General features: G+C 74.0%; 51 protein-coding genes, 2 pseudogenes and 1 riboswitch (1 of these 54 cut by a window edge). Of the genes and pseudogenes, 30 read left to right on the top strand and 23 right to left on the bottom strand.

Annotated features, from left to right (window positions below):
* On the bottom strand, positions 1-378 hold the start of the coding sequence (locus tag ACZ4WV_RS09480; protein ID WP_465744751.1) for an SDR family NAD(P)-dependent oxidoreductase. Its footprint begins 1098 nt before the window's first position; only the first 378 of its 1476 coding nucleotides appear in the window; its start codon is at positions 376-378; the stop codon falls past the left edge of the window.
* Between the two features lie 426 nt (positions 379-804).
* Here ACZ4WV_RS09480 and ACZ4WV_RS09475 point away from each other — a divergent pair, with 426 nt between their 5' ends.
* Complete coding sequence (locus tag ACZ4WV_RS09475) at positions 805-2244, top strand: GuaB1 family IMP dehydrogenase-related protein (protein ID WP_465744488.1); 1440 nt, start codon at positions 805-807, stop codon at positions 2242-2244.
* A gap of 270 nt (positions 2245-2514) precedes the next feature.
* Here ACZ4WV_RS09475 and ACZ4WV_RS09470 read toward each other — a convergent pair whose 3' ends face one another.
* Positions 2515-3450, bottom strand: a complete 936-nt coding sequence (locus ACZ4WV_RS09470; RefSeq protein ID WP_465744486.1) for a DUF5995 family protein — start codon at positions 3448-3450, stop codon at positions 2515-2517.
* Positions 3451-3642: 192 nt separating this feature from the next.
* On the opposite strand from ACZ4WV_RS09470, the gene ACZ4WV_RS09465 reads away from it, so the two are divergent.
* Entirely contained in the window at positions 3643-4473 is an 831-nt protein-coding gene (locus tag ACZ4WV_RS09465; protein ID WP_465744485.1) for a poly-gamma-glutamate hydrolase family protein, read from the top strand.
* A gap of 37 nt (positions 4474-4510) precedes the next feature.
* Here ACZ4WV_RS09465 and ACZ4WV_RS09460 read toward each other — a convergent pair.
* Both ACZ4WV_RS09460 and ACZ4WV_RS09455 read right to left on the bottom strand, forming a co-directional pair.
* Positions 4511-4900 (bottom strand): annotated as a pseudogene (locus ACZ4WV_RS09460) (DUF3224 domain-containing protein).
* 164 nt (positions 4901-5064) lie between these two features.
* Positions 5065-6153 carry a PP2C family protein-serine/threonine phosphatase gene (locus ACZ4WV_RS09455; RefSeq protein ID WP_465744483.1) on the bottom strand — a complete coding sequence of 363 codons (1089 nt, stop codon included), beginning with the start codon at positions 6151-6153 and terminating at the stop codon, positions 5065-5067.
* Positions 6154-6365: 212 nt separating this feature from the next.
* Here ACZ4WV_RS09455 and ACZ4WV_RS09450 point away from each other — a divergent pair, with 212 nt between their 5' ends.
* The 3 genes from ACZ4WV_RS09450 (at position 6366) to ACZ4WV_RS09440 (ending at position 9252) form a co-directional block, all read left to right on the top strand.
* Positions 6366-7337 carry an RluA family pseudouridine synthase gene (locus tag ACZ4WV_RS09450; protein WP_465744482.1) on the top strand — a complete coding sequence of 324 codons (972 nt, stop codon included), beginning with the start codon at positions 6366-6368 and terminating at the stop codon, positions 7335-7337.
* Positions 7338-7426: 89 nt separating this feature from the next.
* Positions 7427-8188 carry an SDR family oxidoreductase gene (locus tag ACZ4WV_RS09445; protein ID WP_465744480.1) on the top strand — a complete coding sequence of 254 codons (762 nt, stop codon included), beginning with the start codon at positions 7427-7429 and terminating at the stop codon, positions 8186-8188.
* Positions 8185-9252, top strand: a complete 1068-nt coding sequence (locus ACZ4WV_RS09440) for an S-adenosylmethionine:tRNA ribosyltransferase-isomerase (RefSeq protein WP_465744478.1) — start codon at positions 8185-8187, stop codon at positions 9250-9252. Before ACZ4WV_RS09445 ends, ACZ4WV_RS09440 begins: the two co-directional genes overlap by 4 nt.
* A 33-nt stretch (positions 9253-9285) precedes the next feature.
* Here the strand turns inward: ACZ4WV_RS09440 and ACZ4WV_RS09435 are convergent, their stop codons facing one another.
* From ACZ4WV_RS09435 to ACZ4WV_RS09425, 3 genes are all read right to left on the bottom strand, one after another.
* The gene (locus ACZ4WV_RS09435; protein WP_465744476.1) at positions 9286-9690 is read right to left on the bottom strand and encodes a nuclear transport factor 2 family protein; all 405 of its coding nucleotides are present in this window, start codon (positions 9688-9690) and stop codon (positions 9286-9288) included.
* Positions 9691-9893: 203 nt separating this feature from the next.
* Positions 9894-13574, bottom strand: coding sequence for a SpoIIE family protein phosphatase (locus ACZ4WV_RS09430; protein ID WP_465744474.1), 3681 nt, complete (start codon positions 13572-13574; stop codon positions 9894-9896).
* Positions 13575-14083: 509 nt separating this feature from the next.
* Complete coding sequence (locus ACZ4WV_RS09425) at positions 14084-15622, bottom strand: MFS transporter (protein WP_465744472.1); 1539 nt, start codon at positions 15620-15622, stop codon at positions 14084-14086.
* A 131-nt stretch (positions 15623-15753) separates the two neighbouring features.
* On the opposite strand from ACZ4WV_RS09425, the gene ACZ4WV_RS09420 reads away from it, so the two are divergent.
* Complete coding sequence (locus tag ACZ4WV_RS09420; protein ID WP_465744470.1) at positions 15754-16293, top strand: winged helix-turn-helix transcriptional regulator; 540 nt, start codon at positions 15754-15756, stop codon at positions 16291-16293.
* A gap of 124 nt (positions 16294-16417) precedes the next feature.
* Positions 16418-16942: a GNAT family N-acetyltransferase gene (locus ACZ4WV_RS09415; protein WP_465744468.1), complete on the top strand. Its 525-nt coding sequence runs from the start codon at positions 16418-16420 to the stop codon at positions 16940-16942.
* A gap of 18 nt (positions 16943-16960) precedes the next feature.
* Here the strand turns inward: ACZ4WV_RS09415 and ACZ4WV_RS09410 are convergent, their stop codons facing one another.
* The 3 genes from ACZ4WV_RS09410 to ACZ4WV_RS09400 all read right to left on the bottom strand — a co-directional run bounded on the left by ACZ4WV_RS09410 (position 16961) and on the right by ACZ4WV_RS09400 (position 19498).
* On the bottom strand, positions 16961-18013 hold the full coding sequence (locus ACZ4WV_RS09410) for a serine hydrolase domain-containing protein (RefSeq protein ID WP_465744467.1): 1053 nt from the start codon (positions 18011-18013) through the stop codon (positions 16961-16963).
* Positions 18014-18156: 143 nt separating this feature from the next.
* Positions 18157-18573, bottom strand: coding sequence for an HIT family protein (locus tag ACZ4WV_RS09405; protein ID WP_465744465.1), 417 nt, complete (start codon positions 18571-18573; stop codon positions 18157-18159).
* Between the two features lie 229 nt (positions 18574-18802).
* Positions 18803-19498 carry an MSMEG_1061 family FMN-dependent PPOX-type flavoprotein gene (locus ACZ4WV_RS09400; RefSeq protein ID WP_465744463.1) on the bottom strand — a complete coding sequence of 232 codons (696 nt, stop codon included), beginning with the start codon at positions 19496-19498 and terminating at the stop codon, positions 18803-18805.
* A 153-nt stretch (positions 19499-19651) separates the two neighbouring features.
* Between ACZ4WV_RS09400 and ACZ4WV_RS09395 the strand changes: the two genes are divergently transcribed.
* From ACZ4WV_RS09395 to ACZ4WV_RS09345, 11 genes are all read left to right on the top strand, one after another.
* On the top strand, positions 19652-19966 hold the full coding sequence (locus ACZ4WV_RS09395; protein WP_465744461.1) for an antibiotic biosynthesis monooxygenase family protein: 315 nt from the start codon (positions 19652-19654) through the stop codon (positions 19964-19966).
* Positions 19967-20209: 243 nt separating this feature from the next.
* Positions 20210-20337, top strand: a riboswitch (FMN riboswitch).
* A 226-nt stretch (positions 20338-20563) separates the two neighbouring features.
* Positions 20564-21295 carry a riboflavin synthase gene (locus ACZ4WV_RS09390; RefSeq protein ID WP_465744749.1) on the top strand — a complete coding sequence of 244 codons (732 nt, stop codon included), beginning with the start codon at positions 20564-20566 and terminating at the stop codon, positions 21293-21295.
* Between the two features lie 56 nt (positions 21296-21351).
* Positions 21352-21939: a nicotinamide mononucleotide transporter family protein gene (locus ACZ4WV_RS09385; RefSeq protein WP_465744748.1), complete on the top strand. Its 588-nt coding sequence runs from the start codon at positions 21352-21354 to the stop codon at positions 21937-21939.
* Positions 21936-23207 (top strand): bifunctional 3,4-dihydroxy-2-butanone-4-phosphate synthase/GTP cyclohydrolase II, encoded by a 1272-nt coding sequence (locus ACZ4WV_RS09380; protein ID WP_465744459.1) that lies wholly within the window; start codon positions 21936-21938, stop codon positions 23205-23207. The genes ACZ4WV_RS09385 and ACZ4WV_RS09380 overlap by 4 nt, the downstream gene beginning before the upstream one ends.
* A gap of 38 nt (positions 23208-23245) precedes the next feature.
* Positions 23246-23719, top strand: coding sequence for a 6,7-dimethyl-8-ribityllumazine synthase (ribH, locus tag ACZ4WV_RS09375; protein WP_465744457.1), 474 nt, complete (start codon positions 23246-23248; stop codon positions 23717-23719).
* Between the two features lie 101 nt (positions 23720-23820).
* A complete protein-coding gene (locus ACZ4WV_RS09370; protein ID WP_097238956.1) occupies positions 23821-24093 on the top strand; it encodes a phosphoribosyl-ATP diphosphatase in 273 nt (90 codons plus the stop codon).
* A 105-nt stretch (positions 24094-24198) separates the two neighbouring features.
* A complete protein-coding gene (hisG, locus tag ACZ4WV_RS09365) occupies positions 24199-25047 on the top strand; it encodes an ATP phosphoribosyltransferase (RefSeq protein ID WP_465744455.1) in 849 nt (282 codons plus the stop codon).
* 198 nt (positions 25048-25245) lie between these two features.
* A complete protein-coding gene (locus ACZ4WV_RS09360) occupies positions 25246-25686 on the top strand; it encodes a PH domain-containing protein (protein WP_465744453.1) in 441 nt (146 codons plus the stop codon).
* Between the two features lie 275 nt (positions 25687-25961).
* Entirely contained in the window at positions 25962-27305 is a 1344-nt protein-coding gene (locus ACZ4WV_RS09355; RefSeq protein ID WP_465744451.1) for a hemolysin family protein, read from the top strand.
* Complete coding sequence (locus ACZ4WV_RS09350; protein WP_465744449.1) at positions 27302-28348, top strand: hemolysin family protein; 1047 nt, start codon at positions 27302-27304, stop codon at positions 28346-28348. Before ACZ4WV_RS09355 ends, ACZ4WV_RS09350 begins: the two co-directional genes overlap by 4 nt.
* A 98-nt stretch (positions 28349-28446) precedes the next feature.
* Positions 28447-29445, top strand: coding sequence for an NAD-dependent epimerase/dehydratase family protein (locus ACZ4WV_RS09345; protein ID WP_465744447.1), 999 nt, complete (start codon positions 28447-28449; stop codon positions 29443-29445).
* Between the two features lie 62 nt (positions 29446-29507).
* Here ACZ4WV_RS09345 and ACZ4WV_RS09340 read toward each other — a convergent pair whose 3' ends face one another.
* Together ACZ4WV_RS09340 and ACZ4WV_RS09335 are read right to left on the bottom strand one after the other, a co-directional pair.
* Complete coding sequence (locus ACZ4WV_RS09340) at positions 29508-31424, bottom strand: AAA family ATPase (protein WP_465744746.1); 1917 nt, start codon at positions 31422-31424, stop codon at positions 29508-29510.
* A gap of 399 nt (positions 31425-31823) precedes the next feature.
* Positions 31824-32480 carry a uridine kinase family protein gene (locus ACZ4WV_RS09335; protein WP_465744445.1) on the bottom strand — a complete coding sequence of 219 codons (657 nt, stop codon included), beginning with the start codon at positions 32478-32480 and terminating at the stop codon, positions 31824-31826.
* Between the two features lie 212 nt (positions 32481-32692).
* On the opposite strand from ACZ4WV_RS09335, the gene ACZ4WV_RS09330 reads away from it, so the two are divergent.
* The gene (locus tag ACZ4WV_RS09330) at positions 32693-33856 is read left to right on the top strand and encodes an acyl-CoA dehydrogenase family protein (RefSeq protein ID WP_465744443.1); all 1164 of its coding nucleotides are present in this window, start codon (positions 32693-32695) and stop codon (positions 33854-33856) included.
* A 101-nt stretch (positions 33857-33957) separates the two neighbouring features.
* Here the strand turns inward: ACZ4WV_RS09330 and ACZ4WV_RS09325 are convergent, their stop codons facing one another.
* Positions 33958-34440 carry a hypothetical protein gene (locus ACZ4WV_RS09325; protein WP_465744441.1) on the bottom strand — a complete coding sequence of 161 codons (483 nt, stop codon included), beginning with the start codon at positions 34438-34440 and terminating at the stop codon, positions 33958-33960.
* Positions 34441-34669: 229 nt separating this feature from the next.
* On the opposite strand from ACZ4WV_RS09325, the gene ACZ4WV_RS09320 reads away from it, so the two are divergent.
* From ACZ4WV_RS09320 to fxsA, 5 genes are all read left to right on the top strand, one after another.
* On the top strand, positions 34670-35110 hold the full coding sequence (locus tag ACZ4WV_RS09320; RefSeq protein ID WP_045694655.1) for an Lrp/AsnC family transcriptional regulator: 441 nt from the start codon (positions 34670-34672) through the stop codon (positions 35108-35110).
* A 50-nt stretch (positions 35111-35160) separates the two neighbouring features.
* Positions 35161-36768 carry an amidohydrolase gene (locus ACZ4WV_RS09315; RefSeq protein ID WP_465744440.1) on the top strand — a complete coding sequence of 536 codons (1608 nt, stop codon included), beginning with the start codon at positions 35161-35163 and terminating at the stop codon, positions 36766-36768.
* A gap of 75 nt (positions 36769-36843) precedes the next feature.
* Positions 36844-37302, top strand: a complete 459-nt coding sequence (locus ACZ4WV_RS09310; RefSeq protein WP_465744438.1) for an N-acetyltransferase — start codon at positions 36844-36846, stop codon at positions 37300-37302.
* Positions 37303-37496: 194 nt separating this feature from the next.
* Positions 37497-39149, top strand: a complete 1653-nt coding sequence (gene lnt / locus ACZ4WV_RS09305; protein ID WP_465744437.1) for an apolipoprotein N-acyltransferase — start codon at positions 37497-37499, stop codon at positions 39147-39149.
* 55 nt (positions 39150-39204) lie between these two features.
* Positions 39205-39783, top strand: coding sequence for an FxsA family membrane protein (gene fxsA / locus ACZ4WV_RS09300; RefSeq protein ID WP_465744435.1), 579 nt, complete (start codon positions 39205-39207; stop codon positions 39781-39783).
* A gap of 129 nt (positions 39784-39912) precedes the next feature.
* Here fxsA and ACZ4WV_RS09295 read toward each other — a convergent pair whose 3' ends face one another.
* The 3 genes from ACZ4WV_RS09295 to ACZ4WV_RS09285 form a co-directional block, all read right to left on the bottom strand.
* Entirely contained in the window at positions 39913-40287 is a 375-nt protein-coding gene (locus tag ACZ4WV_RS09295; protein WP_153459849.1) for an RNA polymerase-binding protein RbpA, read from the bottom strand.
* 277 nt (positions 40288-40564) lie between these two features.
* On the bottom strand, positions 40565-42223 hold the full coding sequence (locus ACZ4WV_RS09290; protein WP_465744433.1) for a hypothetical protein: 1659 nt from the start codon (positions 42221-42223) through the stop codon (positions 40565-40567).
* 101 nt (positions 42224-42324) lie between these two features.
* A complete protein-coding gene (locus ACZ4WV_RS09285; protein WP_465744431.1) occupies positions 42325-42519 on the bottom strand; it encodes a hypothetical protein in 195 nt (64 codons plus the stop codon).
* A gap of 386 nt (positions 42520-42905) precedes the next feature.
* Here ACZ4WV_RS09285 and ACZ4WV_RS09280 point away from each other — a divergent pair, with 386 nt between their 5' ends.
* The 4 genes from ACZ4WV_RS09280 (at position 42906) to ACZ4WV_RS09265 (ending at position 45570) form a co-directional block, all read left to right on the top strand.
* A complete protein-coding gene (locus ACZ4WV_RS09280) occupies positions 42906-43298 on the top strand; it encodes an ankyrin repeat domain-containing protein (protein WP_465744429.1) in 393 nt (130 codons plus the stop codon).
* 24 nt (positions 43299-43322) lie between these two features.
* Positions 43323-43841 (top strand): GNAT family N-acetyltransferase, encoded by a 519-nt coding sequence (locus ACZ4WV_RS09275; protein WP_465744427.1) that lies wholly within the window; start codon positions 43323-43325, stop codon positions 43839-43841.
* Positions 43842-43889: 48 nt separating this feature from the next.
* Positions 43890-44963 (top strand): serine hydrolase domain-containing protein, encoded by a 1074-nt coding sequence (locus tag ACZ4WV_RS09270; RefSeq protein WP_465744425.1) that lies wholly within the window; start codon positions 43890-43892, stop codon positions 44961-44963.
* 106 nt (positions 44964-45069) lie between these two features.
* Positions 45070-45570, top strand: a complete 501-nt coding sequence (locus ACZ4WV_RS09265) for an NUDIX domain-containing protein (RefSeq protein ID WP_465744423.1) — start codon at positions 45070-45072, stop codon at positions 45568-45570.
* Between the two features lie 21 nt (positions 45571-45591).
* Here the strand turns inward: ACZ4WV_RS09265 and ACZ4WV_RS09260 are convergent, their stop codons facing one another.
* From ACZ4WV_RS09260 to ACZ4WV_RS09240, 5 genes and pseudogenes are all read right to left on the bottom strand, one after another.
* Positions 45592-46242, bottom strand: a complete 651-nt coding sequence (locus ACZ4WV_RS09260; protein WP_465744422.1) for a vitamin K epoxide reductase family protein — start codon at positions 46240-46242, stop codon at positions 45592-45594.
* Between the two features lie 114 nt (positions 46243-46356).
* Positions 46357-47172 (bottom strand): DsbA family protein, encoded by an 816-nt coding sequence (locus tag ACZ4WV_RS09255; RefSeq protein WP_465744421.1) that lies wholly within the window; start codon positions 47170-47172, stop codon positions 46357-46359.
* A 145-nt stretch (positions 47173-47317) separates the two neighbouring features.
* On the bottom strand, positions 47318-47992 hold the full coding sequence (locus tag ACZ4WV_RS09250) for a hypothetical protein (RefSeq protein ID WP_465744420.1): 675 nt from the start codon (positions 47990-47992) through the stop codon (positions 47318-47320).
* Between the two features lie 114 nt (positions 47993-48106).
* Positions 48107-48211, bottom strand: a pseudogene (locus ACZ4WV_RS09245) (DUF4232 domain-containing protein); the annotation flags it as partial.
* Positions 48212-48224: 13 nt separating this feature from the next.
* Positions 48225-48998: a uracil-DNA glycosylase gene (locus tag ACZ4WV_RS09240; RefSeq protein ID WP_465744419.1), complete on the bottom strand. Its 774-nt coding sequence runs from the start codon at positions 48996-48998 to the stop codon at positions 48225-48227.
* A 158-nt stretch (positions 48999-49156) separates the two neighbouring features.
* Here ACZ4WV_RS09240 and ACZ4WV_RS09235 point away from each other — a divergent pair, with 158 nt between their 5' ends.
* Together ACZ4WV_RS09235 and ACZ4WV_RS09230 are read left to right on the top strand one after the other, a co-directional pair.
* Complete coding sequence (locus ACZ4WV_RS09235; RefSeq protein ID WP_465744417.1) at positions 49157-50164, top strand: SPFH domain-containing protein; 1008 nt, start codon at positions 49157-49159, stop codon at positions 50162-50164.
* Positions 50165-50240: 76 nt separating this feature from the next.
* On the top strand, positions 50241-50693 hold the full coding sequence (locus tag ACZ4WV_RS09230) for a CBS domain-containing protein (protein WP_465744415.1): 453 nt from the start codon (positions 50241-50243) through the stop codon (positions 50691-50693).
* Between the two features lie 90 nt (positions 50694-50783).
* Here ACZ4WV_RS09230 and ACZ4WV_RS09225 read toward each other — a convergent pair whose 3' ends face one another.
* Both ACZ4WV_RS09225 and ACZ4WV_RS09220 read right to left on the bottom strand, forming a co-directional pair.
* A complete protein-coding gene (locus ACZ4WV_RS09225) occupies positions 50784-53708 on the bottom strand; it encodes an FAD-binding and (Fe-S)-binding domain-containing protein (protein ID WP_465744413.1) in 2925 nt (974 codons plus the stop codon).
* Between the two features lie 177 nt (positions 53709-53885).
* On the bottom strand, positions 53886-54890 hold the full coding sequence (locus ACZ4WV_RS09220) for a glycosyltransferase family 2 protein (RefSeq protein ID WP_465744411.1): 1005 nt from the start codon (positions 54888-54890) through the stop codon (positions 53886-53888).
* Positions 54891-55195 lie beyond the last annotated feature (305 nt).

Here is a 55195-nt window from a genome sequence, read left to right as displayed (position 1 = left end):
GAAGGCGTCGACCTCGAGGTAGCGGCCCTTGCAGATGTAACAGCTGCGCGGCCGCTCCAGGACGCCGGCGATCTCGGTGGTGGTGATGGTGGTGAGGCCGAAGGCGCCGGCCGTCTCGTCGTCGATCCGGGTGGGCGCGCCGGTGGCGGTGCGGGCGGTGACCGCGCGGTCGTTGGCGGACTTGCGGGCCCGGGTCTCCTGGCGGCGGCGCTGCTTGAGGGTCCGGAATATGCCGCCGACGGCCTTGCGGACGGTGATCGCGTCCGGGTGGTCGACGTGCAGCTCGTCCAGTTCGGCGAGCACCTCCAGGCAGAGCTTCAACCGCTCCGGGTCCAGGCCGGGGCCGTAGTCGATCTCCTCCTCGGCGCCCTCGCCCAGTCGCTCGACCGAACCGCCCTCGCCCGGGTGCTCGGCCGTGCCGTGCCGGGCGCCTTGCCCGGCATCCCGCCCGGCGTCGTGCTCGACGTCCTGCTCGACGTCCTGCCGCTCCACGTCCTTCTGCTCGATGCTCACGCCTGCTGCCGCTTTCCCACTCGCCTCGCCGTTCACCGCGTGAATGCTACGGGAGCGCTCCGCGCCCGGGCGAAAAGCCGATGTCGGAGAGATCGCTTGGAGGATCGTCCATGTCTACGCGCGGAGCATTGATCACGGATTGTGCACAGCACCAGCGATATCCCCCGAACTGGCTTTTGGCCCCGCCCTCACGGAGAATCGAACGCTGGGTGCAGGGCGCCCGAGTGCGCCCCGGCGGCCCCGCCGCAACCGCACCCGAGGTGTAATTTCTCCCAGCCAGAGAGCCCATTCATGCGTTTCCTGAACGACCTCAAGCCCTCGTACGACCTGACGTACGACGACGTCTTCATGGTCCCCAGCCGTTCCGCCGTGGGCTCCCGGCAGGGTGTCGACCTCTCCTCGAACGACGGCACCGGCACCACCATCCCGCTGGTCGTCGCCAACATGACCGCCATCGCCGGCCGCCGGATGGCCGAGACCGTGGCCCGCCGCGGTGGCCTGGTCGCCATCCCCCAGGACATCCCCACCGAGGTGATCGCCGACGTCATCGCCTGGGTCAAGCAGCGCCACCTGGTGTTCGACACCCCGATCACCCTCTCGCCCGGCGCCACCGTCGCCGAGGCGCTCTCCCTGTTGCCCAAGCGCGCCCACGGCGCCCTCGTGGTCGTCGAGGACGGCAGGCCGGTCGGCGTGGTCACCGACTCCGACTGCCAGGGCGTCGACCGCTTCACCGGCCTCGCCGACGTCATGTCCCGCGATCTGCTGCTGCTGGACGAGGACGTCGACGCGCGCACCGCCTTCGACAGGCTCTCCGAGGCCCACCGCAAGCTCGCCCCGGTGGTCGACGGCGAGGGACGCCTGGTCGGCATCCTGACCCGCAAGGCCGCGCTGCGCGCCACCCTGTACACCCCGGCCGTGGACGCGAACGGCAAGCTGCGGATCGCCGCCACCGTCGGCATCAACGGCGACGTCGCGGGCAAGGCCAAGGCGCTGATCGAGGCCGGGGCCGACGTGCTGGTGGTCGACACCGCGCACGGCCACCAGGAGAGCATGATCAGCGCGCTGCGCGCGGTGCGCGGCCTGGACCCGCAGGTCCCGATCGTGGCTGGCAACGTGGTCTCCGCCGCCGGTGTCCGCGACTTGGTCGAGGCGGGCGCCGACATCCTCAAGGTCGGCGTCGGCCCGGGCGCCATGTGCACCACCCGGATGATGACCGGTGTCGGCCGCCCGCAGTTCTCCGCCGTCCTGGAGTGCGCCGCCGAGGCCCGCCGGCTCGGCAAGCACGTCTGGGCCGACGGCGGCGTGCGCCACCCGCGCGACGTCGCCATGGCGCTGGCCGCCGGCGCCTCCAACGTGATGATCGGCTCCTGGTTCGCCGGCACCTACGAGTCCCCGGGCGACCTGCAGACCGCCGCCGACGGCCGCCAGTACAAGGAGAGCTTCGGCATGGCCTCGGCCCGCGCCGTGAGCAACCGCACCGCCCAAGACTCCACGTACGACCGCGCCCGCAAGGCGCTGTTCGAGGAGGGCATCTCGCACTCCCGGATGTTCCTCGACCCGGCCCGCCCGGGCGTGGAGGACCTGATCGACTCGATCGTGGCCGGTGTGCGCAGCTCCTGCACCTACGCGGGCGCCAGCAGCCTGGAGGAGTTCCACGAGAAGGCGATCGTGGGCATCCAGAGCGCGGCCGGCTACGCCGAGGGCAAGCCGCTGCATTCCAGCTGGGCCTGATCCGGCGTGGCGGGCCCCGCTCCGGCCTGACCGCGGCCGGCTGTGGTCCGCCCTGGCCGGGCTGGGTGCGGGCCGCGCCTGACCGCTGCGTCTGACCGCTGCGTCTGATCGCTGCCTCTGATCGTTGTGCTGGATCACGGCGCTCGGTCGGGTCGCGCGTGATCGGGCTCGCCTCGCCGCCCCCGATCCGGCCGGGCCCGATCCTGTTCCCGTCCGGCAGACCCTGATCCGGCTTCGGTCCGGCTCGGATCGGGACCGGTTCGGGATCGGCTACGGCCGCCCCCGCCGGGCCCGACCCGGCTGGGCCCGCCCGCTCGCGTCCGTACCGTCGGCCGTCCGGCTCCTCGCCTCGGGGAGCCGGGCGGCCGTTGCGCGTGATGGCTCGACCGCTCCGTTGATCGCCCCCTCGACTGCCGCCACGTCCCGCGCGGCGGGCTCGCCCGGCCCGCACGGGAGCAGCAGCGCGCGGCTGAGCAGCCCGACCGAGCCGTCCAGGGCCGCGGCGAAGGCCCGAGCGGCGGCCGGGAGCCGGCGCAGCTCCCAGAGCGTTTGCACGGCCGACCAGGCCCCTTCCCGGGCCGCCTCCACCGACCAGGTGCCGAGCAGGTGGGTGAGCGGTTCGGCGCACTCCAGCAGGTCGGGCCCGGGCATCAGCTGCTCCCGGGCGGCCGTCTCCACCGCGGCCAGCACCCGGTTGATCCGGTGGTAGTCCGCCTCGACCTCGGCCGGTTCGCAGCCCCGGCGCCGGCAGACGTCGATCACGGCCAGCGGCAGGTCGTGCTGGATGTGGGCGTTCATCCCGGCCAGGGCGAACTGCAAGGGGTGCACCCCCGGGTGGGCGCGCAGCGCGAACAGCGGCCGCCAGCAGGCGGGCGGCTCCTGCCCGGCCGCGTCGGCGGCCACGGCGCGCAGGTACCGCCCGGCGAACACCACGTCCAGCTCGGCCATCGCCGGTGGGTCGGCGAAGTAGACGTCGGCCAGCCGGTCGCGGACCGCCTCGGTGACGGTGAGGTAGAGCCGGTTGAAGACCGCCACCCCGTCCGCCGGAGGCAGCTGCGCCGCGAGCCCCCGCAGCCGTCCGACCACCTCCTCGACCGTGCCCGGCGTCCGGGCCCCGACCGTACGGGCGGCCGCCGGGCTGGCCGTCGCGGTGCCGGTTGTCGCTGCGGGTGTCGTCGCGGTGCCGTCCGTCGCTGTGCCGCGCATGCGCCACCTTCCGAGGCCGATCGTCCACTGATCGCATCATCGTGGCAGCGTGGATGGTGTCCGGTGAGCGCCTACACACGTCCATCGAGCCGGTGTCACACGATCAGTCGGACCGCTCGGGCCCCTGCGCGGCATTGACCGTGACTTTGCTGTGACTTTACCCGTACCCCACCTGCTGCCATGATCGCGACCGTGATCAACCGTCGAACCCTGATAGCCGCCCTCGCCGCGGCCCCGGCCATCAGCGCCATCGGCGCCGGGCCGGCGAGCACCGCTGCGAACGCCGCCGACCTCTACTCCTCCAACACGGCCCTCTACGCCGACCCGTCCGTCGTCGAGGGTGTCGACTACGGCCGCCGCTACCGCCGACACGTGATCGACGACCAGAGCGTGAAAGCCGGCACGCCGTTCGTCCGGACCACCGTCATCGCGCCGCACGGCGGTGGCATCGAGATCGGTACCTCCGAACTGTGCCTGGCCATCGCCGGCTACCACCCGGCCGACCTGTCCCCGACCCCGGCGGCCGGGCCGGTGCACGACTTCTGGCTGTTCGAGGGCCTGCGCTCCTCCGACAACGGCACCCTGCACGTCACCTCGACCCACTGTGACGACGGAATGGCCCGCGCGATGTGCGCCGGCAGCCTGAACGTGGTGGCGCTGCACGGCTGCACCGCCGCGCAGGCCGGCCTGGAGACCGGCGCCCAGGCCGTGCTGGTCGGCGGCCTGAACTCCACCCTCCGCACGTACCTGATGGAGGAGCTCGCCGCGGCCGACGTCCGGGCCGTGACCGCCTCCGGGGAGGAGGAGATCGCGGGCATCGCGCCGGAGAACATCTGCAACCGCAGCCTGCTCGGGATGGGCGCCCAGCTGGAGATGACCACCGAGCTGCGTACCGCGATGTTCGCCCGGGGCAAGAACACCCGCGTCGGCCGGGCGGCCAACACCCTGCCGCTGTTCTGGAGCTTCACGACCGCGGTCCGGACCGCGATCCAGCGGCTGGAGGCGACCCAGCCCGTCCTGTGACGGACGGCCCGCCGGCTGTGCGCGCCGCGGCCGGGCGTCAGCCCAGCTCGTACGCCAGCACGTAGGTGTGGGCGCCGGACTCGTCGACGGACAGCCGGAAGTCCCCGGTGATCCCGGCCAGCTCGCCCGTCCCGGTGCCCGGCACCACGCGTATGGTCACCCCGGTGGTGTCCCAGGCCGCGTGCTAGAGCACGAACGAGCCCTGGCGCCCGTCCAGTTCACCCGTCACGTGCTCCACCGCGACGTACGAGGCCGGCTCGCCGGACGGCTCGGCCACGGACAGCATCCGCACCTCGCTGTGCCCGCTCAGCCCGCCCGTGAAGGTCTTGGCGATGCTGACCCGTCCGAAGGCGGCGCCCTCGCGCTCCTCCGTCTCCACCGGCTCGAAAGCGGTCACCTCGAACGACCCGCTCGCCTCCGCACCCATGGCCTGCTCCCCTCGTCGGTCGTCTCCCCGGCCGACGCCCGCCGACCGGGCGGTCAGGGGCGCGCCCGGGATCGGGTGGCCGGCGCGCCCCTGACCGTGCGTGAAGCCTTGCACACACCACTGACAACCGGCCCGTCGGCGCCCGACCGGCCGGGCCGGCGCCGTCAGTGATCCCAGCGCAGCGCCAGCAGCGCGGCGTCGTCGGCCAGCCCGGCGTCGCCGACCCAGCCGCGGACGTCCGCCAGCAGCGCGTCCAGCAGGTCCGCCGGATTGCTCCCGTGCAGACCCGGCAGCCGCTGCTCCAACGGGTAGAACCGGCCCTCGGCGTCCCGGGCCTCCGCGACCCCGTCGGTGTGGAGCAGCAGCAGATCGCCCGGGCCCGGCTCGAAGGCGCTCGCCCGGTAGTCCTCCCCGGTCAGCTCGCGCAGGCCCAGGGGCGGAGCCGGGACGGGCGGCGCCAGCTCGCTCACCGCGCCGCCCCGGCGCAGCAGCGGGGGCGGGTGCCCGCAGTTCACCACCCGCACCGGCCCCCGGCCCGGCGCCACGTCCAGCAGCAGGGCGGTGGCGAACCGCCCGTCGCCCGGGCGCGCGGTGAGCGCCGCGTCCAGCCGCTGCGCGAGCAGCGCCGGGTCCGGTTCGGTGCGCGCCGCCTCCCGGAACACCCCCAGCACGTCCGCGGCCGTCTCCACCGCGGAGAGGCCGTGCCCCTGTACGTCGCCCACCAGGATCCGCACCCCGAACCGGGTCTCCACCACGGCGTACAGGTCCCCGCCGATCCGGGCCTCGGCCGCCGCCGCGACGTAGCGCACCGCCAGGCGCAGCGCCCCGATCCGCTCGGCGGGCGGCCGCAGCAGGGCCCGCTGCGCCGCCTCGGCCACGGTCCGGACCTGGAACAGCTCCCGCTCACGGGCCGCCACCAGCACCACGCTGCCGGCGCTGGCCAGGGTCGAGGCCAGGACGGTGACCGGCACGCTGATCCGGACGGAGGACGGCAGCTGGGCGTGGGCCGACTCCAGCAGGCAGACCGCCAGCAGCGCCGCCGCGCCGACCAGCAGCGGCACCCGCGCCTTCCGGGTGGTCGCCCCGGCGAGGACCGGCGCCACCGCGAGCAGCGGCGCCAAGGTCGTCCCGGGGCCGAGGGCCAGTGCGGTCACCACGGCGGCGACCAGCAGCACGAGGGCGCCGTACAGCAGGAGCCGGGTCCGCCGAGGCAGGTGCAGGGGTGGCAGCCCGTCCGGGCCGTCGGCGGTCACACGTTCTCCTTCGCGGTTCTGCGGTTCTGCGGGTCCTACGGGCCCGGGTCCGCGAGTCAGCAGGTCAGCGGGTCTGTGGACCGGCGGGTCTGCGGACCCCAGGGCCCGGGGGCCTTCGAACCACTCTCCCCGCCCCGGACCGAGTCAGCACCTCGGGGCGGGCCGGCCCCCGCCCCGGACCGCTCGCCGCGCCCACTAGGCTGGGCCGGGAGATGAGACGCAAGAGCCGCCGCCCGACCTCCCCCCTGCCCCAACGCCACGGCGTGGACCCGGTCCACCTGCGGCTGCCGCTGGAGGGCGGCTGGCCGACCGTGCGGGACCACCTGGTCGAGCGGCTGCCCGCCGTGGGCGCGCCCCGGATCGACGCGGCACTGCGCGACGGCGAGATCTTCGGCGAGGACGGCCCGATCGCCTCCGACGAACCGTTTCGCCCCGGGGCGCACCTGTGGTTCTATCGGGACCTCCCGGACGAGGTGTCGGTCCCCTTCGAGCTGGTGGTGCTGCACCGCGACGAGCACCTGGTCGTGGTCGACAAGCCGCACTTCCTGGCCACCACCCCGCGCGGCCGCCACGTCGCCGAGACGGCGCTGTCCCGGCTGCGGCACGGCCTCGACCTGCCCGCGCTCAGCCCCGCGCACCGGCTGGACCGGCTCACCGCGGGCCTGGCGATGTTCGTGGTCCGCCCCGAGGACCGCGGCGCCTACCAGACGCTGTTCCGCGACCGCCGGGTGCACAAGGAGTACCAGGCCATCGCCCCGTACGACCCGGAGCTGACCCTGCCGCGCACCGTCCGCAGCCACATCGTCAAGGAGCGCGGGGTGATCGCCGCCCGCGAGACCGACGCGCCGCCGAACAGTGAGAGCCGGATCGACCTGCTGGAACGGCGGGACGGCCTGGGCCGCTACCGGCTACGGCCGCTGAGCGGGCGGACCCACCAGCTGCGCCTGCACATGAGCGGCCTCGGACTGCCGATCCTCGGTGACCCGGTCTACCCGGTGGTGCTGCCCGAGCCCGCCCCGGACGACTTCCGCCGCCCGCTGCAACTGCTCGCCTCCGTCGTCGCGTTCACCGACCCGCTGACCGGCCGGGAGCGCCGCTTCGAGAGCCGCCGAACCCTCGCTGCCTGGACCGACCCGCAGGGCTGGGCGGACGGCGCGCAGCGGCCCCCGGAGGACGGGTCGTAGGACCGCCCACCGATCTAGGCCGAACGCCCGATCCGGCCCCGGTTCCGGCGACCGATCCGTCGCCGTCTCGGCGGCGGGATCGTTGTCCCATGAACGCAGCAGAGCACACCGCGAACGCGGCAGAGCACACCGCCCCCGTCGCCCTGATCACCGGCGCCTCCCGAGGGCTCGGCCTGGCCCTCGCGCACGCCCTCGCCGCCGAGGGCTGGCAGCTGGTCATCACCGCCCGCGGCGCCTCCGAACTCGCCGAGGCCGAAACGGCGTTGGCCGCCGTCACCAAGGTGGTCGCGCTGCCCGGCTCGGTCGTCGACGACGACCACCGCGCCCGGCTGGCCGCGGCCGCCGAATCGCTCGGCGGCGCGAGCCTCCTGGTCAACAACGCCGGCACGCTCAACGGCGCCGCCGCGCCGGATGCCGAACCGCTGCCCAGGCTGGCCGACTACCCGCTGCCGGACCTGCTGGAGACCTTCGAGGTCAACGCACTCGCCCCGATCGCCCTCACCCAGCTCCTCCTGCCCCAACTGCGCGTCCACTCCGGCGCCGTCCTCAACATCAGCTCGGACGCCGCCGTCGAGGCGTACCTCGGCTGGGGCGGCTACGGCGCCAGCAAGGCCGCGCTCGACCAGGCGACCGCCGTACTCGCCCGGGAGGAGCCGGAGTTGAAGGTCTGGGCGGTCGACCCGGGCGCCATGCGGACCCGGATGCTGCAACAAGCCGGCCCGGGTGAGGACATCTCCGGCGAGCCGCTGCCCGAGGAGGTCGCCCCCGTCCTGCTCGGCCTGCTGCGCGACCGCACCCCCTCCGGCCGTTACCGCGCCGAGGACCTCGCGGCCGACCGGAGTGGGCGATGACGGCTCCGACCCTCCTCGGCCCGGAGCTCACCGTCCCGCCCGAACTCTCCGCCCGCGAACCGGCGGAGGCCCGCGGCGGGGCCCGCGACGGCGTGCGGATGCTGGTCGGCCGGAGGGCCTCCGGCGGCGTCGAGCACCGCCGCTTCACCGAACTGCCCCAGGTGCTGCGTCCCGGTGACCTGCTGGTGGTCAACAACTCGGCCACCCTGCCGGCCGCCCTGCCGGGCCGACTGCCCGACGGCACGCCGGTCGCCCTGCACCTCTCCTCCGCCCAGCCGGACCACCGCGGCACCCACCTGGTGGAGTTGCGCAAAGTGGTGCCCGGACAGGCGGCGGCCTACTACCCGCCGGAGGAGTCCCCGGCCCGCCCCGGTCTGCGGATCGACCTGCCGGGCGGCGCCACCGCCGAGCTGACCGGTTCGTTCACCGCCCGCCTCTGGTACGCCGAACTCTTCCTGCCCGTACCGTTGTTGCGCTACCTGGAGCTGCACGGCAGGGCGATCCGGTACGGCTACACCGACCGCGACTGGCCGATCGAGGCCTACCAGACGGTCTTCGCGACCGTCCCCGGCAGCAGCGAAATGCCCAGTGCCGCACGCCCGTTCAGTCCCGAAGTGGTCGCCCGGCTGGCCGGCCGGGGCGTGCTGGTCGCGCCCGTCACCCTGCACACCGGCGTGGCCTCGCCGGAGGTACACGAGGCCCCGTACGCCGAGCGCTTCCACGTCCCGGCGGCCACCGCCCGGCTGGCCCGTCACGTCCGGGACGGGGGCGGCCGGGTCATCGCCGTCGGCACTACCGTGGTCCGCGCCCTGGAGTCGGCCGCCGGGCCCGACGGTACGCTCCAGGAGGCCGACGGCTGGACGGAGTTGGTGATCACGCCGGAGCGCGGGGTGCGCGCCGTGGACGGCCTGCTCACCGGTTGGCACGAGCCCCGGGCCTCGCACCTGCTGATGCTGGCCGCCGTCGCCGGTCGTCCGCTGCTGGCGGACTGCTACCGGGAGGCGGTCCGGCACCGCTACCTGTGGCACGAGTTCGGGGACGTCAACCTGCTGCTCCCGGACTGACCGCGCCCGGCCGGCCATGGCCGTGCCGAGCGTTCAGGCCAGCAGGGTCTGCGCCACGTGGTGGGTGTCCAGGTACTCGCGGACGGCGGTGATCAGCCCCTTCTCCACGGTGAACACTCCCAGGCAGTGGTTCTCGTAGGTGGAGCCGTTGGCCGCCTTCCCGATGGTGGTCCATTCGGCCACCGCCTGCGGGCCGTCGGCCAGGACGTGGGTGAGGGTGATGGCCGGCAGGCCGTCGGCGGCGAACAGGGTGCCGATCTGCCCGAGGAAGTCGCCGAAGATCTCCTGCTTGCCCCGCCAGGTGCGGGACAGGGCGAGGCTGCCCGGGTAGGTCCAGGTGGCGTCCTCGGCGAACAGGGCGATCGCGGCGTCCAGCTCGCCCGCGGCGATGCGGTTGACGTAGTCGGTGACGACGGTACGGGCGTCGGGCTGCTGCATGGTGGTGGCTCCTCTGGTGCCTCCGGTCGGGGCTCTCCCGCCGTGGCACCAGCAAAGCCCAGCGGCCGACGGAGCGGCCAACAACCACCGGGGCGGCCCGACAACCTCCGGTTGTCCATGCAGGCCCATGCCCACGGGCCCACGGGCCTACAGGCCCACGGGCGTACAGGCCCACGGTCATCCGCGCCTTCGGGGCGCGAGGGCTAGCCGGCCGGGAAGCCCGGTGGCAGCTCCAGTTCGAACCAGACCACCTTGCCGTCCCTGGTCAGGCGGCTGCCCCAGCGGTGCGCCAGTTCGTTGACCAGGTGGATGCCGCGCCCGCCCTCGTCCTCGGCGCGGGCGCGGCGGATCCGGGGCGTTCCGCTCTCCTGGTCGGCGACCTCCACGGTGAGCACCCGGTTGCAGTAGAGCCTCAGTTGGGTGGGGGACCCGGCGTGCACCAGGGCGTTGGTGATCAGCTCGCTGGTGAGCAGCTCGGCCCAGTCCACGAGCGCGGTCAGGCCCCAGGCGGTCAGCGTCTCGCGGGTGAAGCGGCGCGAGTGGGCGACCATCGCGTGGTCGCCGGTGAGCGGCAGGATCGCGATCCGGTCCGCGCCGGTCGGGCGGACCTGCGCCATGATGAGGGCGATGTCGTCCTCGGGGGTGTGGCCGGCGAGCCTGGTCAGCACGGCGTCGCAGGTCTGCTCCAGGGTGGGCCGGCGAACCGCGACGGTGCGGCGCAGCAGATCCAGGCCCTCGTCGAGGTCGTGCCCCCGGCGTTCGACCAGTCCGTCCGTGTAGAGGGTCAGGATCGCCTCCTCGGGGAGGGTGAACTCGACGCTCTCGAACGGCACTCCGCCGACCCCGAGCGGTGCGCCGGGCGGCAGGTCGATCAGGTGGGCGTTGCCCTCGGTGTCGGCGACCACGGGTGGCAGGTGGCCGGCGCAGGCCGCGGTGCAGCTGCGGTCCACCGGGTCGTACACCACGCACACGCAGGTGGCGAACTGGCCGTCACCGAGCGCCGTGGTGGCCTCGTCCAGCCGGTACAGCACCCGCGCCGGTTCCAGGTCCAGGGTGACCAAGGTCCTGGCGACGGTGCGCAGTTGGCCCATGGTGGCGGCGGCCCGGATGCCGTGGCCCATCACGTCGCCGACGATCAGCGCGACCCGCCCGGCGGCGAGCGGCACCACGTCGAACCAGTCGCCGCCGACCTCGCTGACCACGCTGCTGGGCAGGTAGCGGTAGGCCAGCTCCAGGCCGATCGTGCGGTGGATCTCCTGGGGCAGCAGGCTCCGTTGCAGGGTGAGCGCGGTGTCCCGCTCACGGCGGTAGAGCCGGCCGTTGTCGATCGCCAGCGCGGTGCGGGCGACCAGCTCCTCGGCCAGCGAGCGGTCCGCCGGGCCGAACGGCACCGGATTGCGGGTGCGGACGAACTCGGCGCCGCCCAGCACGAGTCCGCGTGCCACCAGCGGCACCATCAGGTACGAGTGCACCCCGGCGTCCAGCCCCGGCTGCACCCGGTCGGGGGAGGCGACGATCCGGCGCAGCTCGTCCTCCGTCACGTCGGACACCAGGATGGAGCGCCGGGTGCGCAGGCTCTGCGCGTACACCTCGGCGGACTGCGAGGTCTCGCCGACCTGGTCGGCGGCCGCCGTCATGCTGCCGTCGTCGGCCGTCTCGCCGACCGCCACGGCCCGCATCAGCACCGACCCGTCCCGAGGCACCGGTCCAGGCTCCTCGCCGCTGAGCACCGCGTCGCGCAGGTCGACGGTGACGAAGTCGGCGAAGCGCGGTATCACCACCTCCACCAACTCCCGGGCGGTGCGGTGCAGATCGAGCGTGGTGCCGATCCGGTTGCTGGCCTCGTTCAGCAGGCCCAGCCGCTGCTGGGCGGCCCAGGCCTCGTCCAGCGCCCGCTGCCGGGCCGCGGCCGCGTCGCGCTCCCGGGTGAAGAGCAGCGCGTTGTCGATCGACACCGCCGCCCGCACCGCCAACTCCCCGGCCAGCGCGAGGTCCTCGTCCTCGTACGGGCGCTCCACCAGGGTGCGGTAGAAGCCCGCGACGCCGACCGCGCTGCCGCGCGCGATCAGCGGCACGACCATGAAGGAGCGCACGTTCTGCTCCCGCACGGCGGCGGTGCGCACCGGGTCGTCGGCGAACCAGGCCATGCCCTCCTCGTCCATCCGCGGCACCAGCACCGGCTTGCGGTGCGCCAGGCTCCATGCGTACGGCGAACCGGGCAGGAAGCGGTGCACCCCGCCGAGCCGGTCGATCGGTTCGAGGGTGGAGCCGCGGACCGAGTGGAAGGCGATCCGGCGCAGCAGCGCCGAACCGTCCGGTGCGGCGCGGGCCTCCCGCTCGCCCCGGACCAGGTCCTCCAGCACCTCCACCACCACCGTGTCGGCCAGCCGGGGCGTCGCCACCTCGGCCAACTCCTGGGCGGTGCGGTCGATCTCCAGCGTGGTGCCGATCCGGGTGGAGGCCACGTTGACCAGCGCGAGCCGCTCCTGGGCGGCCTTCGCCTCGCGCAGCGCCTGCTGCCGGGCCAGTACGGTCTGGTGTTGGCGCAGGTACAGCCGGGCGTTGTCGATCGCCACGGCGGCGCGCGAGGCCAGCTCGTCGCCGAGCGTGATGTCGGCCTCGGCGAAGGACTCCCGCTCGCCGCGCCGCGAGTACACCACCATGCCGAGCGTCGTGCCCCGCGCCACCAGCGGGGTGATCCGCACCGAGCGCGGCCGGTCGCCCAGGAACGCCTGGCGGCGGCTCTCGTTGATGCCCTCGCTCAGCGGCGGCAGCTCCCAGGACGGAACCACCGCCGTGCGCCCGGTGGTCAGCGCCCGGGCGTACGGGGAGTCGGGCGGCAGCTCGTACACCGTGTCCACCGGCAGGGCCTCCGACGGGTACAGCGGGTCGGCGGTGGCCATCGCCAGGCGGCGCACCAGTTGCGGGGCGTGCGGGTCGAGCGGCTCGACGTTGCGGCCGGCCACCAGCGCCTCCAGGGCGAACACCCCGCTGATGTCGGCGACCCTGGGCACCATCGCGTCGGCCAGCTCCCGGGCGGTCTGCCGCAGGTCCAGCGTGGTGCCGATCGAGGCGGTCGCGTCGACCAGCAGAGCGAGCCGCTCCTGCGCCCGGGCCGCCCGGGCGTCCGCGCGGTAACGCCCGGTGATGTCGATGACGGTCGCGCTGACTCCGAGCACCCGCCCGGCCCGATCCACCAGCCGGAAGTACGAGGCGGACCAGGCGTGGTCGTGCCGGCGGTCCCCGGGGGTGCGGCCGTGCGAACGGAAGTCCACCACCGGCTCGCCGTCCGCCAGCACCTGCCGCATCACCGCCTCGGCCTCGGTGCCGTTGATCCCGGGCAGCACCTCGGTCAGCCGGTGGCCCAGGTGCTCCCCAGGGGGTAGCCCGTTGGCCCGGGCCAGCGCCTCGTTCAGCCGGACGAAGCGCAGTTCGGTGTCGAACACCGCCATGCCGACCGGGGACTGGGTGAAGAACCCGTCCAGCACCGCCAGGTCCGCCTGGATCCGGTGCAGGGTGGTCACCTCCGACGCGACGGCCAGCACCAACGGCGCACCGCCGGGCCCGCGAATGGGGTGGGTCCGGAACTCCAGGTTCACCAGGTGCCCGTCCCGGTGCCGCACCGGGAACACCCCGGCCCAGCCACGGCCCGCGAGGATCTGCCGGAACAGCTCCAGCACCTCCGGCCGCTCCTCGTCCGAGGTCAGCAGCTTCGCCGCCTTCTGGCCCACCGCCTCGTCCGCGCGGTAACCGAGCAGTGCCTCCGCGTCGCTGCTCCAGTGCAGGATCCGCCCGTCGGCCTCGATCAGCGCCGTGGCGATCGGCACCATCAGCAGGGCATCCTGCTGCGGCTCCCCCTGACGCTGCCCTTCGTCGTTCGCCATGGCCAGAGACCCGCCCGGAGATCGTTCCCACCAGCCCTGCCATCGTCGCACGCGGCCCCCGGCCCGCGCTCCTCGTGGCCCCGGTGGCCGTTGATGCGGAGCCACGAGGTCGCGACGGAGGCAGCTGCGGGTGTGGCGCGGGGCCCAGTGGGACCACGGCACGGATCGGGTCTCGGCGCCCACCGTTGGGTGGTGGAGCCCATCGTCCTTCCTCGGCATCGCCGTGTGCCCGATCACCCACCGGCACGACCGACGCCTTCGTCAGGACCTTTACGTCGCGCCCCCAACGCGGTGGTCGAGATGCGACTATCGGACATTCGGCAGCGGCTTGGACCCTCGGAGCCAGGCCGGCCTGCCCGACTTCGGCGAGGCCTTCACGGACCTCGCCCACCCCGGCGCCGACCAGCTCGCTGAGCCTGCGGAGATCGCCGATGAGATGACCGAGAGGGACGACTCCGCCATTCGCCACCGGCGAGAGACCGGTGCGCCCCGCCGGGAGCCACCGGGTGTCACCGGTGGGCGGCGGAGCGTAGGGACGGGTCGGCGGTCTCCGGCAGGGGGTGGGCCTCGGTCATCTCCTCGGCACGGGATCCGGCGCGGGACTCAGCGCGGAATTCAGCGCGGGCTTCTGCGCTGCGGGCCGCGAGGGCCAGCGCCGCGCCGACGAGGCAGAGGGCGGCGGCGACCAGGACGGCGCGGTCGGTGCCGGTGGCCAGGGCTCGCGCGGCCGCCGCAGGGCCCGGGGTGGCCGCGCGGGCGGAGCCGGCGACGGCGACGGTCACGGCCACGCCCAGGGCCGAACCCAGGTAGCGGGAGGTGTTGTTGGCGCCCGAGCCCATGGCCGCGCGATGGGCCGGCACGCTGCTGACCGCGAGGCGGGCGAGGGCGGCGTTGAGGACGCCGCTGCCGATGCCCGCGACGGCCAGGCCCGGCGCCAGCCGGAGCCAGGAGGCGCCGGGCGTCAGCCCGTACAGTCCGGCTTCGCCCAGGCCGCAGACCAGCAGGCCGAGGGCGACCTGCGTGGTGGCCGACAGGTGCGCCGCCAGTCGGCGGGCCTGGAGGGCGGAGAGTACCGACAGGCCCGACCACAGGGCCAGGACGCCGCCCGCCGCCAGCCCGGACAGGCCGAGCACGCCTTGTAGCAGGGTGGGCAGGTAGCTCATGAAGCCGACCAGCGAGAGCCCGGTGAACAGCGCCCCGCCCGTCGCGGCGATGAAGCCGGGGCTGCGGAACAGCGCGAGGTCGAGCATCGGCTCGCGGGCCTTCGCCTCGACCACGGCGAAGGCCGCCAGCAGCAGCACCCCGCCCGTGAGCAGCGCCACCACCGCCGGCCGTCCCCAGCCGCTGCGGCCCTCGGCCAGTCCGGCGATCAGCAGGGACGTCCCGGCGGCGAGGGTCAGCACGCCGTACGGGTCGAGCGCGCGCGGCCGGTCGGCCTTCGACTCGGTGAGGTAGACGGCGGCGCAGACGGCCACGGCGGCGGAGACCAGCGCGAGCCCGCCGCCGACGGCACGCCAGCCGGCCCACTGCTGGACGAGTGCGCCGTAGACCGGACCGATCGCGATGCCGAGGCCGACGGCCGCGCCCCAGATCCCGAGGGAGCGGATCCTCGCCGGGCCCGGCGGGTGGGCGTGGCTGATCAGCCCCAGGGCGGGGGCCAGGACGGCGGCCGAGGCGATGCCGAGCAGCACTCTGGCGGCCAGGTAGACGGCGCCACCGGGGGCGAGCGCGGCCAGGGCTTCGGCCGCGGCGAACAGCGCCACGCCGAGGGTGAAGACCCGCTTGCGGCCGTGGTCGTCGGCGGCGCTGCCGGCGGTGAGCAGCAGCGCGGAGATGCCGACCAGCGTGCCGGTGAGGATCCAGGTACGGCCGGAGGCGCCGAGGTGGGCGGCCTGCGCGGTGGCGGCGAGCGAGGCGGTGGGGGCGGTGTAGGCGACGGTGGCCAGGGCGGTCGCCGCCGACGTGACGGCCAGCGTGGCGCCGGGCCGGACGGGCCCGACGGGCGGGGCAGCCGAGGCGGGGGAGGAGCCGAGTGGTGCGGGGGGCATGGGTGTTCCCTCCGGTGCGCGGTCGCTTGGTAGGAGAATAGGTCTGGTGAATGAACCTACGTCTCGACGGCACGCTACCACCTGAGGTCTGTTCATTGAACCCATTGGGGGAGTGGACTAGGCTGGCCCGCATGGCGCTGGGAACGGACTACGACCTGCAGGACTGCGCACTGGCCCGCGCGCTGGAGGTGATCGGCGAGCGCTGGAGCCTGCTGATCGTGCGCGACGCGTTCTACGGCGTGCAGCGGTTCAACGACTTCCTCGCCCACCTGGGCATCCCACGCGCCGTCCTCACCGCCCGCTTGAACGCCCTGGTCGCCGCCGGGGTGCTGCGCAAGGAGCCGTACCAGCGGACGCCACTGCGCCACGGATACCTGCTCACCGAGGTCGGCCTCGAACTCTGGGGCCCGCTCTACCAGTTGAGCCGCTGGGGCGGCCGACACGCCACCGAAGGCGGCCCGCACCACCTGTTCGCCCACACCCCCTGCGGCACCGACCTGGACCTCGTCGGCGCGTGTTCGAACTGTGGCGGCGGCCCCGTCCCCCCGGCCGAGATCACGATGCGCCCCAACCCCGCCCGCACCGCCGGCCGCCGCGACGACCCGGTCTCCCTCGCCCTGGTCCGCCCCCACCCGCTGCTCCAACCCATCGCCTCAGCGGCGGCCGCCTGATCCTGCGCCGCGCACCTGCCAGTGGTCCGGCCTTCCGTGCCCGGTGCCCGGTTGGGGTGTGCCGTGCCGGTGCCACGGCGGAATTCCGTAGCGGGACAGCCCCTCGAGTTGGTGGGATGACGGCATGACTTCCCCCCGCGCCGAAGCGGTCGAAATCGCCGTACGCGTCCACGTCCGCGATCTGCTGCCCGCCGACCTCCCGGCATGCACCTGGTCCGGGTCCCCCAGCCACCTGCGCCAGATCCCCCGGCAGTTGGAACGGGCGGCCGCCGGTGAGGTGGACTATCTCGCGGTGTGCACCGCGGCCGACCTGCCCGTGGCGATCGGCGGTGTCGACTACCGAGCCGCCCCCGGAGCGGGCACGCTCTGGCAATTCGCGGTACTCCCGGCCCTCCACTCCTGCGGACTCGGCTCCTTGCTCGTGCGGGCGGCCGAGGAACGCATCCGCGCACGAGGTCTCCGACGGGCGGAACTCGGGGTGGAGGAGGAGAACCCGCGGGCCCGTGCACTCTACGAGCGCCTCGGGTACGCGGCCTTCGACCGGCAGCCCGACGCCTGGGACGAGGAGGCGCCCGACGGCTCGATCCGCAGATACGAGACCATGTGCACGCTCATGCGCAAGGACCTGACCCAGGGCCAGCCGCTGTGACTGCCGTCCCCGGGTCGCTCAGCCCGCCGTCGCGAAGTCCTGTTGCAGCCTTCGCAGCAGTGCCGTTCCCGCCGCGTCCACCGACCGTCGGCTGTTGGCCAGGACCGCCACCCCCACCTGCTTCTCCGGATCGAACGCGACGAAGGAACTGAACCCGCCCGTACCCCCGTTGTGCCACAGCTGTAGGTGGCCGCCCTGCTGGACGTGCAGGCGGTGCCCCAGCCAGCCCAGGTGCGCCCAGGCGAACGGGTTGACCCGGTGCCGGGTGCCGCGGGTGAAGGTGATCGCGGGCGCCAGCGGCCCGTCCGGCTCGCGCTCGGCGGACAGCTGGGCCCGCAGGAGTATCGCGAGGTCGGCGCCTGTGGACCGGAGGCCGCCCATGCCCGGTATCGCTGCGAGGTTCCAGTACGGCACCGGCCGCCCGCCCGTCGAGTGCCCGATCGCCAGCCGCTCGGACTGCTCCTCGACCGGCCGCAGGCAGGTGTCGGCCAGGCCGAGCGGTCGGCAGACCTCACGCGCCACCAACTCCCCGTACTCAAGGCCGGCCCGCCGGGCGAGGGCCAGGCCGAGCAGCCCGACACCGAGGTTGGAGTACCGGAACCCGCGCCCGGGCACGGCTCGCAAGCGCGTCCTGGCGAGCCCCGCCAACACTGCCTCGGCCGTGCAACCGGCGTAGGGGTCGGGCTTGTCGGGGGTGAGCAGCGCCCGCACCGCCATGCCCCTCGGCAGCCGGGGGAGCCCGGAGGCGTGGGTGGCGAGGTGCCGTAGGGTGACCGGCCGGCCGCCCCGTGCCGGGACGACCGCGCCGTCGTCGAGTACGTCCGCGAGCGGTTCGTCGAGCCGCACCGCCTCGTCGAGCGCCAGCCGCGCGAGCACGAGCGAGGTGAACACCTTGGTGACGGACCCGATTTCGAACAGGGTGTGAGGGCCGGGCACGCCTCCGCCCGGACCCGTCCGTCCGACACCGTGGAACTCCACGGCGCCGTCGGCCAGCCCGACGACCACGGCGCCGACGGTCTGGCCCGCGAGCTGGTCGGCGGTCTGCTGCACGAGGCTGACGAGTTCTTCCATGCTGTGAGCCTAGGCGGCCCCGACCTGCGAACTCGTCCACCTCGAAGTGGATTTCGGGCTCCGCCCGCTGCTTCCCCGGGCGTACGTCCCGCTACTCTTCGCACGGTACCCGCGCCAGAGAGTAGCTGGGTGCCAGCAGTCGGCTACGGCTCCGCGAGCGCCGCCCGCAGCCGGGCCGCGACCTCCGCCGCGCCCGCCTCGTCCGGATACTTCCCCCGTGGCCAGAAGAACCCGCGCAGCCCGTCCTTCGGATTGCGCGGCACCACGTGGACGTGCAGGTGCGGCACCGACTGGCTGATCCGGTTGTTCGCCGCCACGAAGCTGCCCGCCGCGTCGAGTCCCCGCTCGACGGCCGCCGCCACCCGCTGCACCCGGAGGAAGAAGGGGCCGACCTCCGCGGGCGGCAGGTCCGCCAGGGTCCGGTGGTGGGCGCGCGGCACCACCAGCACGTGGCCGGGGAACAGCGGGCGGCGGTCCAGGAAGGCCACCGCCGCCTCGTCGTCCAGCACCAGGTGCGCCGGCTCCTCGCCCGCCACCACCGCACAGAACACGCAGTCCATCCGTCCATTCAAACGAGCGGCGGCGGCCCCGGCACCCCCGCGGACCCCCACCCGCCCGACGTCACCCGTCCGGCCGCCGAGCAGGTGCGCCCGGCCACCCTGCGCACTCCGGCCCGCCCCGGTGCCCGGCCAGCCACACCGGTGCCGGGCCGGAAACGGTGCCCGGCCCCCCAATCCCCCCGGAGCCGCCCGACCCGCCCGGCCCCCGCCGCCGGGCGAACCGCACCCGCTACTCGTACCGGTACAGCAGCGACTCCCGCTCCGACTGCTCGATCACCTCGATGGACAGCGACTCGTCCCGCAGGTGCGAGAGCGTGACCTCCGCCGAAGTGGGCTGCGCGTCCTTGGCCAACCAGTTCTCGGGCCTCCACGCGGACCCGCGCATCAGCGCCTTCGGGCAGTGCGCGTACACCTCCTCCACCGCCACCACGATCGCGCTGCGCGGCGCCTTGCCGACCGCCGTCAGCCGGCTCAGCAACTCCGGGTCGGTGGAGACGCAGGCCCGCCCGTTGACCCGCAGCGTGGTGTCCCGGCCGGGCACGACGAAGAGCAGCCCGACCCGGCCGTTCTCCAGGATGTTGTGCAGGGTGTCCAAACGCTTGTTGCCGGTCGCGTCCGGGATCGCCAGGGTGTACTCGTCGAGCACCGAGACCAGCCCGGCCGGCCCGCCGCGCGGGGAGACGTCGCAGCGCCCGGCGGCGTCGGAACTGGCGACGAACACCAGCGAGGAGCAGGCGATCAGCCGCTGCGCGACGTCGTGCAGCCGGTCCACCTGCTTGCGGCGGACGAGCTCGCTCGGCTGCTCGTAGATCTCGCGCAGCCGGGCCGGCTCGGTGAGGGCGTCGGCGCTGAGGGCGGCGAACAGACCGTTCGGCCCGTCCGGAGCGGTGATTGACGGCGCGGCAGCATCCGGTGTGATGGTCATGCCGGGAATCTACGGGAGCTCCGGTCCGGCCGAGCCGGAGGTCCCCGCGGCGGCCGTGCCCGGCCGTCCGGGAAAGAGTCGCCGTACCCCTCCCCACCAGCGGCTTTCCGCTGATAATGGGGCCAGGGAGTCCAGCCGGCGGAGGTGGTGGCCGTGATCGTCAGAATCTGGGCCGGGCAGGTCGTCGCCGATCGCTTCGAGGAGTTCTGCGTCCACCTGACCAGCCAGGTGATCCCGCAGCTGGGGCGTACGGACGGCTGCCTCGGTGGCGAGCTGCTGCACTCGGTGACCGACGACGGGCACCGGGTGCTCGTGGTGAGTCGCTGGCGCGACGAGGAGGCCCTGCGCGGGTACGCCGGGCCGATGTGGCGGATCCGGCCGATCTGGTCGGAGGGCGAACTGCGCTACCTCGCGCACCCTCCGTCGGTCACCCACTTCACGCCGATCGCCGCCCCCGCCACGCTCTGAACCACCGCTCACACGGCTCCACCGGCGCGAGCCCGCGCATCGGGCCCCAGCCTGTCCACGCGCCAGCCCGCGCGCCGGGCCTGCGCGCCGGGCTCACGCGCCAGCCCCGCGCGCCGGGCCCGGAACCAGCCCCCGCCGCCCCGCCGCGCATTCCCGCCCTCGACCGTGAAACAGGCCACAGTCGAAGGCTCTCCCTGGGCCCGCACCGGCCGTGGCAGAATGACGGCAACAGCAGTGACGTTCAGCGCACTCCGGGGTCGGTGAAAATCCGAACCGGCGGTTACAGTCCGCGACCCGTCCGCAGCCAGCGGCCGGTTGACCAGGTGAAATTCCTGGACCGACGGTTAAAGTCCGGATGGGAGGCGTGCGCGGGCGGACGAAGCGCAGTACCCGTGGTCCATCGGAACCGGTCGAAACCCGGACCGGACCACGGTCAGGTGAACGGCGGGAGCGGTGGCTCCCGGGCCGGGTGAGCGATCTCCCGGCGGCTCCGGCACCCCGGCGACGGGTCGTGCCTCCGGGTCCGCGCACCGTTGCCCGTCCGTGTCATCTCCCTCTGCCGCCCCGGAGTCCGCGCCCAAGCGCGAGGAGACCCGGGTGTTCACCGGCATCATCGAAGAGCTCGGCGAGGTCGTGTCGATCGAGGAGATCGGCGACTCCTCGCGAATCCGCCTGCGTGGCCCGGTGGTCCGTTCCGGTGCGCGGCACGGCGACTCGATCGCGGTCAACGGCGTCTGCCTGACCGTCGTCGACAGCCCCGAGGAACTTGCCGCCGAGACCGCCGAGTTCAGCGCCGACGTGATGGCCGAGACCCTGCACCGCTCCAGCCTGGGCGAGCTGAAGCCCGGTTCCCGGGTCAACCTGGAGCGCGCCATGGCGCTCGGCGCGCGCCTCGGCGGGCACCTGGTGCAGGGCCATGTCGACGCCACCGGGCGGCTGTTGGCGCGCGAGCCCGGCGAGCGGGACGCGAATGGTGAACTGCGCTGGGAGGTCCTGCGCTTCTCCCTGCCGGAGTCGATCTCCCGCTACCTGGTGGAGAAGGGCTCGATCACGGTCGACGGGGTCAGCCTCACCGTCGTCGAGGCCGCCCGTGACAGCTTCACCGTCAGCCTCATTCCGGCGACCCTCGCGCTGACCACGCTCGGCGCGAAGGCGGTCGGCGAGAGCGTCAACCTGGAGGTGGACGTGCTCGCCAAGTACGTGGAGCGCCTGCTCGAGTCGCGCGCGCTGCCCAACCTGCCGGCCCTCCCCGCTCTCCCGACCCTGCCGACCGTCCCCACCCTGCCCACCCTGCCCGACCTCGCCGACATCCCGGGGGAATCCAAGTGAGCTGGCTCAGCGGAGAAGCGTTCACCGTCTTCGGCGAACACGTGAAGTGGGCCGACATGATCGGCAACCTGCTCGGCCTCGGCGGCCTCGCGCTCGGCTGGCGCCGCTCGGTGTGGAGCTGGCCGGTCCAACTCCTGTCCGGCGTCGTGCTGATCACCGCGTACCTGGGGGGCCACGTCCCCGGCCTGATCGGCAAGCAGCTGATCGTCATCGCCACCGCCGGCTGGGGCTGGGCCCAGTGGCGGCGCGGCCGCCGGGACAGCGGCACCATCGCCGTGCGGTTCGCCGGCTGGTCCGAGCGGGCCGCCCTGGTGGCCGGCACCGCGGTCGGCACCGTCGCCCTGGCACTGCTGTTCACCGCCTACCCCAGCCTGTCCTGGAGCCCGTGGTCGGACGCCTACATCTTCGTCGGCACGCTCGCCGCGATGGTCGCCCAGGCGCGCGGCTGGCTGGAGTTCTGGTTCGCCTGGATCGCCGTCGACGCGGTCGGCGTCCCGTTCGCCTTCAACAGCGGCTACACCTTCTCCGGCCTCACCTACTCCGTCTACTTCGTCCTGGTGCTGCTCGGCCTGCGTTCCTGGTGGCTGAGCACCCGTGAGTCGCGAGCCACGTCCACCAACGTCCCGCAGGGAGTCACGGCATGACCGAGAACCAGACCTTGGAGAGCGGCGCCGGCGAAGAGCTGGTCCTCGACCCCGTCGAGCGGGCCATCGCCGACATCGCACTCGGTCGCGCGGTGATCGTGGTCGACGACGAGGACCGCGAGAACGAGGGCGACATCGTCTTCGCCGCCTCCGCCGCCACCCCCGAGCTGATGGCCTTCACCGTCCGCTACAGCTCCGGCGTGATCTGCGCCCCGATGACCGGCGAGGAGCTGGACCGCCTCAAGCTCCCGCCGATGACCCAGGTCAACGAGGACCGCAAGGGCACCGCGTACACCGTCTCGGTGGACGCCCGTGAGGGCGTCGACACCGGCATCTCCGCCGCCGACCGGGCCCGTACGGTGCGGCTGCTGTCCTCGCCCGGCACCGAACCCGGCGACCTCACCCGCCCCGGGCACGTGTTCCCGCTGCGTGCCGTCGAGGGCGGCGTGCTGGTGCGCCCCGGTCACACCGAGGCCGCCGTCGACCTGGCCCGGCTGGCGGGCCTGGCGCCGGCCGGAGCGATCGCCGAGGTGGTCAACGACGACGGCACCATGGCCCGGCTTCCCGAGCTGGTCGCCTTCGCCCGTGAGCACGGCCTCGCGATCATCTCGATCGAGGACCTGATCGCCTACCGCCGCCGCACCGAGCTGCACGTCGACCGGGCCGCCGTCACCGCCCTGCCCACCGCCCACGGTGGGTTCACCGCGGTCGGCTACCAGGGCACCATCGACGGCGTCGAGCACCTCGCCCTGGTGGCCGGCGGCCTCGGCGCGGACGGGCAGCTGCCGGACGGCGAGGACGTCCTGGTGCGGGTCCACTCCGAGTGCCTGACCGGGGACGTCTTCGGCTCGCTGCGCTGCGACTGCGGCCCGCAGCTGGAGGCCTCGCTCCGGCGGGTCGCCGAGGCCGGCCGCGGCGTGGTGCTCTACCTGCGCGGCCACGAGGGCCGGGGGATCGGCCTGGCCCACAAGCTGCGTGCGTACGAGCTCCAGGAGCAGGGGCGCGACACCGTCGACGCCAACCTGGACCTCGGGCTGCCCGCCGACGCCCGCGACTACAGCATCGCGGCGCAGATGCTGGTGGACCTCGGGGTCCGCTCGCTCACCCTGCTCACCAACAACCCGCAGAAGCTGACCGCGCTCACCGAGCACGGCCTGAAGGTCAAGGGGCGCGAGGCCGTCGAGATCGCGCCGGGTGAGCACAACCTGCGCTACCTGCGCACCAAGCGCGACCGGATGGGCCACGACCTGCCCGGCCTGGGCTCCTGACCCACCCAACCCACCCACCGAGGAATGGAATCAACGACATGAGCGGCCACGGAGCCCCCGAGCTGACCATCGACGGCGCGGCCGACCTCAAGGTCGCCGTCGTCGCGGCCCAGTGGCACGAGCAGGTGATGAACGGCCTGCTGGACGGCGCCCACCGCGCCCTCAAGGAGCTGGGCATCACCGAGCCGACCGTGCTGCGCGTGCCGGGCACCTTCGAACTGCCGGTCGCCGCCAAGCGCCTCGCCGAGGGCGGCTACGACGCCGTCGTCGCCCTGGGCGTGGTGATCCGCGGCGGCACCCCGCACTTCGACTACGTCTGCCAGGCGGCCACCGTCGGCCTCACCCAGGTCAGCGTCGACACCGGCGTCCCGGTCGGCTTCGGCGTGCTGACCTGCGACAACGAGCAGCAGGCGGTGGACCGGGCGGGGCTGCCGGGCTCCGCCGAGGACAAGGGCCACGAGGCCGTCACCGCCGCCGTCGCCACGGCCGCGGTGCTGCGCGCCGCGCTCTGACCCGGGCCCGTACGGTCCCGGGCCGCAGACGTCCACCGGACCGTCCACGGTCCGGGACCGTTTACCGTCCGTGCGCCCGCACGCCGTAAGGTGGGCCCATCATGGCTTCGAAGACATTCGAGGAGCTCTTCGCCGAGCTCCAGCAGAAGGCCGCCACCGGCGACCCCTCGTCCTCCCGCACCGCGCAGCTCGTCCAGCAGGGCGTCCATGCGATCGGCAAGAAGGTCGTCGAGGAGGCCGCCGAGGTCTGGATGGCCGCCGAGTTCCAGTCGGACGAGCAGACGGCGGAGGAGATCTCGCAGCTCCTCTACCACCTTCAGGTGATGATGATCGCCCGCGGGCTGACGCTCGACGACGTCTACAAGTACCTCTGACGCGCGCCCCCGCGTTCTCCAACACGCATTCCATCCAGCACAGCACCAGCACCCAGCACCAGCACCCCGCACACCCCCTCCCGACAGGTAAGGAAGCAACCCCCCATGCTGCGCATCGCCGTCCCCAACAAGGGTTCTCTCTCGGGTCCCGCGGCGGAGATGCTCCATGAGGCCGGCTACCGCCAGCGGAAGGACCCCAAGGAGCTCGTGCTCGTCGACCCGAACAACGAGGTCGAGTTCTTCTTCCTGCGTCCGCGCGACATCGCCGTCTACGTCGGCTCCGGCCGCCTCGACGTCGGCATCACCGGCCGCGACCTGCTGCTGGACTCGCACTCCAACGCGGAGGAGGTGCTCGCCCTCGGCTTCGCCGGGTCGACCTTCCGCTTCGCCCGCCCCGAGGGTGTCGACGTCGAGGACGTGAAGGGCCTGGAGGGCCTGCGGATCGCGACCTCCTACACCGGCCTGGTCGAGCAGCACCTGGCCGACCACGGCGTGAAGGCGACGGTCACCAAGCTGGACGGCGCGGTCGAGACCGCGGTGCAGCTGGGCGTCGCCGACGTGATCGCCGACGTGGTGGAGACCGGCACCAGCCTGCGCAACGCGGGCCTGGAGGTCTTCGGCGAGCCGATCCTGGTCTCGGACGCCGTGGTGATCCGTCCCAAGGGCGCGGGCGAGGACCCGCGGGTGGAGCAGTTCCTGCGCCGCCTGCAGGGCGTGCTGGTGGCCCGGCGCTACGTGCTGATGGACTACGACATCCGCGCCGAGAAGGTCGGCGCCGCCGTGGCGCTCACCCCCGGCCTGGAGTCGCCGACGGTCTCCCCGCTGCACACCGAGGGCTGGGTGGCCGTCCGTTCGATGGTGCTCCGCAAGGAGGCCCAGCAGATCATGGACGACCTGTGGAGCATCGGTGCCCGCGCCATCCTGGTCACCAACATCCACGCCTGCCGCCTCTGACCTGCCCGAGCGGGACGTCCGGAAGGACGACTCGAGCGACCTGTCCACCGGTTCGCGGGTAAAGGACGGTTCAATAGGGGCGGGGCGCCGACCGGCGTCCCGTCCCTTCGCCGTACCAGCCCCGCCCCTCGCCGTAGCAAGTCCGCGCGCCGTCGGCCGTAGCAGCCCGCACCGCCGCCAGAACCACCGGAGACCCACGTGTCCACGCCGTCCGTCGAGTTCCCCGTCACCTGGGCGCCCCGCCGCACCCGCGCGGTGCTGCTGCCGGTCTGCGTCGTGCTGGTGGCGCTGTTCGCCGTGCTGGCCGTCCTGCTCCCGGCGAACTGGCAGCTCAACGACCGGATCATGATGGTCGCCAGCGGTGTGCTGTTCGCCTGCGCGGGCCTCATGCTGGCCCGCCCCCGGGTGCGCGCGGACGCCGAGGGCGTGACGGTGGTCAACTTCGTCCGCAGCCGCCGGCTCGCCTGGGCCGAGATCGTCCGCGTCAACTTCCGCCAGGGCGATCCGTGGGCCACCCTCGACCTCGCCGACGGCACCTCCCTGGCGGCGGTCGGCATCCAGTCCGGGGTCGGCAGGGAGCAGGCCATCGCGGACGCCCGCGCGCTGCGCGACCTGGTCGAGCGGCACGGCCAGGTCTGAGCAGCCGGGGCTACGGGGTACGGCGAGATCCGAGCAGCCGGGCAGGCGGTTCCGCGGCGCGGCCGGCTCCCGAACACGCTTCCTACCACCGCCCCACGATGGTCTACGCTGGTAAAAGCGGGGCAAAGACTCCGACCCCGCCTGAACGAGACCGACCTGACTCGAGCCGATCCCGACTCGAGCCGACCTGAGGAGTGACTCTCCCCCTCGATGGACGATCCGTCCGGTAGTACCTGCGCCGCCTCGCTTCCGACCCCCGGAAGGCAGGCGGCACTGTGATCACCGCCTGGCTGCTGTTGGGCGCAGCCCTCCTGCTCATCCTCGCCAACGGCCTCTTCGTGGCCGCCGAGTTCGCCTTCGTCACCGCCGACCGCGGCGCGGTGGAGCGTTCCGCCGAGGCCGGCGACGCCAAGTCCCGCCGGGTCTCCAGGGCCCTGCGGCACCTCTCCTTCGAACTCTCCGGCGCCCAACTGGGCATCACCGTCACCTCGCTGGTGGTCGGCATGCTCGCCGAGCCGGCCCTGTCGACCCTGCTGCAGCCCGTGATGTCGGGCATCGGCGTGCCCGACTCGGCCGCCCGCGGCGCCGCCGTGGTGATCGGCATGGTGCTGGCCACCGTCGTCCAGATGGTGATCGGCGAGCTGGTGCCGAAGAACTGGGCGATCTCCCGCCCGCTCCAGGTGGCCCGCGCGGTCGCCGCCCCGCACATGGCGTTCTCCATCGCCTGCCGCCCGCTGATCCGCTTCCTGAACGGCGCCGCCGACCGCACCGTCCGGGCCTTCGGCGTCGAGCCGCAGGAGGAGCTGGAGCACGCCCGTACCCCGGCCGAACTGGTCTCGCTGGCCCGCCACTCGGCCAAGGCCGGCGCGATAGACGAGGAGTCGGCGCGGTTGTTCGTCCGCACCCTCGGCCTCGGCGAGCTGACCGCGGAGTCCGTGATGACCCCGCGGGTCGACGTCTCCGCGCTCCAGCGCGACGCCACCGCCTCCGACGTCATCAACCTGACCAGGGCCACCGGCCTGTCCCGCTTCCCGGTGTACGCCGACAGCCTGGACGAGGTCACCGGCATCGTGACGCTCAAGGACGCCCTCGCCGTCCCGGCCGTCCGGCGCGCCCAGGTACCGGTCGGCGAGCTGTCCTCGCCGCCGCTGCTGGTGCCCGAGACCCTGGCCGCCGAGCGGCTGCTCGACCGGCTGCGCCGCCTCCAGCCGATGGCCATCGTGGTCGACGAGTACGGCGGCACCGCCGGCGTCGTCACCGTCGAGGACATCGTCGAGGAGATCGTCGGCGAGGTGCAGGACGAGCACGACCCGGCCGACCGCTCCGAGCTGCTGCCGCTGTCGGCCGGCGACGGCCTGCCCGCCTGGGAGGCCGACGGCCGCGCCCGGATCGACCAGCTGGAGGCCATCGGCCTGAACGCGCCGGACGGCCCGTACGAGACGCTGGCCGGCCTGGTCGCCGACCTGCTCGGCAAGCTCCCCGAGGTGGGTGAGCAGGCCGAGCTGCCCGGCTGGCGGTTCACCGTGACCGGCGTCGACCGGCACCGCACCAGCCACGTCCGGGTGGAGCGCACCTCCGCGCCCGCGCTGTTCGGCGAGGACGAGGAGGACGCCCGATGACCGTGCTGCAACTGGCCCTCGCCCTCCTGCTGCTGCTCGGCAACGCGTTCTTCGTCGGCGCCGAGTTCGCCGTCGTGTCGGTGCGCCGCAGCCAGATCGAGCCGCTCGCCGAAGCCGGGCACAAGCGCGCCCGCACCGTGCTGCACGCGCTGTCCAACGTGTCCGCGATGCTGGCCGCGGCCCAGCTCGGGATCACCGTCTGCTCGCTGGGCCTCGGTGCGCTCGCCGAGCCGACCATCGCCGCCCTGCTGGCGGGGCCGTTCCACGCGATCGGCGTCCCGTCCGGTCTGATGCACCCGCTCTCGTACGGGATCTCGCTCGCCCTGGTGGTCTTCCTCCACATGGTGATGGGCGAGATGGTGCCGAAGAACATGGCCATGGCCGGCCCGGAGAGGGCCGCGCTGTGGCTCGGCCCGCCGCTGGACCGGCTGGCCCGCTGGCTCACCCCGGTGATCCGGCTGCTGAACGCCTTCGCCAACGGCGTGCTGAGGCTCTTCCGGGTCGAGCCCAAGGACGAGGTGGAGTCGGTCTTCACCACCGAGCAGCTGCTGTACCTGCTGGTCGACTCCCGGGACGCCGGTCTGCTCGACGAGGACCGCCAGGAGCGCCTGGAGGACGCCCTGGAGATGGGCCGGCGCCCCGTCTCCGACGTGCTGCTGCGGCACGACGAGCTGGTCACCGTGGACACCAAGGTGACCGCCGCCGAGATCGAGGAACTCGCCCTGCGGACCGGCTTCTCGCGCTTCCCGGTCGCCGACGGCGACCCGGCCGGCCACGGCTACCTCGGCTACCTCCACCTCAAGGACATCCTCGACGTGGAGGATCCCTCGGCGCCCGTCCCGGCCCGCCTGTGGCGGCCGATCACGGTGCTGCGCGGCACCCTCCCGCTGGACGACGCCCTCGGCGCGATGCGCCGGGCCACCTGCCACCTGGCCGCCGTGTTGGACCAGGACGGCCGCACGACGGGCGTGGTGATGCTGGAGGACGTGCTGGAGGAACTGGTCGGCGAGATGCACGACCCCGACCACCGCACCGCCGGGTAGCGGCCCCGCGTTCCCAGCCGGCGTGTCCGCCCGTGGCGAATCTGCCCAGAGCAGGCGGCGCTTCCCCTGCCGGCCACCCTCGGAGCAGGGTGGTCGGCATGAGACTCCTGCTGCTGGGTGGAACGAAGTTCGTCGGGCGCGCCGTCGCCGAGGAGGCGGTGGCCCGGGGCTGGGAGGTGACCGCCCTCAACCGCGGCACGCAGCCCGTGCCCGAGGGCGTGCGGCCGCTGGTCGGCGACCGTACGGCCGCGGACGGCCTGGCGGCGCTCGCCGCGGGGGAGTGGGACGCGGTGGTGGACACCTGGTCCTGGGCGCCGGCGGCGGTGCGCGACAGCGCGCGGGCGCTGAACGGCAGGGTCGGGCACTACGCGTACGTCTCCAGCCGTTCGGTGTACGACCACCCGCTGCGGGCCGGCGCGGACGAGACGGCGCCGATGGTCGCCTCCTCCCCGGACCTGACCGGCGAGGTGCCCTACGCCGAGGCCAAGCGCGGCGCCGAACTGGCGCTGGAAGCCGAGTACGGCGGCCGGGCGCTGCTGGCCCGGGCCGGCCTGATCCTCGGCCCGTACGAGGACATCGGCCGACTGCCCTGGTGGCTGAACCGGATCGCCCGCGGCGGGCCGGTGCTCGCCCCCGGCCCACGCGATGCGGCGCTGCAGTACATCGACGGCCGCGACCTCGCGATCTGGACCCTGGACGCGGTGGCGGCCCGCCTGGGCGGCCCCTACAACGTGGTCAGCCCGGCTGGTCACGCCACCATGGGCGACCTGCTGGCGGCCTGCGTCCGGGCCACCGGTTCGGACGCCGAGCTGCGCTGGACCGACCCGGAGCGGATCCTCGCGGCGGGCATCGAGCCGTGGACCGAACTGCCGATCTGGCTTGCGCCCGGCGAGCTGTACGACTTCCTGCACGGCGCCTCGGTGGTCCGCGCGGTGGACGCCGGGCTGCGCTGCCGCCCCGTCGCCGAGACGGTCGAGTCCACCTGGGCCTGGCTGCGCTCCATCGGCGGCGACGCCCCGCAGCGCGCCGACCGGCCGGCCGTCGGGCTCGACCCCGAGCGCGAGGCTAGTCTGCTCCGACAGTCGGACACCCGATAGCCGGGGCCGCCCCCGGCCCGCCCGCTCCCAGCCCGGCCGCGTCCTCCAGCCTCGGCCGTTCGCTACCCCCGGCCGTCGATCAGCTCCCCGTACGCCTGCACCAGGTCCGGCAGCCGCAGCGTCGCCAGGTCCTCCCGGCCCGGCGGTTCGCGCAGCAGCGACAGCCGGAGGTCCCGGTAGGCGCAGGACTTCTCGTACAGGGTGCGGATGAACCGGCCGTTGCCCAGCTCGTCGATCCAGCCCTCGCGCACCACGTGGGTGCAGATGCTGGCCAGCTCCTCGGCCGCGTCCTCGTCCCAGCCGTCGCCGTCCCGGCCGGCCAGCGCCGCACCGATCGCGGTCAGCTCGTTCGGGCGGTAGCTGGGGAAGTCGACGCGGGTGGTGAAGCGGGAGTTCAGGCCGGGGTTGGTGGCGAGCAGCCGGTTCATCCCCTCGGGGTAGCCGGCCAGGATCACCACCAGCCGGTCCCGGTTGTCCTCGGCCCGCTTCAGCAGCACCTGCAGCGCCTCGTCACCGTACGCGTCGCCCTTGGTGTAGCCGGAGTTGGAGAGGCTGTACGCCTCGTCGATGAACAGCACGCCGTCCAGCGCGGAGTCGATCAGGTCGTTCGCCTTGACGGCCGTCTGGCCGAGGAACTCGCCGACCAGGTCGGCTCTCTGGGCCTCCACCAGATGGTCGCCGGAGAGCAGGCCGAGGGCGTGGAAGACCCGGCCGAGGATCCGGGCCACGGTGGTCTTGCCGGTGCCGGACGGACCGGAGAAGACGAAGTGCCGCTTCGGCGGCTGGACCGGCAGGCCCTGCTCGGCCCGCAGTCGACTCATCCGCAACTGGGCCGACAGCGCGCGCACTTGGCGCTTCACCGGCTCCAGGCCCACCATCAGTGACAGTTCGGCCAGGGCCGCGTCCAACTCCCGGTCGTCGCCCCCCGACCGAGCCGCGGGGGCGGGCGCGACCCGGGGCTGCGCCTCGCCGCGGACGGGCAGCGGCGCGGGTCCGGCGGGGCGGCCCGGGGCACCCGAGCCGGACCGCTCCCCGGCCGCCTGGGGCGCACCGTCGGCCGCCGGCCCGGCCGGGGCGAGGTCGGTGACCTCGTCCACCAGGCTGGCGTCCACCGCCGGCCCACCGCCCGGCTCGGCGGCTCCGGGTCCGAACTCCTCGCCGTAGAGCGGTCCTTCCACGTACCCGAGCTCGTCCTGGTAGCCCGCCTCGCCGCCCGGCCCGGCCGGCTCCGCCCCGCCCGGGCGCCCGCCCGCCAGCAGCCCGTCGGCGAGCGAGTCCTCCGCCGCGATCGCCGCCAGCCGGGTGGCGGTGTCCATGAAGGCCGGATCCGCCCGGTGCACCGCCCGGTACAGCGGCAGGGCCGCCGCGCTGCGCCCGGCCCCCTCGTACGCCCGGGCCAGCCAGTACCGCAGCTCCTTGCGCTGCGGCTGCTCGGAGCGGCAGCGCGCCAGCGAGGCGGCCAGTGGCGCCTGCGCCTGGGCGCACATGTCCAGCCGCACCCGCGCCATCCCGGCGAACAGCCCGGCCTCGATGCCCAGCAGCGGGTCGTCCAGCAGGCGGTCGGTGTCCCGGATCAACTGCTCCCAGTCCTTGAGCAGGTAGGACCGGCAGGCGTACAGGAACTGGGCGGAGGGGTCCTCGCTGGGCGCCGGGCACTGCTCCAACGCCCGGTCCAGCTCGGCGAGATGGCGGCCGTCCAGCCAGTGCGAGGCGTGCGCCAGGGCGAGGTCGCGGGCGTCCTCCAGGACGGGCTGCACCCACCAGCCCAGCCAGTACCAGGAGCTGAGCGGGCGCCGGTGCAGCCGCCGCTGCTCGCCGAAGCGCTTCTGGTGGCGGTACATGGCGAGCAGCGCCGCGGAGGTGTCGCTGCGCAGTGCGTGGAGGCCGAGCCAGGCGTCGGCCATGCCCGGGTCCAGCCGCACGGCGGCCCGGAACTCCTCCTCGGCGCGGGCGTAGGCGCCCGCGGTGTAGGCGTCCATGGCGCGCAGCCAGGCGCGGTCGGCGAGCCGGTCCGGGCCGCCCGCCGTGCTGTCGGAACTGTCCACCGTCGTCACTCACGCCCCCCGCGGTGTGGCCCGGGGCTCGGTCGTCGGTTCGCCTGAGCATGGCCGGGCCGTGGTCGGAAGCCCCCGGGGCGCCTCTGCGCCTGCCAGGAATCGTACCGGCGCGGGGCTGATCCGGAAGGGTGCCGTACGGGCTCAAATGCGATCGTGCGCGCGGTCGTTGGGCGGCGAAATGGCTGAAACGAGCGGGCTGTGCCGGCGCTGTGGCGCGATGGGGAGGGGGGACCGAACGGCGCCCCCGGCTCACGGGGGAACAAGCCGGGGACGCCGGGTCCGATGCGGCCGGAGCGCTGCGCTCCAGCGGCTGAGGCAAACCTAAGTCCTGGTGATGTCGCAGGTCAAGGACTTGGTTGAAGCTTCACCCACGGTGCCCGGCAGGATCCGCCCGGTCACCCCGTCGACGCGCGTGGCGGCGTACGGACGGCTCGGGTCGGCGGCGAAGTGCGCCGCCTCCGCCCGCGCCCAGCCCGCCCAGAACCCGGCCAGTTCCGGACCGTCCCGCTCCTCCCCGCGCCGCCGGGCCGCCAGGGCGTCCAGCTCCATCCAGATCACCCGGGCCAGGAACGGGCGCACCTCCCGGCGCCCCGCGCCCACACCCTCCACCAGTACCACCGGGGCGGCCGGCACCACGGCGGTCGTCGCGAAGCGGCGCAGCGTCCAGTCGTACACCCGGTACACGGTGTCCCGGCCGGCCGCCAGCGGTTCCAGCACCTGCTCGCGGAGCCGCCCGGTCCACCCGAAGAAGTCGGTGTGGGTGGCCAGGTCGTCGAGGTGGACCACCGGCGCCCCGCCGAGTGCCGCCGCCAGCCGCCCGGCGAAGGTGGTCTTGCCGGAGCCCGCATGGCCGTCCACCGCGACCAGCCGCACCGGCCCGCAGGAGGGCGCCAGCGCGCGCAGCTCGGCGGCGAGCGCGGTCAGCGGGTCGCCGGTCGCGGGCGGAAGAAGGGTGGGGAGGGTTCCGGAAACAGCCACAACGTCAACCCTACGGTGCCGTAGCCCACCACTGCGTCCAGTTCATCTGCGCTGGTCGTGACGGCAGCCCGGGTTTCGGGCATACTCGCCTTCGCCACGCCTGTGAACGGCCGTTCACCGCAACCCGGTGCCGGTCGGGCCGACCTGCCACACCCCGCGCCGGACCAGCCGACAGCTCGGTCCGTCGCCCGATCGAGGAGGCGACCGCCGCCATGACCCCCTCCCCCGTGAAAGCCGTGGAGCGCCAGCTGCCGAGCGAGGAGGCCCGGGAGCTGCTGAGCCTCACCCGGGACCTGGTGCAGCGCGAGCTGCAGCCGCGCGCGGCGGAGGACGAGGGCGCCGGCCGCTTCCCGCGGGAGGTCTTCCGCACCCTCGGCGAGGCCGGGCTGCTGTCCCTCCCGTACGACGAGGAGTACGGCGGCGGCGAGCAGCCGTACGAGGTGTACCTGCAGGTGCTGGAGGAGCTCGCGGCCGGCTGGCTGGCCGTCGGCCTCGGCGTCAGCGTGCACACCCTGTCCTGCCACGCGCTGGCCACCTTCGGCACCGACGGGCAGCGCGAGACCTGGCTGCCCGGCATGCTCTCCGGCGACCAGCTCGGCGCCTACTGCCTCTCCGAGCCGCAGTCCGGCTCCGACGCGGCCGCCCTGCGCACCCGCGCCGACCTGGACGGCGAGGAGTACGTCGTCAACGGCACCAAGGCCTGGATCACGCACGGTGGGCAGGCCGACTTCTACAGCACGATGGTGCGCACCGGCACCGAGGGCCCGAAGGGCATCAGCTGCCTGCTCGTCCCCGGCACCCAGCAGGGCCTGTCGGCCGCACCGCCGGAGCACAAGATGGGCATGCGCTCCTCGCCGACCGCCCAGCTGCACTTCGACGGCGCCCGGGTCTCCCGCGACCGGCTGATCGGCGAGGAGGGCCAGGGCTTCCAGATCGCGCTCGCCGCACTGGACTCCGGCCGCCTCGGCATCGCGGCCTGCGCGGTCGGCGTCGCCCAGGCCGCCCTCGACCTCGCGGTGGACTACGCCCGCACCCGGCGCCAGTTCGGCCGCCCGATCGCCGAGTTCCAGGGCCTGTCGTTCATGCTCGCCGACATGGCCACCCAGATCGAGGCCGGGCGCTCGCTCTACCTGACCGCCGCGCGGCTGCGGGACGCGGGCCGGCCGTTCTCCAAGGAGGCGGCGATGGCCAAGCTGTTCTGCACCGACACGGCGATGCGGGTGACCACCGACGCCGTCCAGGTGCTCGGCGGCTACGGCTACACCCAGGACTTCCCGGCAGAGCGTTATATGCGCGAGGCCAAGGTGCTGCAGATCGTCGAGGGCACCAACCAGATCCAGCGGCTGGTGATCGGCCGCCACCTCACGAAGGCCTGACGGCCTTCCCCGATACGGCCTGCGGCCGTCACTCCAGGGTGCGGAGTGACGGCCGCAGGCGTTCCTGCCGGAGCGTCAGGTCAACGGTGAACGGGCGGCGCTCATTGCCGCACCAGCCGCCGGCGCTGCTCCGGGATGACCGGCGTGACCGGGACGGTCCTGCGCGCGGCCTGGCCCGGGGCCGCCGCGGTGCGCACCGGGCGGTGCACCAGCGCGTGCGAGAACGGCTGGGTGCGCCAGTCGAGACCGCTCGGAAGCTTGAACAGCGCGTCGAAGCCGGTCGGCTGCGCGTCGTCCGAGCTCTCGACCTCGGCCAGGTCGTCGGTCGGGCTGCCCGAACCCGGGCAGATCGCGGGAGCGAAGGGGTTCCAGGCGGTGGGCAGCAGGGCGTGCTGCGGAAGCCGGTCCTCATCCGCCACCAGGGCGATCGGACGGCGGCACTCGGGGCAGTGGACCCGGAAGATGTCCCAGGTCTCGGCCTCGCCGGGGTCGACGCCCGGCGCTTGGTCGACCGCGAGGTCTTCGCGGCCGGTCATATCGTCGGTCTCGTCGGCGCGCAGCACACGCTGGTCAGTAGCAGGCATGAGGATCCCCCTAGGATCGGGCCCGGCATGGTCGTCCAGGGCCACAACCAGCACTTCCCTGGGATTCGGGCTCATAACCCTGCGGTGGTGCGCACCGCGATGCACCGGGTGTGTCCTTGGCCACATCGCCTGCCACATTCACCCGGCACTTGCCTCCGTGTCACCTGCGGTCCCGGTCCGTGCCACCGTGTGCGCCCCCCGTGCTCCGGAGCCGGTAGGTTTGCCCACTGTGGAGGATCTCGACCAACGCATCGTCCAGCTGCTCCTCGAGGACGGCCGGATGAGCTACACGGACCTGGGCAAGGCCACCGGCCTGTCCACCTCGGCGGTGCACCAGCGGGTGCGCCGCCTCGAACAGCGCGGGGTGATCCGCGGCTACACCGCGATCATCGACCCCGACGCCGTCGACCTGGCACTGACCGCCTTCATCTCGGTCAAACCCTTCGACCCGAGCGCCCCCGACGACACCCCGGAGCGGCTGGCCGGCCTGCCCGAGATCGAGGCCTGCCACAGCGTCGCCGGCGACGAGAACTACATCCTCAAGGTCCGCGTCGGAGCCCCCGGCGACCTGGAGGACCTGCTCGCCCGCATCCGCAGCGCCGCCGGGGTCTCCACCCGCACCACCGTGGTGCTCTCCACCCCCTACGAGGCCCGGCCCCCGAAGCTCTGAAGCTCGGACCGGCTCGGGGGGAGCGAAACCCAAGGTGCAGACTTAGCCGCATGACCGAAAGCACCCCCCGGACCGTCCTGCTGCGCGGCGGCGCCGTCTACAGCCCCGCCGACCCGTTCGCCACCGCGATGCTCGTGGAGGGCGAGCACATCGCCTGGGTCGGCAGCGACGGCGCCGCCGAGGCGTACGCCGCCACCGCCGACGAGATCGTCGAGCTGGACGGCGCGCTGGTCACCCCCGCCTTCGTGGACGCCCACGTCCACGCCACCGCCACCGGCCTGGCGCTCACCGGTCTCGACCTCACCGGCAGCCCCTCGCTGGCCGCCGCCCTGGCAGCCGTCACCGCCTTCGTCGAGGCCAGGACCGACTCCGGCGGGGTGCTCATCGGCCATGGCTGGGACGAGAGCGGGTGGCCCGAGGGCCGCCCGCCCACGCTCGCCGAACTCGACGCCGCCGCCCGCGGCGCCGCGCTCTACCTCTCCCGCACCGACGTGCACTCCGCGCTCGCCACCACCGCGCTGCGCACCCGCACCGAGGGCCTCGCCGAGCGGCCCGGCTTCGACGCCGAGGGCCCGCTCACCAAGGACGCCCACCACGCCGTCCGGCGGACCGCGCTGGCCCACCTCACCCCCGAGCAGCGCCGCCACGCCCAGCGCGCCACCCTCGCCCGCGCCGCCGAACTCGGCATCGGCGCCCTGCACGAGTGCGCCGGGCCGGAGATCTCCTCCGAGGCCGACCTGACCGCCCTCCTGGCCCTGGCAGCGGACCGCGAGGGCCCCGAAGTGTTCGGCTACTGGGGCGAGTTGGGCGGAGTCGAGACGGCGCGCCGGCTCGGCGCGGTGGGCGCCGGCGGCGACCTCTTCGTGGACGGCGCGCTCGGCTCGCGCACCGCCTGCCTGCACACCCCGTACGCCGACGCCGGGCACACCGGCGCCGCCTACCTGACCGCCGAGCAGGTCGCCGACCACGTCGCCGCCTGCACCGGAGCCGGGCTGCAGGCCGGCTTCCACGCCATCGGCGACGCCGCCGTCACCGCCGTCATCGAGGGCGTCCGGGCGGCCGGCGAGCGGGTCGGCCTCGACCGCGTCAAGGCCATGCGCCACCGCGTCGAGCACGCCGAAGCGCTCGACGACAAGGCCATCGCCGCGTTCGCCGAGCTCGGCCTCACCGCCTCCGTCCAGCCCGCCTTCGACGCCGCCTGGGGCGGCCCGGACGGCATGTACGTGCAGCGCCTGGGCGCCGAGCGGGCCGCCGCCCTCAACCCCTTCGCCGCCCTGCTGCGGGCCGGCGTCCCGCTGGCCTTCGGCTCGGACGCCCCGGTCACCCCGCTCGACCCCTGGGGCACCGTCCGGGCAGCGGCCTTCCACCGGACCCTGGACCACCGGATCTCCGTCCGCGCCGCCTTCACCGCCCACACCCGCGGCGGCTGGCGCGCGATCGGCCGCGACCAGGACGGCGTGCTGGTCCCCGGCGCCGTCGCCAGCTACGCGATCTGGGCCGCCGAGGACCTGGTCGTCCAGGCCCCCGACGCCCGGGTGGCCGGCTGGTCCACCGACCCGCGCTCCGGCACCCCCGGCCTGCCCGACCTCACCCCGGGCCGCGAACTCCCCACCTGCCTGCGCACCGTGGTCCGCGGCCGCACCGTGCACCAGCGCTGAGACGGACGCGGTCCTGAACCGGACGCGGCGCTAAACCGGATGAGGGGGAGCGCCGGAAAGCCTAGATTGACCGCCATGACGACCGATCCCCTGGTGCCCGCCGACTTCACCGTCCCCCGTGAGCTGCTCGCCCCGGAGTTCCGCCTGGAGCCCCTGGGCGAGCAGCACAACGCCTCCGACCACGCCGCCTGGACGAGCAGCATCGACCACATCCGCGCCACCCCGGGCTGGGCCGGCCGCGGCTGGCCGCCCGCGGAGGGGATGCCCCTCGAACAGAACCTCGCCGACCTGCGCCGCCACGCCGCCGACTTCGAGGCCCGCACCGGCTTCACCTACACCGTCCTGGAACCGGACCGGGACGAGGTGATCGGCTGCGTCTACATCTACCCGGACCGCGAGGACCCGTCCGTGGTCTCGGTCAGCTCCTGGGTCCGCGCCGACCGCGCCGAGCTGGACGCCCCGCTCCACCGGGCCGTCTCCGACTGGCTCTCCGCGCACTGGCCGCTGGGCCGCCTGCGCTACTCCGAGCGCTGACCGGCCGAGCGCTGACCGGCGGGCGAGGCCGCCCGGCGCGGGTGCGGCGAGGGCAGGTGCCGGGGCCCGGTCCGGCCGGGGCGGGGGCCGTCCGGCCGTACCACCCTGACCTCACGCGACCCCGACGTTCCGGGGTACCTTCTTCGGACAGCGTCCGAACAGCAAGTCCCCAGGAAGATGGTGCGCCGGTGGCCATGCCCGTCACCCAGGAGCGGTCCGGGACCGCTCCCGAGCCACAGGACCCGGCCCCTACCCCCGGCAGGCCCGGACGCGCCGCCCGCACCGTCGCCAAGGTCCGCACCGGGCTGCCCCGCACCGGCCTCGCCGCGGTGGCCGGCCTGCTGCTCGCGCTCGCCTTCCCGCCCTACGACCTCTGGCCGCTGTCCCTGCTCGGCGTCGCCGCGCTGTCGCTGCTCACCCGCGGCCGCACCTTCCGCCAGGGCCTGTGGACGGGCTTCGCCTTCGGCCTGCCGTTCTTCCTGGTGCTGCTCAGCTGGCTGCGGGTGGTCGGCTGGGACGCCACCGTCGGCCTGTCCGTCGTCGAGGCGCTGTTCCTGGCCCTGCTCGGCGGGGCGCTGGCGCTCACCTCCCGGCTGCCCGGCGGGCCGCTCTGGGCGGCCTGCCTGTGGGTCACCCAGGAGTGGGCCCGGGACCGGCTGCCGCTGGGCGGCTTCCCCTGGGGCCGGCTCGCCTTCGCCAACACCGCCACCCCGTTCACCCCGCTCGCCGCGCTCGGCGGCGCGCCGCTGGTGACCTTCGCCGTCGCCCTCTGCGGCGCCCTGTCGGCCTGGGCCGTGCTGCGCCTGCGCCGGGGGTCGCGCAAGGCGCCCCGGGCGGCCGCGCTGGCGGCGCTCGGCGCGGTCGCCGCGCTGCTGACCGGCTACCTCGTCCCGGTGCCGACCGCCGCGAACGACACCGTCAAGGTCGCCATCGTCCAGGGCAACGTGCCCAACCCGGGCATGGACTTCCTCGGCCGCCCGATGATGGTCCTCAACAACCACGCCTCGGCCACCGAGCGCCTCGCCGCCGACGTCCGGGCCGGCAGGACCCCCCGCCCCGACATCGTGATCTGGCCGGAGAACTCCTCCGACCTGGACCCGTTCTCCGACCCGCTGGCCCGCGACCGCATCGACGAGGCGGTCCAGGCCGTCGGCGTGCCGACCCTGGTCGGCACCCTGGTGGACGGCCCGGACGCCCAGCACGTCCAGAACGAGGGCATCGTCTGGGACCCGCGGACCGGCCCGGGCGCCTCCTACACCAAGCAGCACCCCGTCCCCTTCGGCGAGTACGTGCCCTTCCGCGCCCAGCTGATGAAGGTGATCACCCGCCTCCAGCGGGTCGCCCGGGACTTCTACCCCGGCGACCACAACGGCGTCATGCAGCTCGGCCCCGCGCGGATCGGCGACGTCATCTGCTTCGAGGTGGCCTACGACGAGATCATCCGGGACACCGTCGACAGCGGCGCCCGCGTCCTGGTGGTGCAGACCAACAACGCGACCTACGCCGAGACCGGCCAACCCGAGCAGCAGCTCGCGATGAGCCGGCTGCGCGCGGTCGAGCACGGACGGGCCGTCCTGATCGCCGCCACCAGCGGCATCAGCGCGGTGATCGCCCCCGACGGCACGGTCGAGCAGCGCACCCGGGAGCTGACCCCGGCCGAGCTGTCCGCGACCGTCCCGCTGCGCGACGGCACCACGGTGGCCGACCGGGTGGGCGCCGCGCCGGAGTGGACGCTGGCGGTCGGAGGCCTGCTGGCCTGCGGCGCCGCCGTGCTGATCGGCCGCCGGAAGAAGCCGGCCACCGGAACACCGGCCACCGGGGAAGCGTTGGACCAGGTGGTGCCGTAGCCGGCCCGGACCTCCCGTGCGGCGCGCAGAGCACCGCTTGGAGTGGATTCGTACCGTGACCCAGCAAGCTACCCCCAGCCGTCCGGCCCCCCGTGGCAGGCTCCGCCGGGCGCTGCCGCTGCTGATCACCGCCTGGCTGGTGCTGGAGATCTGGCTGCTGGTCCAGGTGGGTTCGTGGCTGGGCGGCTTCACCGTCCTGCTGCTGCTGATCGGCGGCGCGCTGATCGGCGGCTCCCTGATCAAGCGGGCCGGGTTGAAGGCGCTGTCGGCCGCCGTCGAGCAGAGCAAGAACCCGCAGTCCGAGCAGCCGCAGACCGGCACCAGCATGACGGTGCTGGCCGGGCTGCTGTTGGTCGTCCCCGGCTTCCTCTCGGACCTGGTCGCCCTGACCCTGCTGTTCCCGCCCACCCGGGCGCTCTGGCGGGCCGCCGGACGCCGGGTCGCGGGCAAGGCGCTGCGCAGCACCTCCGTCGCCGGCGCCGATCCGTTCGCGGACGCGATGCGGCTGCAGGAGCAGCTGCGCATCCACCGCCCGGACGGCAAGGTGATCCACGGTGAGGTCGTCGAGCCGGGCGCCGGCCCGCGCGATCCGCAGGAGCCGGGCACCGGCTACCGGCCGCCGATCGCCGGCTGACCCCGCCGGTCGGCCGTCCGATTCCGCTGCCCGCCCCGGACAGGCTGCCCGCCCCGGACAACGCGAAAGGGACCCTGGTGACCAGGGTCCCTTTTCGCGTCCTCCCGCCCAGCGGCGGGAGCGAGTGTGTCAGGCGCTCTTGCGGGTGTCCCGCGGGTGCACCGCGAGGTTCATCCCGCCGGAACGGAGCACGGCCAGCCGTTCGGCCAGCACCTCCTCCAGCTCCTCGCGCGTCCGGCGCTCCATCAGCATGTCCCAATGGGTGCGCGTGGGCTTGACCTTCTTCTCCTCCGGCTCGTCACCGTCGAGAAGTGCCGCCTCCTGGCCGCAGAAGCGGCATTCCCAGGTCGGTGGGATCTCCGCCTCGACCGAGAAGGGAACCTCGAATCGGTGTCCGTTCTGACATGCGTACTCGACGGTCTGGCGGGGAGCCAGATCGATACCACGGTCGGTCTCGTAGCTAGTGGCCCCGAGTCGCGTGCCGCGGAGAGCTCGCTCGCTCATGAATCGTGCCTCCCGGGCTTATGGCCCACAGGACTAGTGGTCGCTGTTCTTCGTCGTTCGGTCAACGCTCGGCTTCCGACGAAGATTCCCGTCCCGGGACATGCGTCGTCTGTCGTGCCGCCCCTGTTTGTACCCACCGGCGCCCGATTTGTCACATCTGGCCAGTGATATCACCCCAGGTGTCACCTATTTCACAGGCGGTGATCGGTCGGCCTTTCCGTTCCCGAGCGTACCGGGGCGGGGTTCGACGGGCGTCGGCGCCCCCGCCGCCGGACGTTCAGGAGATCGGTCGGGAGCGGATCATCGGCTCGCTCTTGCCGAGGTCGACGGGGCGGATGTGGTCGACGGATTGGACGGGTTGGACGGCACGGACGTGGTGGACCGCGGACGCCCCGTCCGCCGGGACGGTCGGCGGGTGCTCCGGGCGCGGCGGCGCGGCCGGGGCCACCTCGGTGCGGCTGTCGCGGTGCGGCAGCAGGGCGATCACCGCGTCCCGCAGCTGCGGCGGGGCCTCGTCGTCCAGCGGGTCGACGGTGGCGGGCACCTGGAGCCGGACGGGGGTGCCATTGCCGATCCGGGCGTAGCCGCGGCCGCGCGGTGCGTGCGCGGCGGGCACGATGTCCAGCGGTGCGCCGAGCGCGGCGCGGCCCTCCTCGGGCCCGGCGGGGCCGAGCAGGACCCGGGCCCGGGTGGTGGTCCGGACGGTCGGGGTGAGCCGGTCCCGGGCCTCGACGTCGTCGGCGACGACCACGGTGACCCGGGCGGCCCGGCCGTGCCGCAGCGGCAGCTCCAGCAGGTCCTGCGGGTCGGGGCGGCCCTCCGCGTGGGCGAGTTCGCTCAGCTCGGTGGGGTGGTCCAGCAGCAGCCACAGCGGCCGGCTGATGTCCTCGGGCGGGGTGGTGCCGCTGTGCCGGGCGGCGTTCAGGGCGGCGAGCCGGCGTTCGGTCTCCTGGGCGGCCCACTCCAGCGCGGCCAGCGCCCCGAGCAGGCTGGTCTCCACGGTGTGCACGCCGGGCCGGTTCACCAGGCAGGCGTGCTCCCCGGTGCCGGCGCCGTCGATCACCACCAGGTCGCCGTAGGGCAGGGCCTGGAGCGCGATCGAGCGCAGCAGGCTGGAGGTGCCGTGGCCGGCGACCCCGAGGGCCAGCAGGTGCGGCTCGGAGGAGCGCGGGCCGGTGCGCCAGACCACCGGCGGCTGCTGGACGATGGCGCCGCCCTGGCTGACCGGGATGGTGCGGGCGGTGCCGTCCTCGTCGGTGAAGCCGAGCACGATCTCGCCCGGGGCGGCCACGAAGCGCTGGGCGACGATGTCGGTCGGCAGCGGGGACATCGCGGCGATCCGCAGCCGGTTGGACTCCTCGTCCCAGTCGAAGCGGTACTCCCGGGCCCGGCCGGCCTTGCCCTGGACGACCTGCTCGATCCGGGCGCGGGCGGCCGGCTCGGTGTCGGTGAAGTACGCGGGGTAGCTGAGCTCCAGCTTGGCGAGCCGGCCCTCGCCGTCGAACTCCCAGGCGCTGAAGGCGCTCTTGTAGCTGCCCTCGAAGCGGTAGAGCGGGTTGATGTCCTCGGGCCCGCACAGGTACGGGGTGAGTGCCGAGTAGAGGGCGCTCAGCTTGACGTCGGCGACGTCGGGCGCGGGCGCGGCGGCCGCGTCCCTGGGGGCCCGGCCGGCCCAGGCGGCGCTGGCCATCAGGGCGATCAGCGCGAACAGCAGGCCGTGCGGCAGCAGGTAGATGCCGATCAGCAGGGCGGCGGTCAGGAACAGCGTCGGGCCGCGGCGCTCCTTCGGGGTGGCCTGCCAGCGGCCCTTGGCCCAGTCGGCGTGGTGGCGCAGGCCGCGGCCGATCACGGCGAGCGGGGCGAACATGTCCGAGGCGTGGTCCCCGGCGGTGCGGGCGATCTCACGGCCCTTGCTGAGGTGGCGGTGGAGCGGCATTGCGTGACTCCCCGGGCGGGTGGGACGGGTTGGGGTGAGGGGTACGACGGGGCCCGGGGCGGTGGGGTCCGCGCCCGGGCCGTACGGGGGAGTGGTGGCGCCTAGAACCGGATGCCGCCGAGCAGGCTCGCCAGGCTGGCGCCGCCCGCGGTGATGCTCGGGGCGATCGAGGAACCGGCGATGTAGAAGCCGAGGAGGGAGCAGACGATGGCGTGGGAGACCTTCAGTCCGTCCCTGCGGAAGAACAGGAAGGCGATGGTGCCGAACAGGACGATGCCGGAAATCGAGAGGATCACGGTCTGCTCCTCGGGGAGGGGGACAGGGGCAGTGTTACTAAAAGTGCCCTTATAGTGACAAAAAGTAATAGATGATGGAACGGGGCAAATGGGTGGTTCTGTGACGTGATGTCGTCGGCGAGGCCGGAGGGAAGTATGCGAACCGGCCGGGTGAGTGCCTGGTACGCCGCTGGTGTGGTGCGGCCAGGCATTCCCGGCGAGCGGACCAGGGATTTCCGGACCGTCCCCGAAGTTCGCCCGAACGGCTGCGCGACCCGCGCGGCCGGGCGTCGTACCGGGAGGGCCGCCGTCCGGAATCCGGACGTCTGCTGGCCCGGCTCGGCGCCGGGCCGCTACGGTGCGGTACGGACCGTTCCACCGCCAGCTCCGAGGAAAGGCAGCCCGCCATGACCGATGCCCCCGACGCCGAGGTGATCGCGCTCGCCGGGAAGCTCTTCGACGCCGCCCGGACCGGTGACACGGCCGTGCTGACCGCCGCCGTCGAGGCGGGCGTCTCCGCCGACCTCACCAACGGCAGCGGCGACACCCTGGTCATGCTCGCCGCCTACCACGGCCACGCCGGCACCGTCGAGGAGCTGCTGCAGCGTGGCGCCGATCCCGACCGCGCCAACGACAAGGGCCAGACCCCGCTGGCCGGCGCCGTCTTCAAAGGCGAGGCCGAGGTCGTCCGCGCCCTGGTGGCCCACGGCGCCGACCCGCGGGCCGGCGTCCCCTCCGCCCTCGACGCCGCCCGGATGTTCGGCCGGGAGGACATGATCGCCGTGTTCGAAGGCGCCTGAGGCCAGGCCGTAGGCTTTTCCACCATGGAGAGCACCGCCACCAAGGACACGACCGGCACCGTCGAGTTCCGCGTCACCGGCTACGCCCACCCCGACGCCCAGGCCCTGTCGGAGCAGGTGCAGCAGGAGTACGTCCGCCGCTACGGCGACCCGGACGAGACCTTGATGCACCCCGAGGACTTCGAGGCGCCGGCGGGGCTGTTCCTGGTCGCCTACCTGGACGGCCGCCCGGTCGCCTGCGGCGGCTGGCGGGCCAAGCGACTGGGCCCCGACGGGCTGCGCGACGGCGACGCCGAGTTGAAGCGGATGTTCGTGATCCCCGACGCCCGCGGCCGAGGCCTGGCCCGCGCGGTGCTACGCCACCTGGAGCGGACCGCCGTCGAGGCCGGACGCGCCCGCTTCATCCTGGAGACCGGCACCAAGCAGCCCGAGGCCATCGCCCTGTACGAGTCCGAGGGCTACGCCGCGATCCGCAAGTTCGGCATCTACAAGGACCACGCGCAGAGCGTCTGCCTCGGCAAGGAACTCACCGCGGCGGTCTGAGCGGCGGCCGCGCCGGGTAGGCTCCCGTCGGCCCGAAGGGGGACGCGGATGAGCCGTCGAGCGCCGGGAGCGGACCGGCTCCCCGCCCTGGCCGTACCCGGCGGTGAACTGGACCGGCTGGTCCGGGACGGTGCGCGCACCGTCGGGGCGGGCGCCGTCTGGGCCGTCGGTGACGCCGGCGGCACGCTCGGCGGCGCCGGCCACGGCGTGCTCGGGCAGGGCCCGTACGCGGAGCTCGCGCCTGGGCCCGACACCCGGTACGACCTGGCCAGCCTCACCAAGATCGTGGCGCTCTGGCCCTGCACGGGCGTCCTGTGGCAGTCCGGAGGGCTGCCGCTGGACGAGCCGCTCGGCCGCTGGTGGCGGCCCGCCGCCAGGCACCCGGCCGGATCGGTGACGGTTCGTCAACTCCTGGCGCACACCGCCGGAATGCTCCCGTACACCCGCTTCGAGCGGCTCTACGGGCGGGCGGCCACGGCGATCCGGGCCGGGGTGATCTCGGCCCCGCTGCACCGCGAGCCGGGCGCCGCCGTCGAGTACACCGACCGCGCCGCCGTGCTGCTGACCTACCTCGTCGAGGACCTCGGCGGCGCGCCGCTGGACGAACTCGCCGCGTGCTGGGCCTGGCGGCCGCTGGGCATGACCGACACCCGCTACGGACCGCTCGGCCCGGAGGAGACCAGCCGTACCGCGCCGACCGAGTACGACGAGTCGCTCGGCGCCCATCTGCGCGGAACCGTGCACGACCCCTCGGCCCGGCTGCTCGGCGGGGTCTCCGGCAACGCCGGGGCCTTCTCCACCGCCCGCGACCTCGCCCGCTTCCTCACGGCCCTGCTCGCCCCGCCGGCCCGACTGCCCTGGGGCGACCCGTGGATCACCGAGTCGCTGCGCGAGCAGACCGGCGGCCTCGCCCCCGCCCGGGGCCTGTCCTGGCTGTACGCCCCCGGCACCGCACCGGCCGACGGGACCTTCGTCCACTACGGCTTCACCGGCACCGGCATCTGGATCTCCCGACGGCTCGGCCGCTGGGCCCTGCTGCTCACCAACAAGGTGCACTACGACCGCACCACCCAGCCGCTCACCGATCTGCGCAACGCCTTCCGGCAGGCCGTGTTCGGGTAGCGCGCGCCCTGGCACCCGATCGAGTGGATTAGGTGCGAACCACCCCTGGTAGGACCGTCATTGCGGCACAGTGGCCGCGACCGGGGCAGCCGACGAAGGAGGCGCGATGACGGAGACCTTTGCCCTGACGGAGGAGGAGTGGCTCTCCGGGATAGTGCGCGCCTACACCGGGTGCAGCGTGCTGCTCACCGACGACGCGGGCAAGATCCTGCTGCTGAAGGCCAGTTACCGTGACCAGTGGCAGTTCCCCGGCGGCGGGATGGACCCGGGTGAGGCGCCGGCCGAATGCGCCGCGCGCGAACTGCTGGAGGAGACGGGCCTGGTGGCGGGCGACCTGCGGCTGCTGGTCGTGGAATGGCGCGAGGCGATCCCCGACCAGGGCGAACACGCCCACCCGGCGGTGCACTTCATGTTCGACGGCGGCACGGTCGAGCCCGGGGCGGTCCTCCGCCTCCAGCCCGAGGAGATCGCCGACCACGGGTACTTCACCCCCGCCCGGGCCGCCGCGCTGCTGCACCCCTGCGCGGCGCGCCGGCTCAGCGGAGCCCTGGAGGCCCGGCGGACCGGCGCGGCCGCCCTGCTGCACTCGGCGGGGTACCTGGGATGACGACCGGAAAGTCGAGTGGGGTCAGAGCAGGGTGCTCCAGTAGTACCAGAACCGGTTGAGCACCAGCAGCGCGATCACCGCCGCCCACAGCACCGGCAACGCCCAGTGGTAGCGGGCCGCCTCCCGGACGACGACCCGCATCCTCGGCCCGACCGGGATCACGCCCGTCCGCAGGTTGTGCAGGGTGGTGTACCAGAACAGCGTCACCACCGTCGCCCACACAACGATGCAGTACGGGCACAGCGCGCCGATCTCGTACAGCGCCTGGTCGATCAGCCAGTGCACGAACACGACGCCCAGCACCGTCCCGCCCTGCAGGCCCAGCCAGAACCAGCGCCGGTACACCGCGCCGGCCAGCAGCCCCGCCCCGATCGCCACCAGCGCGCCGAAGGCCGTCAGCCCGAGCAGCGGGTTCGGGAAGCCGAACACCGAGGCCTGCTCGGTGCGCATCACCGAACCACAGCTGATCACCGGATTGATGTTGCAGCTGGGGACGTAGGACGGGTTCTCCAGGATGCGGATCTTGTCGAAGGTCAGGACGGCCGAGGCGGCCAGGCCGATCAACCCGCCGAGGAACAGCAGGATCGCGTAGGCCCGGCTCGCGCCGATCGGATCCCGGCCGGCGGCGCCGGGGGCCGGGTGGGACAGATGGACGGTGGTCGCGGCGGTCATGGCAGCACACTCCGGTGGCTGGCTGGGGAGGGGCCCGGCCCGGCCGGGAATTCGGCCGGGCCGGTGGTGCCGTGTGGTGCGATGCGGTGCGATGCGGTGCGGTGCGGGCCGGGGCTACTGGAGGCCGGCGGCCTGCTTGACCTGTGCGGTGAACTGCTCCGGCGTCGCGGCCGCGTTGCCGGCGAACAGGCTGATCGGCTTGCCGTCCACCTTGACCGTCGGCGTGCCCGTCACCCCGCTGTTGTTGAAGGCGTCGGCGACCTTCGCCGCCCACGGGGCGTAGGTCTTGTCGGTGACGGCCTTCACGAAGGCGTCCGTCTTCAGGCCGGGCACCTGGCCCGCCAGGTCCAGCAGGTGGTTGACGTCGCCGAAGCCGTCCTCGCGCTCGTCCGGCTGGTTGGCGTACAGCACGTCGTGGAACGCCTTGAACTTGTCCACGCCCTCGTTCAGGGCGGCGCCGGCGGCGGCCAGCGCGGTGCGCGAACCCTTGCCGCCGAGGTTCTTGTCCAGGAAGGCCGCCAGGTGGAACTCCACCTTGATCTGCCCCGCCTCGGCCAACTGCTTGACGGTCTGGCCGTTCGTCGCCTCGAAGTGCTGGCAGACCGGGCAGCGGAAGTCCTCGAAGACCTCCATGGTGTGCGGGGCGTCGGCCTTGCCGTAGGTGATCACCGTGCCGTCCGGGCCGGTGGCGTTCGCCGGGACGACCAACGGGGCCGCGGACGAGGCCGCGGAGGCCTTGTCGTCCTTGCCCGAAGCCGAACTGACCGCGAGCGCGACACCGCCCGCGAGGGCGACGACGGCGACGGCGGAGACGGTCACCACGATCCGCTGACGGCGCTTGGCCGCCTGCTGCTCACGGCGCTGCGCCTCCTGGATCCGCTCACGGGCGCTGATGCGCTTGGCCTGCTGCTTGCTCGGGGACTGATTCATGGGGAAGTCAACTCCTGTACGCGGCGCGCGGGCGCGCGCGGGGGCCGCACTCGGGTGCGGCGGGGTCGGTGAACGCGGGAGTCGAGCGCACTGCCTGCGGGCGTACGGGGGCCGGGCGGCCCGGAACGCCGTTACCGGGAAGCGGTCAGCAGGCAGGCGCGAAGGACGGCGGACCACGGCGGGGCGCCGGGCTCAGCACCACGTCCTCGCGGCGCGGCCGTTCACGGTTCGACGCCGGCAGCGGTACCCGCAGCACCGGGCGCGCCGGGGCGGGGAGCAGCAGCAGGACCAGCGCCCGCAGCGGGCGGGTCAGCGACTGGCGCAGCGCGCGCAGCGCCCGGGTCAGGCCCGACAGCGCGGCGTCGCCGAGCCGCAGCCAGGCCGAGGCGGCCAGCGCGATCACCAGGTGCACCACCAGGAGCAGCAGCTGGGTCGCGGCGGGCGCCGACTGCCCGGCGTGGCCCAGTGGCGCGCCCAGCAGTGAGCCGTCCACCGAACCGCCGCCACACACCAGCAGGTTGACCCCACGGGCGGAGACGTGCTCCGACAGCACCGGACCACAGCCGGTCTGGCCCAGGTTGAAGGTGGTGTTGAGCAGCAGCTCGACCGGCACCATCACGCCGGAGATGTGCAGCAACCGCCGCTCCCCGCCGGCCAGCGCGGCCGCGACCAGGAAGACGACGGCGCTGACCGCGGCCACCAGCGACAGCGGCAGCGGGCGACCGGTGATGACCACCTGACCCAGCGCGGCCATCGGCACGGCGAGCGCGGTGAACACCGCGGCCCGCAGGGCCCTGGTCGCATGGGTGGAGGTCGTCACGCTCGGGAGTATGCCATGGCACTCACTCCCGGCACGAGGGCGCGTGACGGTTCCGGTGCCCATGACGTCCTCTCAGGGCCTCTCGCGGGGTCGGCTCCTCGGCGGGTACCGGGGTCACCAGGAGCGGGCGTCGTCCAGGGACTGCTGCCCGTAGGTGACCTTGAGGGAGTCGTCCACGTAGACGCCCTCGGCGGGCAGCGACGGGTGCGCTGCCGTGCCGAAAAGGACCCGCCTACCGGGTGCTGAGCCCCGCCGAGTGGGCGGCGTCGCGGAGCAGGTCGCGGAGCATGGCCGTGGTCAGGCGGCCGGTGTTGGTGTTGCGCGGGCTGACGTGGTAGCAGCCGTAGAGCCGCAGGTCGGGGCCGCCGTCGCGGGCGGGGAGGGTGACCTGGGCGGCGTGGCCGAAGAGCGGGCGCGGGCGGGGGACCTGCCAGCCGGCGTCGGCGATCACCGGGAGCATGGCCTGCCAGGCGAAGCCGCCGAGCGCGACGACGGTCCGGACGGTGGGGCGCATCATCTGCAGCTCGCGGGTGATCCAGGGGCGGCAGGTGTCGCGTTCGGCGGTGCTGGGCTTGTTGTCGGGCGGGGCGCAGCGGACCGGATCGGTGATCCGCACGCCGTGCAGTTCGAGGCCGTCACCGTGTCGGACGGACTCGGGGCGGTTGGCGAGCCCGAGCTCGTAGAGGGCGGCGTAGAGGAGGTCACCGGAGGGGTCGCCGGTGAAGATCCGGCCGGTGCGGTTGGCGCCGTGGGCGGCGGGGGCGAGGCCGACCAGGACGAGCGGGGCGTCGGGCGGGCCGAAGCCGGGGATCGGGCGGGCCCAGTAGTCCCAGTCCTGGTAGGCGCGGCGCTTGGTGAGGGCGGTCGCCTCGCGCCATTGGACCAGGCGGGGGCAGGCCCGGCAGCCGGTGACCACGCGGTCCAGCGCGGCGAGTCCGGGCGCCCGGGCGGCAGCCTCGGCGGGGTGGAGCGGGTGGTCGGGGTCGGCGGCGGGGGACTGCGGCATGCTTCGCATCCTAAGGGCGTCCCCCTCGGGCCTTCGAGGCGCTCGTCCGGCGGTCCGGGCAGGCGTAGCGTGGAATCAGTTGCTCCGGATGCCCCCGGCCCGGCCGGATCGGCGGTGCCGGAGACACCGGTGCGCGCGGAGGCCGCGAGGAGGCCGCGATGATCGTCGATGCGGTGTTGGGGGCTCTCGGAGGGCTGGTCGGCCTGGGGGCGATCTGGGCGGCCATGAGCATCCGGGTCGTCCAGCAGTTCCAGCAGGGGGTGGTGTTCCGCTTCGGGCGGGTGCGCGAGGAGATCCGCCAGCCGGGGCTGGTCGCGCTGATGCCGATCGCGGACCGGCTGCGCCGGGTGAACGTGCAGATCGTGACGATGCCGATCCCGGCGCAGGAGGGCATCACCCGGGACAACGTGACCGTGCGGGTGGACGCGGTGGTCTACTTCCGCGTGCTGGACCCGGTGAAGGCGACGGTCAACGTGCAGGACTACAACTTCGCGATCTCCCAGGTCGCGCAGACCTCGCTGCGGTCGATCATCGGCAAGAAGGAACTGGACGACCTGCTGGCCAACCGCGAACCGATCAACGAGGGGCTGGAGCTGATGATCGACAGCCCGGCGCTGGGCTGGGGCATCCAGATCGACCGGGTGGAGATCAAGGACGTCGCCCTGCCGGAGTCGATGAAGCGCTCGATCGCGCGCCAGGCGGAGGCGGAGCGTGAGCGGCGGGCCAGGATCATCACGGCGGACGGCGAGTACCAGGCCTCGGCGCGGTTGTCGGAGGCGGCCGCCGTGATGAGCGAGACCCCGGCGGCCCTGCAACTGCGCCTGCTGCAGACCGTGGTGGAGGTGGCGGCGGAGAAGAACTCGACGCTGGTGCTGCCGTTCCCGGTGGAACTGCTGCGGTTCCTGGACAGCGCGACGGAGTCCCAGCAGCGCGATCTACTGGCGGCCGCCGCGGTCGCCGCCGCCGCGAAGTCCGCGGAGCAGGCCGTGGAGAGCGGCGAGGTCCCGGAGGCCGGGGCCGACCGGGAGCCGACCAAGCGGGAACTGCCGCCGCTGGAGGAGGTGTTGTCCCGCTCGCCGCTGGAGGGCACGGACCTGGAGGGCGGTTCGGCGGAGACGGACGGCCAGGCCGGTGAAGCGGACGCGGAACCGCGGGCGACGCCGTGACGGGTGCCCGGTGGCGGCCGCCACCGGCCAGGACCACGATGGACGAGGGGGAACAAGCCAGGTCAGGAGGCGGACCATGACCAGAGCCGGCGACATCATGCACCAGGGCGCGGAGTGCATCCGCGAGCACGAGACGCTCGCCGCCGCGGCCCGGATCATGCGGGAACGGCACGTGGGCGCACTGCCCATCTGCGGCGAGAACGACAAGCTGCTGGGTATCGTGACCGACCGCGACATCGTGCTGCGCTGCGTCGCCGAGGGCCGCGACCCGGCGCAGGTGACGGCGGGGGATCTGGCCCTCGGACGACCGATGACCGTGGAGGCGGACGAGGACTGCGAACAGGTGCTCCGGATGATGGAGCAGTACCAGGTCCGCCGGCTGCCGGTGATCAACCACCCAGAGCACAAGCTGGTCGGCATGATCAGCGAGGCGGACATCGCCCGCGGCATGCCCCAGGCCCGGGTAGCGGAGTTCGTGACGGCGGTCTGCGCGGAGGAGCCGCCCAAGAAGGAGGCGCTGCAGGGCTGACCGGGACGCCGGGCACCGGACCGGACGGTTCAGGAGGAGGCCGCCGCGAGCGCGGCCTTCCTCGCTGGGACCCCTAGGGCGCGCGCGGTGTCACTCGTCGGAGCGCAGGGCTCGGGCGATCAGCTCGGCGAGGTGGAGGGCTTGGCGGCCGTCGGCGAGTTGGGTGATCTGGGTGCGGCAGCTGAAACCGTCGGCCAGGACGACCGTGTCCGGTGCGGCGGCCCGGACTTCGGGGAGCAGGACGCGTTCGGCGATCGCCTCGGACACCTCGAAGTGGCCGTTCTCGAAGCCGAAGTTGCCCGCCAATCCGCAGCAGCCGGAGTCGAGCACCCGGTTGTGCAGGCCCAGACGCGCCTCGATCCGGCGGTCGGCGGCGCTGCCGAGCACCGCGTGCTGGTGGCAGTGGGTCTGGGTGATGGCCTCCAGCGGGATGCGGGGCAGCGGGGCGTCCGGGGCGAACTCGTCGATGAACTCGGCGAAGGTGCGGGTGCGGTCGGCGAGCGGGCGGCCGTCCGCGCCGAGCAGCCTGGGCAGGTCCTCGCGCAGGGTGGCGGTGCAGCTGGGGTCGAGGCCGACCACGGGGGTGTCGGCCGGAAGCCCGGAGGCCGCCAGGGTCCGCAGGCTGCGCCGCAACACCCGGCGGGCGGTGCCGAGTTGGCCGGTGGAGTACCAGGTGAGACCGCAGCACACCGGCCCGGCGGGCAGGCGGACGTCGAAGCCCAGGTGCTCCAGCACCTCGACCGCCGAGCGCGGCACGTTCGGCTGGAGGTGCTCGGAGAAGGTGTCCGGCCACAGCAGCACCGGTCGGGCGCCGGCCGGAGCCGGGTGCTGGGCGCGGTGCCGCCGGTACCAGCGGGTGAAGGTCTCGGGCGGGAAGACCGGCAGCACCCGGCGCCGGTCGATCCCGCCGAGCCGTTTGAGCAGGGCGCCGGTCGGCGAGCGGACGAGGGTGTTGGCGGCCGCCGGTGCGAGTGAGACCGCCCGCAGCCACAGCGGCAGCCAGCCCATCGAGTAGTGCGCGAGCGGCCGCGGCCGGTGCCGGTAGTGCTGGTGCAGGAACTCGGTCTTGTAGGTGGCCATGTCGACGTGGACCGGACAGTCGCTCGCACAGCCCTTGCAGCTCAGACAGAGGTCCAGGGCCTCCCGGACCTCCTCCGAGCGCCAGCCGTCCGGGACCGCCGCCCCGGACCGGTGGCCGTCGGGGGCCGCCATGCCGCGCAGCATCTCGGCGAGCAGCCGGGCCCGGCCCCGGGTGGAGTGCCGTTCCTCGCCGGTGGCCATGTAGCTGGGGCACATCACCCCGGTGGTCGGGTCCACGCACTTGGCGACGCCCACACAGCGGTGCACCGCCTTGGCCAGACTGCCACCGTCCCGCTCGTACGGCAGGGCCAGCGGCAGCGGGCGGCTCGCGGCGCCGGTGACGAAGCGCAGGTCGGCGTCGAGCGGGCGCGGGTCGACCAGCACGCCCGGGTTGAGCAGGTTCCCCGGGTCCCAGATCCGCTTGAACTCGCCGAACAGCCCGATCACTTCGGGTGGGTACATGCGCGGCAGCAGCTCGGCGCGGGCCTGTCCGTCGCCGTGCTCGCCGGAGAGCGAACCGCCGTACGAGACCGCCAGATCGGCCGCCTGCTCCAGGAACTCCCGGAAGACCAGCACCCCTTGGGGTTCGTCCAGCGGGAAGTCGATCCGCAGGTGCACGCAGCCGTCGCCGAAGTGCCCGTACGGGACGCCGCGCAGGCCGTGCCGGCGCAGCAGGGCGCGCAGGTCCCGCAGGTAGTCGCCGAGCCGCTCGGGCGGGACGGCGGAGTCCTCCCAGCCGGGCCAGGCCTCGCCGCCGCCCGGCAGGCGGGTGACGATCCCGGCGCCCGCCTCCCGTACGGCCCACAGCTGGCGCTGCTCCACCGGGTCGGTGACCAGGGCGACGGTGGCGGAGCGCTCGCGGCGCACCTGGTCGGCGAGCCGGCGGGCCGCCTGGTAGGCCTCCCGGGCCGTGGCGCCGCCGGTCTCCAGGAACAGCCAGCACTCGCCTGCGGGGAGCCGGTCCAGCGCGGGCGGGCGCGGGCCGGCGGCGAGCAGCGCGGCGATCAGGTCGGCGGCCATGCCCTCGGCGGTCAGCGGGCCGAGCGGCAGCAGCGCCGGGACGGCGTCGGCGGCGGCGCCCTCGTCGGGGTAGCCGGCCACCACCAGGGCGCGCGCGGGCGGGGCCTCGACGAGGCGGACGGTGGCGCCGAGCAGCAGCGCGCAGGTGCCCTCGGTGCCGGTGAGCGCCCGGGCCAGGTCGTGGCCGTGCTCGGGCAGCAGCGCGTCCAGCGGGTAGCCGGAGGTGCGGCGCGGCAACTGCGGCAGGCCCTGCCGGATGGTGCCGAGGTTGCGGTCGGTGAACTCCTGCAGATCACGGTGGAGCCGGCCCGCCCGGCCGGGCAGGGCGCGCAGCGCCGCGCGTTCCCGCGCGTCGAGCCGGCCGCCGACGGTCAGCTCCGTGCCGTCCGCGAGCAGCAGCTCCAGTCGTTCCACGTTGTCGGCGGTGCGTCCCCAGGCGAGCGAGTGGGAGCCGCAGGAGTCGTTGCCGATCATGCCGCCGATCGTGCAGCGGCTGTGGGTGGACGGGTCGGGGCCGAAGCGCAGCCCGTACGGTCCGGCGGCGCGCTGGAGGTCGTCCAGTACGGTGCCGGGCTGGACGCGCGCGGTGCGGGCCTGCGGGTCGATCTCCAGGACCGAGCCCAGGTGGCGACGGAAGTCCAGGACCACCGCGCCGGGGCCGATCGCCTGCCCGCCGATGCTGGTGCCCGCCCCGCGCGCCACCACCGGCACCCGGTACTCGCCGCACAGCGCCAGCGCGGTGCGCACGTCGTCCAGGTCCGCGGGCTTCACCACGCCGAGCGGCAGCTGCCGGTAGTTGGAGGCGTCGTGGCTGTAGACGGTCCGTTCGGCGGCGCCGAAGCGGACCTCCCCGCGCAGGACGGCGGCCAGTTCGCGGGCCAGTTCGGCCCGGGGCCGGGCGGATGGACGGCTCACCAGGGACCTCCCGGGCGGTACGGCGGCAGACGGCTCCGCCGATGATCGCAGCCTGGGCGCCGCCCGGGTACCGGACGCGGCGGGGGGTACCGCCGACGGGGTGTCGGGTGGTTCCTGCGGCGGCCGCGGTCGGCGGCCCCACGGCCGCGGTCCCGGCCGGCCGGGCCCCGGGCGCGGCTACTTGCGGCCGGTGAGGGTGCCGCGGGCGATGTGCGAGAGCTTGGCGACCTCGAAGGCCGGGTAGGCGCCGCCGGCCAGCAGGGAGAATTTGATCCCCTCGCGCCCGGCCGGCTTGCGGTGGCCGGGCGGCTGGAAGCGGCGGTGGTGCTCGGCGGCCCGGTGGAAGAACTGCGGCCGCTCGGCCCGGGAGACGCAGCCGGCGAGGTCGAAGACGAACAGGTAGTGCCGGATCATCCGGATGAACAGCGCGTCGCGCACCGCGTACAGGTGCGGCTGCTCCTCCAGGAGCGCGAAGCTGCGCTCGTACTGCTCGAACAGGTCGAACACGCTGCTGCCGGGGCCGCCGATGGGGTGGACGGTCTCCCGGCGGCGCAGTTGGACGCACTCGCGCGGCAGCACGGCGGCCTTGCGGGCGCCGAGCAGCGCGGCGTGGACGACCGGGATCTCCTCGTACCTGCCGTCCGGGAACGCGAGCCCGAGCTCCTCCCAGTGGCCGCGGCGGATCAGCCGGTCCCAGATCAGCGGCGGCGCGCCGAACAGCGCGGGCTGGTCGAAGGGCGCGAACACCTCGGGGCCCGCCTCGGCGAGCAGCGCCTCGGCCCCGCCGGGCCAGTCGCGGTCGTTGTGGCGCCGGGAGTGGCCGAACAGCAGCACGTCCACCGGACCGGTCTGCTTGAGCCGGTCGGCGAGCGTCTGGAGGGCGTCCCGGGGCAGCAGGTGGTCGGCGTCCAGGAACAGCAGGTACTCGCCGGTGGCCCGCGCCGCGCCCGCGTTCCGGCTCACCCCGACCCCGACCGCCGCGTTCAGGTGCAGCGCGGACGCCCGCGGGTGCTTGGCCGCATACGCGTCGGCGAGCCCGCCCGGGGTCTCCGGGGAGCGGTCGGCGACCACGATGACCTCGACGTCCGCCAGGGTCTGGGCGAGCAGCGAGTCCAGGCAGTCGGCGAGCTGCCCGTGCTGGTCGTAGGCGGGGAGCACGACGCTGATCAGGGGTGAGGACATGACGCCGGAGCGTAAGAGGGCGCGCGAACGGTGGCAAAGCCCTGACGGCCTGTAATTACGAGCAATTGGCGACAAATCGTACGACCGTACGCCATATCTTCACGCCGCCTTCCGGGCGCGTCCACGCCAGGCCGGAACGCGGCGCGGGGGGGGGGGGGGGGGGGGGGGGGGGGGGGGGGGGGGGGGGGGGGGGGGGGGGGGGGGGGGGGGGGGGGGGGGGGGGGGGGGGAAAGGGGAGGGGGGGGGGGGGGGGGGGGGGGGGGGGGGGGGGGGGGGGGGGGGGGCGAAATGGGGGGGGGTCGCGG

Source organism: Kitasatospora sp. NPDC029312 (genome assembly GCF_055569215.1).
The sequence above is the reverse complement of the archived record's forward strand: the minus strand, read 5'-3'. Positions and strand labels throughout refer to the sequence as shown.

Excerpts from the sequence above, each read along its gene's own strand:
- ACZ4WV_RS09290 (WP_465744433.1), bottom strand. The coding sequence starts at position 42,223 with ATGCCGCTCCACCGCCACCTCAGCAAGGGCCGTGAGATCGCCCGCACC.
- ACZ4WV_RS09315 (WP_465744440.1), top strand. The coding sequence starts at position 35,161 with ATGACCGAAAGCACCCCCCGGACCGTCCTGCTGCGCGGCGGCGCCGTC.
- lnt (WP_465744437.1), top strand. The coding sequence starts at position 37,497 with ATGCCCGTCACCCAGGAGCGGTCCGGGACCGCTCCCGAGCCACAGGAC.
- ACZ4WV_RS09370 (WP_097238956.1), top strand. The coding sequence starts at position 23,821 with ATGGCTTCGAAGACATTCGAGGAGCTCTTCGCCGAGCTCCAGCAGAAG.
- ACZ4WV_RS09405 (WP_465744465.1), bottom strand. The coding sequence starts at position 18,573 with ATGGACTGCGTGTTCTGTGCGGTGGTGGCGGGCGAGGAGCCGGCGCAC.
- ACZ4WV_RS09260 (WP_465744422.1), bottom strand. The coding sequence starts at position 46,242 with ATGACCGCCGCGACCACCGTCCATCTGTCCCACCCGGCCCCCGGCGCC.
- ACZ4WV_RS09265 (WP_465744423.1), top strand. The coding sequence starts at position 45,070 with ATGACGGAGACCTTTGCCCTGACGGAGGAGGAGTGGCTCTCCGGGATA.
- ACZ4WV_RS09220 (WP_465744411.1), bottom strand. The coding sequence starts at position 54,890 with ATGTCCTCACCCCTGATCAGCGTCGTGCTCCCCGCCTACGACCAGCAC.
- ACZ4WV_RS09410 (WP_465744467.1), bottom strand. The coding sequence starts at position 18,013 with ATGGAAGAACTCGTCAGCCTCGTGCAGCAGACCGCCGACCAGCTCGCG.
- ACZ4WV_RS09350 (WP_465744449.1), top strand. The coding sequence starts at position 27,302 with ATGACCGTGCTGCAACTGGCCCTCGCCCTCCTGCTGCTGCTCGGCAAC.
- ACZ4WV_RS09270 (WP_465744425.1), top strand. The coding sequence starts at position 43,890 with ATGAGCCGTCGAGCGCCGGGAGCGGACCGGCTCCCCGCCCTGGCCGTA.
- ACZ4WV_RS09450 (WP_465744482.1), top strand. The coding sequence starts at position 6,366 with ATGAGACGCAAGAGCCGCCGCCCGACCTCCCCCCTGCCCCAACGCCAC.
- ACZ4WV_RS09330 (WP_465744443.1), top strand. The coding sequence starts at position 32,693 with ATGACCCCCTCCCCCGTGAAAGCCGTGGAGCGCCAGCTGCCGAGCGAG.
- ACZ4WV_RS09385 (WP_465744748.1), top strand. The coding sequence starts at position 21,352 with ATGATCGGCAACCTGCTCGGCCTCGGCGGCCTCGCGCTCGGCTGGCGC.
- ACZ4WV_RS09325 (WP_465744441.1), bottom strand. The coding sequence starts at position 34,440 with ATGCCTGCTACTGACCAGCGTGTGCTGCGCGCCGACGAGACCGACGAT.
- ACZ4WV_RS09475 (WP_465744488.1), top strand. The coding sequence starts at position 805 with ATGCGTTTCCTGAACGACCTCAAGCCCTCGTACGACCTGACGTACGAC.
- ACZ4WV_RS09310 (WP_465744438.1), top strand. The coding sequence starts at position 36,844 with ATGACGACCGATCCCCTGGTGCCCGCCGACTTCACCGTCCCCCGTGAG.
- ACZ4WV_RS09255 (WP_465744421.1), bottom strand. The coding sequence starts at position 47,172 with ATGAATCAGTCCCCGAGCAAGCAGCAGGCCAAGCGCATCAGCGCCCGT.
- ACZ4WV_RS09430 (WP_465744474.1), bottom strand. The coding sequence starts at position 13,574 with ATGGCGAACGACGAAGGGCAGCGTCAGGGGGAGCCGCAGCAGGATGCC.
- ACZ4WV_RS09470 (WP_465744486.1), bottom strand. The coding sequence starts at position 3,450 with ATGCGCGGCACAGCGACGGACGGCACCGCGACGACACCCGCAGCGACA.
- ACZ4WV_RS09275 (WP_465744427.1), top strand. The coding sequence starts at position 43,323 with ATGGAGAGCACCGCCACCAAGGACACGACCGGCACCGTCGAGTTCCGC.
- ACZ4WV_RS09415 (WP_465744468.1), top strand. The coding sequence starts at position 16,418 with ATGACTTCCCCCCGCGCCGAAGCGGTCGAAATCGCCGTACGCGTCCAC.
- ACZ4WV_RS09425 (WP_465744472.1), bottom strand. The coding sequence starts at position 15,622 with ATGCCCCCCGCACCACTCGGCTCCTCCCCCGCCTCGGCTGCCCCGCCC.
- ACZ4WV_RS09230 (WP_465744415.1), top strand. The coding sequence starts at position 50,241 with ATGACCAGAGCCGGCGACATCATGCACCAGGGCGCGGAGTGCATCCGC.
- ACZ4WV_RS09280 (WP_465744429.1), top strand. The coding sequence starts at position 42,906 with ATGACCGATGCCCCCGACGCCGAGGTGATCGCGCTCGCCGGGAAGCTC.
- ACZ4WV_RS09445 (WP_465744480.1), top strand. The coding sequence starts at position 7,427 with ATGAACGCAGCAGAGCACACCGCGAACGCGGCAGAGCACACCGCCCCC.
- ACZ4WV_RS09235 (WP_465744417.1), top strand. The coding sequence starts at position 49,157 with ATGATCGTCGATGCGGTGTTGGGGGCTCTCGGAGGGCTGGTCGGCCTG.
- ACZ4WV_RS09340 (WP_465744746.1), bottom strand. The coding sequence starts at position 31,424 with ATGGACGCCTACACCGCGGGCGCCTACGCCCGCGCCGAGGAGGAGTTC.
- hisG (WP_465744455.1), top strand. The coding sequence starts at position 24,199 with ATGCTGCGCATCGCCGTCCCCAACAAGGGTTCTCTCTCGGGTCCCGCG.
- ribH (WP_465744457.1), top strand. The coding sequence starts at position 23,246 with ATGAGCGGCCACGGAGCCCCCGAGCTGACCATCGACGGCGCGGCCGAC.
- ACZ4WV_RS09295 (WP_153459849.1), bottom strand. The coding sequence starts at position 40,287 with ATGAGCGAGCGAGCTCTCCGCGGCACGCGACTCGGGGCCACTAGCTAC.
- ACZ4WV_RS09380 (WP_465744459.1), top strand. The coding sequence starts at position 21,936 with ATGACCGAGAACCAGACCTTGGAGAGCGGCGCCGGCGAAGAGCTGGTC.
- ACZ4WV_RS09440 (WP_465744478.1), top strand. The coding sequence starts at position 8,185 with ATGACGGCTCCGACCCTCCTCGGCCCGGAGCTCACCGTCCCGCCCGAA.
- ACZ4WV_RS09420 (WP_465744470.1), top strand. The coding sequence starts at position 15,754 with ATGGCGCTGGGAACGGACTACGACCTGCAGGACTGCGCACTGGCCCGC.
- ACZ4WV_RS09345 (WP_465744447.1), top strand. The coding sequence starts at position 28,447 with ATGAGACTCCTGCTGCTGGGTGGAACGAAGTTCGTCGGGCGCGCCGTC.
- ACZ4WV_RS09435 (WP_465744476.1), bottom strand. The coding sequence starts at position 9,690 with ATGCAGCAGCCCGACGCCCGTACCGTCGTCACCGACTACGTCAACCGC.
- ACZ4WV_RS09400 (WP_465744463.1), bottom strand. The coding sequence starts at position 19,498 with ATGACCATCACACCGGATGCTGCCGCGCCGTCAATCACCGCTCCGGAC.
- ACZ4WV_RS09240 (WP_465744419.1), bottom strand. The coding sequence starts at position 48,998 with ATGCCGCAGTCCCCCGCCGCCGACCCCGACCACCCGCTCCACCCCGCC.